Raw genomic sequence first — 45,471 nt, 5'->3', positions numbered from 1 at the left:
CCAGGCGTACCCGTAGCTGGTCACGCAGCGCGTCGTGGAGGCGAGCCCAGGCTCCGCTGCGCACCCAGCGGGTGAAGGTGTCCCAGACCGTGGAGCGGGGTGGGAACTCGCGGGGCAGTTCACGCCAGGTGATTCCGCCTCTGACCAGGTAGAAGATGGCGTCCACGAGCAGGCGGCGGTCGTGCTTCTCCGAGCGGCCACCGCGCCCGGCGGCGTTGCCCGGCGGCGGCAGCAGCGGCTCGATGAGCGCCCACTGGGCGTCGGTGGTCGCCGAGGACGGATACACCTGGCAGCGCGGAAGCCCCGATCGCCGGTCGCTACCGGTGGTGCTGTTGGCCGGGCAGGACGCACACGTGCAAGTCGGGGAAGATGACACCAGGACTCCTGGTAGGTGGTGGCGTAGACACCTACCGCCCTACCAGGAGTCCGCCTTCCCGCCCGCGCGGACACGCCCAGTTCCCGGACACGCTCTGAGAGCGCAACATGAGCAATGGAAGTCGGGAGCGAGTCGGGTTCTCACCCTCCCACCCCGCGGAAGTCGAAGACCCCTGACCGGCGGAATTGCTGGTGAGAGGCACGATTTGGCTTCCCCGACTGGACTTGAACCAGTAACCCTGCGTTGACGACCAGTCGATCGCCCAGGTCGCGAGGAGCTTCGGGTGGATCACGCCGGGCACCCGGCCGCCGCGGCGGTGCACCGCCATGGTCACCGCGTCGACGACCGGGGCGGTCTTGCGGTGGGCCCGGTCGGCCTTGACCCAGTTGCCCAACCTCGTGTCGTTCATCTGCAGGTCACGAGCCACTTCGGCGACCGTCTTGCCGGTCGCTTTCACCAACTCCACGGCCTGCTCCCGGAACTCGGGGGATAACTTGCTTGGTCGGCCCATCACGACCCCTTCCTTGGGCTGAAAGCCCAAGGAAGGGGTCGTCCGAAGCGGGTCAACTCCACCATGGGCCGGGTCGGAGCATGCGCGGACAACGCCGCCATGGAGTCCTCTCCAGCCTGCTGCAGAAGAACGTCCTCAACCGCCAGCGCTGGGCCATCCGCGAGCAGCTACGCCTGGCGATCGTCGTCTGGATCGAGAAGACCTACCACCGCCGCCGACGCCAGGACACCCTCGGCCGCATGACCCACATCGAATTCGAGGCACTGGCCAAGGCCGCTCACGCGGCCTCATTCCACCTACCGCACAGAGTCAACTGAAGTCTGGGCAGTCCCAAGAGCCCGAAATCGCCGACGCTCTACCCCTTCGACAATGGGATCTTTTCGGCAGGCTTCTAGAGCAGTGTGCGCGCCTCCAACGCGAAGGCCAGCCTCAGCCGTGCACGGGGGTCGTGCAGATCCGCTCCCGTCAGTTCCGCGATGCGGGCGATCCGGTGCTTCACGGTGTTGTAGTGAATGAAGAGGCGCCGCGCGGCCTCCGCTCCGTTCCCCACGCCAAGGTAGGCCGCCAACGTGCCGCACAGGTCGCCGCCGACCTCGGCGTCGTATGCGACGAGGGATCCGATCTCTCGCTCCACGAATTCCCTCAGCAGTTCACCAGGGACAGCGAGGAGCAGCCGCTCGAGCGCCAGATCGTCGTTCCGGACGACGTCCCTGCCGGTGACTCCGGCGATGCGCAGTGCGGCCCGGGCCGAAGCGTGACTGCCTGCTAGGTCTTTCGGCTCCTGCGCCATGGAACCGACTGCGACGATGACCGCGTCCGGTCCGAGTTCGAGCAGTGTTCTCCGCCAGCGCTCCTCGAGTGTGGGTTTCCCCAGGCCGCGCCCAACGGCTGCGCTGGTGGGTGGCTCCCGGACCGGCACCACGGCGACGACTTCCTGCCCGCGCGACCATGCCAGCGCGCCAGAGGGCAGCGTCCGCCGTGCAGCCCCCGCGATCTGCGCGTCCGACAACTCCGCCGAACACTGCCCGATCAGCACCACGTGTGGACCGCTGAGGTCCCAGCCGAAGAGACGGGACCGCTGCTGCAGCATCGGCTCGTCGATGCTCGGGCCTGTCACCAGCTCCTCGAGGAACAGCGCCCGCAGCCGCCGATCCAGTTCGAGGCTCGCCAGCGCCTGAGCGATGTGCATTCCTGCGGCGAAGCAGGCCTGACGGATGAGCCGGCGGTGCCCCAGGGTCGGCTCGTCCGACCCACCAACGAGGATCCGGCCCCGCTGAGCGCCGGCCACGGTGATGGGAAAAACCCATGGGCTGGTCTCCGGGATGCCGCCGGATTGCCCGGCGTTCGACTCGCTCCGGGGCGTTCCTCGCCCGAGCACGATGTCCTCGTGGTCGACCATGGTGACCTCGCGGTCCAGCGTCACTGCGAGCGTGCGGGCGATCTCCTCCAGCCCACCCCCGGTGAGAGCGATGCCCGTCAACCGCTCCCTGATGACCTCCGCACCACCCGGTTCGGCGCCGTACTCGGCCAGTACGACGGCGAGCACAGCCCCGATCACCTCGTTGAAGGAGGTGTGATCGGGCAATACGAGGACGGGGAACTGCAGGCGTTCGGCCTCGCTGAGCAACCGATCCGGCAGCCTCCCCAGGTAGCGCAGAGGTTTGATGGCGAGCGCGGCCAGCCCCCGGGAGACCAGGGCAGGGAGCATCTCCACCAACCGCTCGGGCCGTTCGTGCACGGGATAGCCGGTGGTCAGCAGGAGTTCGCCTTCTTTGACGTACGCCTCGATGTCGGGCACCTCCATGACGTTCGCACCGGACACGACACGGTCCAGGCCGGCCTCGCCCGCCACGACGTAGGCCCCGTGGAGCGGCGCCAGGGTCAGAACCTCCCGCACGGTCACGGTGCTCACGCGTACCTCCTTGTCCCTTCCGGACATCCTCCGCCTGGAAGACGGTCCGATTCGGATGCTGCCAATCGACCTCGTCCTCCCTACATTCGGGGGCGTGCCAAGCCTGCCACTCGCGGCTCCTGAGCGGGTTCGCATCCCGACCGGCCAGCCCCCCTGGGAGGCTGCGCCGGCCTGGCACGTCGTCCATGTCGGACAGTCGGCAGCCATTCTCCGGTCCGCGCCCGGCGGTCCGGGCCAGCGACTGCTGGGGGTGACGTCCCCGGGCCGCGGCCTCGTGCCGGGCGGCGTGTGCCTGCCGGACGAGCACTCTTTCGCTGCGGTGACCGCCACATTGGCCGGTTCTTCCCAAGGACCTGCGGAGGTGGACTTCGGCGCGTGGCGCGCCATCCCTTCGGACGGGATCTTCAGGGTCGACCTGCGCATCCGGCCGGCCGCCGTCGATCCCCGCGCCGTACGTCGACTCGTCGCCCTGCTCCGCGCGGACCAGGTCGGGTCCGGCGCCGTCGATGACGTCATGGACCCGCGGCCGTCACGGGCACTGGCCGGTCCGCTGCTGCGCGCGGCGCTCGCCGCCGACGGGGAGCGGGTCACGCACCTGCTGTCCCGGCTCGTCGGCGCCGGACCGGGGGCGACCCCCGCCGGTGACGACGTCATCGTGGGCGTGCTGGCGGGGCTGGACGCGGCCACGGGATCCCTGCTCCCCGGGTCCGCCGCCCACGCCGCGCGGGCGCTGCTCGGCGACCGGCTCCGCCCGCTGTTCGGCCGGACGACGACCATCTCCCGCCACGACCTCACCGCGGCGATCGCGGGCGAGTTCGGTGAGCACGTCCACCTGCTGGTCGCCGCGCTCTCCGACCCGGCGGCGGCGCCGGCCGCCGTCGCGGGGGCGCGCAACCGGGGCGCCACCTCGGGGGTGGATCTCGCCACCGGGGTGGCGGGCTCGCTGGCCGCGCTCGTCCCTCGCCCGACCCGCCGACGCACGGAACCGACCCCGGAACCGACCCCACAGAGGAGTAGTGCATGAGCTCACCCCATACCGAGACGCTGCAGGCCAAGGTCTTCCCCCGCCTGTACCGGGACTCGGTCGCCCTGATGGCGCTCGCCTCGAGCATCGAGAAGCGGGAGGGGGTGCTCCGTGCCGGAGCAGTGATGGCCACCCCGGGCAACCTCGAGATCCTGGGCCGCTCACAGATGCTGCCGCCCGACCTCACCGCCGCCCCCGACGACCTGGTCCTCGTCGTGCGGGCCGCCGACGAGGCGACGGCGACCGATGCCCTGGAGGCGGCCGAGGCCGGCCTCACATCCGCCGAGCAGCGCGGTGGCGGCTCGTCGACGGAGGTCGCCCCCCAGACCATCGCCGAGGGACTTGACGTCACCGGCGAGGCCACGCTCGCGACCGTCTCCACGCCCGGCACCTACGCGCCGGTGGTCGTCGAGCAGGCGCTCCGGCAGGGGCTGCACGTCTTCTGCTTCTCGGACAACGTGTCGCTGCAGGACGAGGTCCGGCTCAAGCGCATGGCGGTCGACCGCCGGCTGCTGCTCATGGGGCCCGACTGCGGCACCGCCGTCCTCGACGGGGTCCCGCTCGGCTTCGCCAACGCCGTCCGTTCCGGCCCCGTGGCGATCGTCGCGGCCTCCGGTACGGGAGCCCAGGAGGTGTCCTGCTTGCTGGACGCCGCCGGTTCGGGGATCTCGCAGCTCATCGGGGTCGGCGGCCGAGACCTGTCCGGCCAGGTCGGCGGCCTCATGACGAACCTGGCGCTGGACCTGGTCGCCGCGGACGACGCGAGCGAGATCGTCGTCGTCGTCTCCAAGCCGCCGGCGCCCGAGGTGGCCGAGCGGCTGCTGGCGCGGCTCGAACGGCTGGGCAAGCCCGTGGTGGCCTGCCTGCTCGGCGAGGCCGATGCCGACGGACCGGTGGCGGTCCGCGGCACCCTGGAGGGTGGAGCCGCCGCGGCCGCCGCACTCGCCAAGAAGCCGTTGACCCTCCCGCGCGATGGCGGGGACGAGGATGGCTCGTCCACTCCCCTGCCGGGCCGAGTCCTGGGGCTCTATACCGGAGGCACGCTGGCCTCCGAGGCCAAGGTCGTGCTGGGCCGGGCGGGCGTGCAGGCCGAGATCCTGGATCTGGGCGACGACCAGTACACCGCCGGCCGTCCCCATCCCATGATCGATCCGTCGGCGCGAGCCGACCGGGTCGCCGAGGCCGGCGCCCAGCGCGACGTCGGCCTGGTCCTGGTCGACCTCGTCCTCGGGTTCGGCGCGAGCGCCGATCCGGCCACCCCACTGGCCGATGCCGTGCGCAGCGCCCGCACGACGGCCGCCGCCGACGGCCGCGACCTCGTCGTCGTCGGGTCGGTCTGCGGTACCGCCGCGGATCCGCAGGACATCGCCGCGCAGCGCCGGATCCTGCGGGAAGCCGGCGTCGTGCTCCAGCCGTCCAACGCCGCCGCGGCGCGCTACGCCGTGGCCCGCGTGACCGGCTCCCTGACCACCGAGTCCACCCAGTTGCACAGTCAGGAGACCGCATGATCACCGGAGGAGTTCGGGTGCTCAACGTCGGGTTGCCGCTCATCGTCGAGGGCGTGCCCGCCGCCGACGTCGTCCAGCTCGACTGGCGCCCCCCTGCATTCGGGGACGCGGAGGCGGCCCGCAGCGCCGTCAGCCTCGACGACGAGCTGACCCGGCAGGCCAACGAACGTGCCATCGCCGCCGTGCACGCGGTCCGCCCGCGGCTGGTGCGGGTCCGCTCGGCGCGCGAGGTCGTGCCGGGCATCGCCGAGGGACGGACCCTCCTGCACGCCGGGCCACCGATCGAGGTGGCGCGCATGTGCGGCCCGATGCTGGGCGCGCTCATCGGGGCGGCGCTGTTCGAGGGCTGGGCATCGGACGCCGAGGACGCCGAGGCGCAGCTGCGGTCCGGGCGGATCCCCGTGTCCCCCTGCCATCACTCCGGCGCGGTCGGGCCGATGGCCGGCGTGCTGGCGCCCTCCATGCCGGTGTTCGTCGTGGAGGACGGCGGACGCCAGGCCTTCACCTCACTCAACGAGGGGCTGGGCAAGGTGCTGCGCTTCGGCGCCTTCGACGACGAGGTCATCACCCGCCTGACGTGGATGCGGGACGTCCTCGGCCCGGTCCTGGACGAGGCCCTCCGCGGCCGCGAGCCGGTCGACGTGACGGCGTTGTTCGGCCAGGCGCTGGCGATGGGCGACGAGGGGCACAACCGCAACGTCGCGGCGACGAGCCTGCTGACCCGCCGCCTGGCTCCCGTCCTCGCCGGGCTGCCCCGCGGCGTCGAGGTGCTGCAGTTCCTCGCGGGCAACGACCACTTCGCGCTGAACCTGTCGATGGCCGGAGCCAAGCTCGCCCTGGACGCCGCGGTCGGCATCGAGCACTCGACGCTGGTCACGGCCATGGCACGCAACGGCGTCGAGTTCGGGCTCCGGGTGGCCGGCACCGGCGAGCGGTGGTTCACCGCGCCGGTCGGCCCGGCGGACGGTCTGTTCTTCCCCGGGTACGGCATCGAGGACGCCAACCCCGATCTCGGCGACTCCGCCATCACCGAGACGCTGGGCATCGGCGGATTCGCCATGGCGGCGTCCCCGGCGATCACCCGGTTCGTCGGCGGCACCCCGGACGACGCCCTGGCCACGACCCGCTCGATGCGGCGCATCACGCTGGCCCCGCACCCGGCGTTCCCGCTGCCACCGTTGAACTTCGCGGGCAGCCCGAGCGGCATCGACGTGCTCAAGGTCCTCGACACCGGCGTCCTCCCGGTCATCAACACCGGCATCGCGCACCGCGAGGCCGGGGTCGGTCAGATCGGCGCCGGCATCGTGACGGCACCCCCGGAGGTCTTCGTGCAGGCCGTGGCCGCCCTGCACGACGCGAGGAGCGCCCGATGAGCCGCACCGCACTGGTCGCCATCGGGGGCAACGCCCTCGTGCTCGACGGGGAGCCGGGCTCGGTCCCTCTCCAGCAGGAGCGTGCCGCGGCCTTCGCGGACCAGGTCGCCGAACTCGTGGCGGACGGGTGGACGGTGCTGGTCAGCCACGGCAACGGGCCGCAGGTCGGCTTCATCCTGCGCCGGGGCGAGCTCGTCGCCCCCGAGGCCGGCATCGAAGGGCTGCCCGACCTCCCGCTCTGGCTGGCCGTCGCCGACTCCCAGGGCGGCATCGGCCACCTGCTCGCGATCGCGATCGACTCCGCGCTGGACCGACGTGGTGTGAGTACACGCGCGGTGGGCGTGCTCACGCACGCGGAGATCGACCCGGACGATCCGGCGTTCGCCGCCCCGGCCAAGCCGATCGGCTCTCCTATGAAGGCCGAGGTCGCCCGGCTGCGGGCGGCGCAAGAAGGCTGGTCGGTCACCGAGACGTCGCCGGGTATCTTCCGGCGCGTGGTGGCCAGTCCCCATCCCCGCCGCATCATCGAAGCCGACCAGATCCGCGCCCTGGCCAGCAGCGGGGCCGTCGTGATCGCCGCGGGCGGCGGTGGCATTCCGGTGGTGCAGACCGAGCAGGGGTGGCAGAGCGTGGATGCGGTCATCGACAAGGACCGCGCGTCCGCCGTCCTGGCGGCCACCGTCGACGTGGACACGCTGGTGCTCGTCACCGGCGTGGACCAGGTCTACGTCGGCTTCGGTACCCCCGGCCAGCGGGCGCTGGCCGACGTGAGCGCGACGGAGATGCGCGGTCATGTCGAGGCCGGGGAGTTCCCCGCCGGGTCGATGGGCCCGAAGGTCGAATCCGCGCTGCAGTTCCTGCAGGACGGCGGCCAGCGCGCCGTCATCACCTCACTGCCGAAGCTGCGTGAGGCCCTCGCGGGCCAGGCAGGGACCCACATCACCGCGCCGGCCGGGCAGGCTCCGGCCGAGTCGCCGGGAGCCGCTCGATGAGGCAACAGGAGAACACCATGATCACGGTCCAGGCCGAGCCCCACCCCTACGTGTTCGACGCGGCGCGCGTCGCGCTGCTGTGCATCGACTTCCAGCGGGACTTCGTCGAGGCCGGGGGATTCGGAGAGTCACTGGGCAACGACGTGTCCCGGCTGCGCAGCACCATCGAGCCCACCCGAGCCGTGCTGTCCGCTTTCCGGGAGCGCGGCCTGACCGTCATCCACACCCGGGAAGGGCACCGTCCCGACCTGACCGACCTGTTCCCGGCCAAGCGGGACCGCGGCAACCCGACGCTGCGGATCGGCGACGAAGGGCCCATGGGTCGGCTGCTCGTGCGCGGCTCGGCCGGTCACGACATCGTCCCCGAGCTCGCCCCCCAGCCGGGCGAGGTCCTGCTGGACAAGCCTGGCAAGGGCTCCTTCTACGCCACCGACCTGGAGACGATCCTCCGGGCACGGGGCATCACGCACCTGGTCGTCACCGGCGTGACCACCGAGGTGTGCGTCCAGTCCACGGTGCGAGAGGCGAACGACCGCGGCTTCGAGTCGCTCGTCCTCTCGGACTGCACCGGGTCGTACTTCCCCGAGTTCCATGCCTCGGCCCTGGCGATGTTCGCCGCCCAGGGCGGGATCGTCGGCTGGGTCGGCACGTCCGCCGATCTGCTGAGCGCGCTGGACCGGTCCCCCGTACAGACGGAGAACGTGAGATGAGCGAGAAGGTCGGAGCGACGAGCGGCACCCGGCCCGACGTGGCCAAGTGGTGGGTCAAGGGCGACTGGAACGGCCTGTTCGGCCTCGGCACCAACGTTCTGCTGAACGTCATCGTGCTCACCGGGCTGTGCCTGGCCGTCGTGCAGATCCCCGCCGACACCGTGTACGGGCGCATCCTGCCGGCGCTGGGCATCGCCCTGCCCCTGGGCAACATCTGGTACGCGTTCCTGGCCCGGCGGCTGGCCCGGCGCGAGCAACGCAGCGACGTGACGGCGCTGCCGTACGGCCCGAGCGTCCCGCACACGTTCATCGTGGTGTTCGTCGTCATGCTGCCGGTGCTGCTGGCCACCGGCGATGCGCTGACCGCCTGGCGGGCCGGTCTGGCGTGGGCCTTCATCATCGGCTGCATCGTGCTGCTCGGCGCGGTGTTCGGGCCGTACATCCGCCGCTGGACCCCGCGGGCGGCGCTGCTCGGCGCGCTCGCCGGTATCTCGATCACCTTCATCTCGATGAGCCCGGCCGCGCAGATGTGGCAGGCGCCGTGGATCGCGTTCATCGCGCTGGCGTTCATCCTGGTCGGCTGGCTGGGCAGCCGGCAGATGCCCTTCGGCGTCCCGGTGGGTCTGCTCGCCGTCCTGGTCGCCACGGCGGTGGCCTGGATCGGCGTGCTCGCCGGCTGGTCGGGCATCCTGCAGCCGAGCGCGGTCGCCGAGTCCATCTCCGACCTCGCGTTGCGGCTGCCGTTCCCGACCGGGGACGTGATCACCGGGCTGCAGGACATCGCTCCGCTGCTGGCCTCGGCCATCCCGCTCGGCATCTACAACTTCACCGAGGGCATGACGAACGTGGAGTCTGCGGCCGCCGCGGGTGACCGCTACTCGGTGCGGCAGGTGCTATCGGCCGACGGGCTGGGCGCGGTGATCGGTTCGTTCCTCGGATCACCGTTCCCGCCGGCCGTCTACATCGGCCACCCGGGGTGGAAGCAGGTCGGCGGGCGCATCGGCTACTCACTGGTGACCGGGATCGTGGTCGCCGTCGTGGCCTTCACCGGGTTGGTCGGCACCTTCCTGGCGATCTTCCCGATGCAGGCGCTGGTGCCGGTGCTGCTCTACATCGGTTTGGTGATCGGCGCCCAGGCGTTCAACGTCAGCGCGCGCCGGTACGCCCCGGCCATCGTGCTGGCGATGCTGCCGAGCCTGGCCGAGTGGGCGACCGGGCAGATCGACAACGCCCTGGCCGCCGCGGGCACGGACGCCGGCACCGTCGGCGTCGCCACACTGGTCGAGAACGGCGTGGTCTACGACGGGCTCAAGCTGCTCGGGCAGGGGGCCGTGCTCGTCGGCATCGTCCTCGGCGCGATCGCCTGCTTCGTCATCGATCGGAAGATGTACGCGGCGGCGGTCACCGCCGCCGTCGGGGCGGTGCTGTCGTTCGTCGGGCTGATCAATGCGCTGGAAGTCGGCATCAACGCGTCCCCTGCGGTCACCCTCGGGTACGTCTTCCTCGCCGTGATCCTGGCCTACTTCGGCTGGCAGGGGCGCAACGACGACGACGGGGTCCTGGACGACGAGTTGCTGTTCGTCAACGGCACGCTCATGCGCGGCCTGGAGCTGCACGGCAACCTGGCCGGCGCGGAACTGCTCGAGGAGACCGCGACCGCGCCGAAGTACCGGGTGCACACCATCGGCGACGTGCACCCGGGCATGTACCAGGTCAACGATGGCGAGCAGGGCGCGTCGATCTCGGGGGAGCTCTACCAGATCCCCATCGAGGTGTTGCTCAAGGTGATCGAGGGTGAGCCCCCCGGCCTGTATCGCGGCCCCGTCGAACTGATCGACGGACGCGTGGTGCCAGGGATCCTCTACGCCCGCGAGATGGCCGAAGCCCATCCGGAGATCACCGCGCACGGAGGCTGGCGCCAGTACCGCGCCACGGTGGCACCGTCGGCGCACTGATCTGTTGCTACGCATGGGCGCGGCCTTCGATGGTGATGCCATCGAAGGCCGTGCCCGTCAGCTCGACCGCGCGGTCGCTGGTCCGGAACAACTCGACGAGTCGTCAGGTCTCTGCCGCCGTGAGTGCGCGCGGCGCGCGCCTACCACCGCTGATCTTGGCGGTCGAGTCGCGCACCGGATTCACCGCGATGGCGCGCCGTCCTGGATCGCCAGTGCGAACGTCCCGGAGAGGCACGCCCGCGCTGTCTTGGCCGCACCCGGTCCGCTGCTCTCGGCGATGGCGGACAGCGCCTGGCCCACCACGCCGGGAATCACCTCGCGGCCGCACAGCTGACCGAAGGTCGGCTTGACCTGCTTGCTGACCACCGACCGGTAGGTGCGCTGTGTGCCGGTCGACCAGCCCTGGTGGGCCTCCACCCAGGCATCGGCCGACGTGACCATTCGCGTCGCGGAAGTGACCGCACCCATACCGCCGGGCGCTTGGCGGCCGGTCAGCTCGGCCTTCAGCGCCCGCTCGGCCGCTGCCCGGGATGGGCCCGTCTTGGACACCAGCCGGACCCGGCCGTCGAAGTCCCGGAACTTCGCCCTGACCTCGACTTGACCGCTGGGCTGCGCGATGAAGAGGACCCTGCCGTACGTGCGAGCGGGAGCGGTGGCCGACCCACGGCATCCTCCTCATCCGTTCCGGATGTCCAAAGGATGCCCGACGGGTCCGGGTCAGGTCATGGAAAAAGGCTCCGGTCAGCGAACTCGCTGGCCAGAGCCCTGGTTGCGCTCCCCCGATTGGACTCGAACCAATAACCCTGCGATTAACAGTCGCATGCTCTGCCAATTGAGCTACGGGGGATCAGCGGTGCGACCCGCTGGCCCGACGAGAGTACCCCACGCTCAGGACGGGTCCGCGTGCGGCTCGCAGGCGGCGAAGCGTTGTGCGCCACAGGTAGCGTGTCCGTCGTTCACCGCCCGTACACCCTGGAGGTTCCCCGTGGCCAAGCTGTCGTTCCTCGCCGGATTCGGTGCTGGCTACGTGCTCGGGGCACGGGCCGGCCGCGAGCGTTACGAGCAGATCCGTCGCGCCTGGGAACAGGCCAAGGACGACCCGCGCCTGCAGAGCATCGCCGGCATGGCCCAGGCCAAGGCCGACGACGCCGTCTCCACGCTCAAGGCCCAGCTGGGCAGCGAGCCCCCGCGCTGAGCGTGCGCCCGGCTCAGTCGGGCTGTTCCGCGGCCAGCGCCTCGGCGAGCTTCCGCCGCGCCGTCTCCCGGGCCACCGGGTCGTCGCGTTGGCCGTCGTCGTCGAAGACCACCGTCCACTCCCGGGCGGCCTGACCGGGCACCCGGCGGGCCACCAGGAGCAGTCCGCCCTGGCCGGGGAGCGGCACCCGCCGGCTGGTCACGATGGTCTGGTCCACCCGCCGGCGCACGATCGCGGGCAGGTCACCGGCGTCGGTGAGCACGTGCCGCACCACGGGCAGCCGGGCCTGCACGCCCGGCTCCACCTCGGTCAGCGGGGTGACGTCGAACGTGCCGCCGCCGGTGGTGGCGGCCCAGCGGGCGTGCCCCACCTCGTGCCACGGCAGCAGGTCGTCACCCTCCGCCGCACCGACCCGGCGCAGGCCGCGCGAGGTGGCGGCCAGCCAGCCGGCGTCGCGGGCGAGCACGCCCCACGCCAGCACCTGCTCGTCCGGATCGGCCGCCACCGCCGCCCGCACCGCCTCGGGTGGCCGCGCGAACCGTCGCCGGACCTGGTCGAGAAAGCTCATCCGAGACCACCGATGGCCCGCTTGCGCAACGAGATGGCCAGCTGCTCGAGGTCCATCAGCTGCTTGAACGCCTTCATGTAGTCGTCGGCCTGCTCGACGGGGTTCATTCGCTGCAGCCGCCCCTTGAGCGCGGCGATCTCCCGCACCGTCGCCATCTCCTGGAGCCGGGCCATGATCGCGTTGACGTACGTCGGATCCGGCTCGCCGGTGACCGACCGCATCGGCTCCACCGCCAGGGCCGTGAGCAGCGCGCGGGCGCTCTCCTGCCCGCAGTGCGCGGCGACCTCGTCCAGCCAGGCCGGCCCGGTGACGGCCGCGGAGGCCGCACCGCCGGCCCCGGCCACCGCCGCGGCCACGGCGGCGTAGTCGGGGTCGGTGTAGGCGCTCGGCGGGACGCCGTCGAAGGCGGGGCCCGCGTACTCCGGCGTCTGCAGCGCGGCCTTGACCGCCTCCCGCTCGACGGCGATCGCGGCATCGTCCGGGGTCCGCTTGGGTGCGCGCGACCGGCCCCGGGGCGCGGCTCCTCCCCCGTCACCGGTGAGTCGCCGGACGCGCTCGAGCACCTCGGCCTCGTCGGTGTTGCCGATCATCCCGGCGAGTTCCCGGGCGTAGGCCGGCCGCAACGCGTGGTCCTTGATGCCGGCCACCAACGGCACCGTCTTCTCGAGCGCGGCCACCCGGCCCTCGACGGTGTTCAGGTCGTAGCCGGCCAGCGTCGTCTTGAGCACGAACGCGATGAGCGGGGCGCGACGGGCGACGAGGTCGCGGACGGCGGCGTCGCCGTGCTCCTGCCTCAGCTCGCACGGGTCGCGCCCCTCCGACTCCACGGCGACGAACGTCTGCCCGACGAACCGCTGGTCCTCGGCGAAGGTCTTCATCGCCGCGGCCTGGCCGGCCGCGTCGCCGTCGAAGGTGTAGACCACCTCGCCACGGAACTCGTCCTGGTCCATCAGCAGCCGGCGGAGCACGCCGATGTGCTCGGCACCGAACGCGGTGCCGCAGGAGGCCACCGCCGTCGTCACACCGGCCAGGTGGCAGGCCATCACGTCGGTGTAACCCTCGACGACGACGGCCTGGTGCCGCTTGGCGATGTCGCGCTTGGCGCGGTCGATGCCGTAGAGGACGCTGCTCTTCTTGTAGAGCGGGGTCTCCGGGGTGTTGAGGTACTTGGGGCCCGGGTCGTCGTCCATGAGCTTGCGGGCGCCGAAGCCGATGACGTCGCCGGTGATGTCCCGGATCGGCCACACCAGCCGCCGGTGGAACCGGTCGATCAGCGTGCCGCGCGAGGACTCCTTGGCCAGGCCGCCGGTGACCAGCTCGGCCTGGCTGAAGCCCTTGGCGCGCAGGTGCCGGGTGAGCGCGTCCCAGCCGCCGGGCGCGTAGCCGCAGCCGAAGTCGAGCGCGACCTGCCGGTCGAAGGCGCGGTCGGCGAGGAACTGGCGGGCGGGCGCGGCCTCCGGGCTGCCCAGCTGCTCGGCGTAGAAGGCGGCCGCGGCGGTGTTGGCCGAGACCAGCCGTGCCCGCTGGCCGACCGAGGCCCGGTCGGGGCCCGCAGTCGGGCGGCCGCCGTCGTCCTCGTACTTGAGCTCGACGTTGGCGCGATTGGCCAGCAGTTCGACGGCCTCAGAAAAGGAGAGATGGTCGATCTGCTGAACAAAAGAAATGACATCGCCGCCTACCCCACACCCGAAACAATGAAATAGGTTTCGCGACGGCGTCACTTGAAAGGACGGCGATTTCTCGTCGTGGAACGGGCACAGCCCCTTGAGGCTGCCGCCGCCGGCCCGCTTCAGCTGCAGGTGCTCACCGACGATCTCGTCGATCTTGCTGCGGTCGCGGACCAGCGCGATGTCCGCGGCCCGGATCCGGCCCCGGCCGGCCATCAGCTGTTCCCCCCGATGACGGCGACCGGCGTCGCCGCGTCGATGGCCGCGGTGTCGCGACGGTGGAGCACCAGTTCCATCCAGCGCAGGAAGACCTGCTGGTGCAGGGGCGGCGAGTCGTCGGCGGACAGCGGTGACCAGCCGCCGGTCGAGCCGCTCTCCGCGACCTGCCGGCCGCCGCTCAGTATCCGGTGCGTGCTCTGCCACATCGAGACGGCCGCGATCTCCACCGGCCTCCCCTCGAGCTCGGCGGCCCACGTGTTCTTCCAGAACGACGTCCGGAGGGCCCGCAGCCGCACGGCGTCCTCGGGCTCGGTGGCCCAGCGGCCGACGAACTCACCTGCACGCCGGCCGAACCGCCACTCCCGGTCGCCGACGACCGCCGTGGCGGCCTGGCGCCAGCTCGCTGCGCGCAGCACGGCGACGACCGCACCATCGCGCACGACCGGCGCGTCACCCCGCGGGCAGCCGTGTGAGCCGGCCTCGCCCAGTTCGAGCACCGTCGTCCCTTCCTCAGCCGATGCCGGGTGCACCGGCGACGCTCTCGCCGGTCACGCGGTAGAGCAGGTAGGCAGCAGTCTCCCGCAGGATGTACCGGAACTGGGTGGCGCGGGTCTGCACCGCCGGGCCCTGCCGCGTCGGTGAGCTCACGGCGTCCATCCCGGCGTCCTGGGCCATGCGCTCGGCCCGCATCGCGTGCCAGGGGTCGGTGACCAGGACGGCGCTCTCCCAGCCCCGCTCGGCGGAGGCCGTGGCGACCACCCGCATGCTCTCGAGGGTGTCCACACCCTCGGGCACGGCGAGCAGCGCGTCGGCGGGCACGCCGGCCGCGGCCAGGTAGTCGCGGCCGGCCTCGGCCTCGGTGAACTGGTCGCCGGCCGCCTTGCCGCCGACGGTCACGATCACCGGGGCCACGCCCTGCTCGTGCAGGGAGAGCGCGTGCTCGAGCCGCGCCTCGAAGATCGACGACGGGACACCGTTGTACTGCGCCGAGCCGAGCACGACGATCGCGTCCGACGACGGCCGGGTGTCCTGCCGGGCGGTGTACCAGATGGCCAGCGCGGTGGAGGCCACGAACAGCAGGACGGCCAGGACGCCGGCCCCCGCCACCCGTGTCAGCAGACTCCACACACGCACCCGTCATGGGTACCACGCGGCTGTGACGGCGCGCGTCCTCCGGCGACGGTGTGCCCGCCCACCCCGCAGCACCGACCGCTCAGGAGCCGGCGCGGCCCCCCTGGAGCGCGGCACGGCCGGCCTCCAGCCGGGCGACCGGCACCCGGAACGGCGAGCAGGACACGTAGTCCAGGCCGACGTCGTGGAAGAAGTGCACCGACTCGGGATCACCACCGTGCTCGCCGCAGATGCCCAGCTTCAGGTCGGGGCGGGCGGCGCGGCCCGCCTCCGCCGCGATCTGCACCAGCCGGCCGACGCCGTCCCGGTCCAGGGACTCGAACGGCGAGATGCCGAAGATCCCCTTGTCCAGGTACTGGTGGAAGAACGCCGCCTCGACGTCGTCCCGGGAGAAGCCCCACGTCATCTGGGTGAGGTCGTTGGTCCCGAAGGAGAAGAACTCGGCCGAGCAGGCGATCTCGCCGGCCGTCAGAGCCGCGCGGGGCACCTCGATCATGGTGCCGATCAGCGGCTTGACGTCGATGCCGCACTCCTCGCACACCTGGGCGAGGACCCGCTCGGACTCCTCGCGGATGGCCTCCAGCTCCTGCACGGCCCCGACCAGCGGGATCATGATCTCCGGCCGCGGGTCGCCGCCGGCCTGCTTGCGCTCGCAGGCGGCCTCGGCGATGGCACGCACCTGCATGGCGAACAGGCCGGGGACGACGAGGCCCAGCCGCACCCCGCGCAGCCCGAGCATCGGGTTGGACTCGTGCATGCCGCGCACCGCGGCCAGCAGCCGCAGGTTGCCCTCGTCGGCCTCGCCGCGCTCCTCGGCCAGCGCCACGCGCACCGACAGCTCGGTGAGGTCGGGCAGGAACTCGTGCAGCGGCGGGTCGAGCAGCCGGATGGTGACCGGCAGCCCGTCCATCGCCTCGAAGATCTCCAGGAAGTCCTGCTTCTGCAGCGGCTCCAGCGCGTCGAGCGCGGCCTGCCGCTCCGCGTCGCCGTCGGCGAGGATGAGCTTCTCCACCAGCTCCCGCCGGTTCCCGAGGAACATGTGCTCGGTGCGGCAGAGGCCGATCCCGCGGGCACCGAAACGGCGGGCCCGGGCGGAGTCCTCCGGGGTGTCGGCGTTGGTGCGGACGCCCAGCCGGCGCACCTCGTCGGCGTGGGTCAGGATCCGGTGCACGCTGCGCACCAGGTCATCGGCGTCGCCGGAATCCGGGTCGATCTCCCCCTCGAAGTACCGGACCACCGAGGACGGCTCCACCGGCACCTCGCCGAGCCACACCTTGCCGGTGGAGCCGTCGATGGAGATGACGTCGCCCTCGTTCACCTCGGTGCCGTCGGGCGCGGTGAACCTCCTCGCCTTGGTGTCGACCTGCAGCTCCTCCGCACCGCAGACGCAGGTCTTGCCCATGCCGCGGGCGACGACGGCGGCGTGCGAGGTCTTGCCACCGCGGCTGGTCAGGACGCCCTCCGCGGCGATCATCCCGGACAGGTCGTCGGGATTGGTCTCCCGGCGCACGAGCACGATTTTCTCGCCGCGGTCGGCCCACTGGACCGCCGTCTCGGACGAGAAGACCGCCTTGCCGACGGCGGCGCCCGGCGAGGCGTTCATCCCCTGGGTCAGCTGCGTGGCGTCCCCGCCCGAGACGAACCGCGGGAACATCAGCTGGGCCAGCTGGTCGCCGGTGACCCGGCGGACCGCCTCGTCCATGTCGATGAGCCCCTCGTCGACCAGCTGGGTGGCGATGACGAACGCGGCCCCGGCGGTGCGCTTGCCCACGCGCGTCTGCAGCATCCAGAGCTTGTTGCGCTCGATGGTGAACTCGATGTCGCACAGGTCGCGGTAGTGCGACTCCAGCCGCGACATCGTCGTCATCAGCTCGCCGTAGGCCTCCTGGTCGATGTCCTGCAGGTCGGCCAGGGGCACGGTGTTCCGGATGCCCGCGACGACGTCCTCGCCCTGGGCGTTCTGCAGGTAGTCGCCGTAGACGCCCTGCGCCCCGCTCCCGGGGTCGCGGGTGAACGCGACGCCGGTGCCGGAGTCGGAGCCCAGGTTGCCGAACACCATCGAGCAGACGTTGACGGCGGTGCCGGCGTCGCTCGGGATCCGCTCGCGCCGGCGGTAGATGATCGCCCGGTCGGAGTTCCAGGAATCGAAGACGGCGTTGATCGCCATGTCCATCTGCTCGCGCGGGTCCTGCGGGAAGTCCGAGCCGGTGCGCTCGCGGACGATCGCCTTGAACCGGACGACGACGTCCTGCAGGTGCCCGGCGTCCAGGTCGAGGTCGGACTCGGTGCCCTGCGCGCGCTTGACGTCGTCGAACGCCTCGTCGAACAGCTCGCCGTCGATCCCGAGCACCGTCTTGCCGAACATCTGGATCAGCCGCCGGTAGGAGTCCCAGGCGAAGCGCTCGCTGCCGGACTGGTCGGCCAGGCCCTGCACCGACTCGTCGTTGAGGCCGACGTTGAGGACGGTCTCCATCATCCCGGGCATCGAGGCGGCCGCGCCGGAGCGGACCGACACCAGCAGCGGATCGGCCGGGTCGCCGAGCGTCTTGCCCATGGCCTTCTCCAGCGCCGTCAGGTGCTCGGTGACCTGGGCATCGAGCTCCTCGGGCGTGCCGCCGTGCTCGAGGTAGTGGCGGCAGGCGTCGGTGGTGATGGTGAAGCCCGGCGGCACCGACAGGCCCAGGTTGGTCATCTCGGCGAGGTTGGCCCCCTTGCCACCGAGCAGGTCCTTCTGGTCCTTGTTGCCCTCGCTGAAGTCGTAGACCCACTTGGCCTGCGCCGACTGATCAGTATTGATGGTCACCGTTGACACCTCCGTGCTCGAGAGCCGACCCCTCGCATGCCCGAGATGGTGCCGCACCGGGAGCCCCCCGGTCTGCCCCGTCCCGGCAGTTCCTGCCGGCCGCGGAGGCAGGCGTTACCGGCGAGTAGATGGATCTTGGCGCAGGCGAGGGAGCACCGCGACCCCTGGAGGGGTTAGTCGATCCCGCAGACGCGCGGGCCGTCCTCGTTGACGACCGATACCCGCGCCGTGGCGCCGTCGTCCCAGCGGACGGTGACCTGCTGGACCTGCGCCCCGGCGAGGTCGTCGTCCGCCACGGAGCCCACCTGGGCGCCGCCCGGTCGCAGGTACTCCTGCTCCATGCCCGCCACGTCCAGCCGGTCCCGCTCGGCCTCGCAGAGCAGCTGGTGGGCCGTCTCCGCGTCGCCGGCGGCGAGCGCGGTGAAGAACACCTCGCTGACCTCGGTGGCCTGCTCCGCCGGGGACCCCTGGACCAGGTAGAGGGCGCCGACCATGCCGCCGGCCAGCAGGGTGATGCCGACGACGCCGCCGATCAGCCACCCCTGGTAGCTGCGCGGCGTGCCGGTGTGCAGCGGCGCCGGGCCCTCGTCGTACAGGAACGGGCCTTCCGTGTTCATCCGCCGCTTACCTCCAGCTCCGCTCCCGTCGGCGGCCGCGGGTCGTCCCGGTCGGCCAGCCAACCCTCGGGCAGCGACACCGGCCGCGGCGTGCTCGTGCGGCCGCGGGGCGCGCCGAGGACCCCGGTCGGATAGGGCTGGTCGGGGATGCCGGCGAGCAGGCCGGCCAGCTCGCCGAGGCCACTCACCATCGCCAGCGCACGCCGGGTGTCCGACCCCACCGAGAAGCCCTTGAGGTACCAGGCGACGTGCTTGCGGAAGTCGGTGCAGCCGTGCAGCTCGCCCTGCTCCTCGCTCAGCAGCGTGGCGTGCCGGTGCATGATCGCGGCCACCTCGCGCAGGGTCGGCAGCGCCCGGCTCGGCCGGCCCGCGAAGGCGGCGGCCAGGTCGCCGAACAGCCACGGCCGGCCCAGGCAGCCCCGCCCGATGACGACGCCGGCGCAGCCGGTCCCGGCGACCATGCGGAGCGCGTCGTCGGCCTCCCAGATGTCGCCGTTGCCGAGCACCGGGATGTCGACGGCCTCGACGAGGCGGGTGATGGGCGACCAGTCGGCGGTGCCGCTGTAGAGCTGGTCGGCGGTGCGCCCGTGCAGGGTGATCGCGGCGGCGCCCTCGTCCTGGGCGATCCGCCCGGCGTCGAGGTAGGTGACGTGGTCGGCGTCGATGCCGATGCGGGTCTTGATGGTGACCGGCACGTCGCGCGCCGCGCGCACCGCCGTCCGCACGATGTCGCGGAGCAGGACCCGCCGCCAGGGCAGCGCCGAGCCCCCGCCCTTGCGGGTCACCTTCGGCACCGGGCAGCCGAAGTTCAGGTCGATGTGCGCGGGCCGGGTGCCCGCGACGCCCTCGTCGACCAGCATCTCCACCGCACGCCCGACGGTCGCCGGGTCGACGCCGTAGAGCTGGACGGAGAACGCGTCCTTCTCGTCGGCCGTGGCCCGCACCATCTGCAGCGTCTTCGCGCTGCGCTCGACCAGCGCGCGGGTCGTGATCATCTCGCAGACGTAGAGGCCCGCCCCGAACTCCCGGCACAGCGTGCGGAACGCCGGGTTGGTGATCCCGGCCATGGGCGCGAGCACGACGGCCGGGTCGACGGTCAGCGCGCCGAGCCGCAACGGCGGCAGCACCGTCGTCGTCGGCTCGAGCGTGGCGGTCATGCCACCGAGAGTAGGCGGAGAGCCTCGTCACTACCGCGCCCGGCCGGGCGAGCCATCTCAGCTGATGGGGGGCCGCGCCCCGGCGCGGCCTCCCATCAGGTGCCCAGGCGTCCGCTACCAGACCGGGGGGCACCCGGGCTGCGCGCCGTCCACGACGGGGCCGCCGTCCCCAGATGGTCGTCCGCCGGTGCCCGCGGGCCCCGCGCCGTGCACCGTGGGCCCATGCCGGTGCCGCTCCGCCTCCCGCTCGCCGTCGACGAACCGGTGCGCCGCCGGCTCGGCATCTTCACGACCGCCGATCTCGCCCGCCACGGGATCGGGGAGAGCGAGATCCGCACCGCGGTGCGCGCGGGGACGTGGGTGCGGCTGCGCACCGGCATCTTCGTGACGGCGGCCGATCTCACCGAGGTCGAGCGGACCGGGCGCCGTCCGGGGCTGGATGCGCTGGCCGTGCTCGCCGGACTGGACCGGCCCTCCGTCGTCTTGAGCGGCGGCACGGCGGCGTGGGTCTGGGGGCTGCCCCGTCCCCGCCCGGTCGCGATGACGGTGGAGCTCACCGACCCGGTCCGGTGGCGTCGCGGTCGGGGTTGGCTGATGACCAGGGCGGCGCTGCCGGAGGACGAGGTGACCGTGCGCGGGGCGTACCGGGTGACCACTGCGGCGCGCACGCTGGTGGACGTCGCCCGGTCCTGGAGCGAGGTGTACGCGGTGGCGGCCGTCGATGCCGCGCTGCTGCGCGGGCTGACCACGCGCGCAGAGCTCACGCGGGTCTTGGACAGGCAGTCGCGGGTGGCCGGGGTGCCCCGGTCGGTCCGCGCGGTGCAGCTGGCCGACGGCAGGGCGGAGTCGTGGTTGGAGACCTACGGCCGGCTGGTGTTCGCCGCCCTCGGGCTGCCTTCCTTCGTCCCGCAGGTCGAGCTCTGGTCCGGTGACCGGCTGCTGAAGGTCGTCGACGGCTGGTACCCCGAGGCAGCACTCGCTGTGGAGTTCGACGGCCGGGTCAAGTACCGGCGGCCGCGGTACGGACGGACGCCGGAGGAAGAGCTCTGGCGGGAGAAGCGCACCGAGGACGAGCTGCGGTCGCTCGGCGTCCGGTTCGTCCGGCTGGCGGCCGAGGACCTCGACGAGCGGCGACGCCGGGACGTGAGCGACGCCCTGCGGCGTGCGCTGGGCGTCCGCGGTCCGGTGGCGCGCCGGTTCCGGGAGATCCCGCGGGCCGCCGGCCGGGTCCGCGACGAGGACCGGGGGGACGACGGCTGGCTGCCGCGCGCCGACGACCGCGTCGGCACGGCGAGCCGCCCGGCCTGATGGGGAGCCGTGCCGTGGCGCGGCTCCCCATCAGCCGGGAGGGTTCAGCAGCCGGGGAGGCGGGCGGCGAGGTAGGACTCGACCTGGCCCAGGCCGACGCGCTCCTGGCTCATCGAGTCGCGCTCCCGGATGGTCACCGCGTCGTCCTCGAGGGTGTCGAAGTCGACGGTGAGGCAGAACGGCGTGCCGATCTCGTCCTGCCTGCGGTAGCGGCGGCCGATGGCGCCGGCGTCGTCGAACTCGACGTTCCAGCTCCGCCGCAGGGTGGCGGCGAGGTCGCGGGCCTTGGGCGAGAGGTCGGCGTTGCGCGACAGCGGCAGGACGGCGGCCTTCACCGGCGCCAGCCGCGGGTCGAGCTTCAGCACCGTGCGGACGTCGACGCCACCCTTGGCGTTGGGCGCCTCGTCCTCGCTGTAGGCCTCGACGAGGAAGGCCATCAGCGAGCGGGTGAGGCCCGCCGCGGGCTCGATGACGTACGGCGTCCAGCGGGTGTTGGTGGCCTGGTCGAAGTAGGAGAGGTCCGTGCCCGAGTGCTCGGTGTGCGTGGAAAGGTCGAAGTCGGTGCGGTTCGCAATGCCCTCGAGCTCGCCCCACTCCGAGCCCTGGAAGCCGAAGCGGTACTCGATGTCGACGGTGCGCTTCGAGTAGTGCGACAGCTTCTCCTTGGCGTGCTCGTAGTGCCGCAGGTTCGCCGGGTCGATGCCGAGGTCGGTGTACCAGCGGGTGCGCTCGTCGATCCAGTACTGGTGCCACTCCTCGTCGCTGCCCGGCTCGACGAAGAACTCCATCTCCATCTGCTCGAATTCGCGGGTGCGGAAGATGAAGTTGCCCGGGGTGATCTCGTTGCGGAAGGACTTGCCGATCTGGCCGATGCCGAACGGCGGCTTCTTGCGCGCCGCACCCATGACGTTGGCGAAGTTCACGAAGATGCCCTGCGCGGTCTCCGGACGCAGGTAGTGCAGGCCCGACTCGTCCTCGACCGGGCCCAGGTAGGTCTTGAGCATCATGTTGAAGTCGCGCGGCTCTGTCCACGCGCCCGTGGTGCCGCAGTTCGGGCAGGAGATGTCGGCCAGGCCGTTCTCCGGCAGCCGCCCCTTCTTCTCCTCGTAGGCCTCTTCCAGGTGGTCGGCACGGAACCGCTTGTGGCAGCTCTGGCACTCGGTCAGCGGATCGGTGAAGACGCCGACGTGCCCGGAGGCCACCCACGTCTGGCGGGGCAGGATCACCGAGGAGTCCAGGCCGACGATGTCGTCCCGGCTCTGGACGACGGTGCGCCACCACTGCCGCTTGATGTTGTCCTTGAGCTCGACGCCCAGCGGCCCGTAGTCCCACGCGGAGCGGGTACCGCCGTAGATCTCGCCGGACGGGAACACGAAGCCCCGTCGCTTGCAGAGGTTGACGACCTTGTCGAGGCGCTGGGGGTCGCGCTTCCTGGTCGAGTCGGCGTGTGTCTCGGGCGCTGCCACGGGGGGCTCCATCCGGCTGGCGGTCGGTGGTTGACCGCTCCACGGTAGTTGGCCGCTCCGCGGCTCCGTCGGGTCGCCCGGCGGTGCGGCCCCGGGCGCCGTCAGTCCGCGGCGGACGGCCCGGCGTCCCCGCCGGGCGTGAGACCGCCGGAGCCGATCGGGTCGACGTCGCCGTCGACCGTCGCGCCCTGCAGCATCAGGACCAGGAGCACGATCCCCAGCAGGACCAGCGCCACGACGACAGCGGCGATCCACGGCCAGGTGCGGTAGCGGCGCCGCGTCCTGCGGGGTCCGACGGTGCCCTCGACCGGGGCCGGGGCCGGGCGGCTGAACTCCGACGTCCGCTGCGCAGGCTTCGCCGGCTTCGCGCCGAGCGTCACCGTGGGCTCGTCGGGGCGGACCGGAGGAGCCGGCACCTCACCGGCGGCGATCTGGGCGCGGACCGCGCGGCCCGGCACCGGCGGCCGGGCGACCTGCACCGTCGGGTCGGTCGGCGCCGGCGGCCTCTCCGGCCTCGAACGCTCGGACTCCTGCTCCGTCATCGGGATCCTTCCGCCGTCACTGCGATCGCCGCGGACAGAGCCGATCGCCACCCGACCTAGCCCACGACGGCGCAGATCACGCCTCGGCGCGCGGAACGCCGGGCTCATCGGCCGGCAGGTAGGCGCCGGGCTCGTCGATGGCGTGCATCCAGACCGGGGCGCCGGCGATCTTCACCTCGGCCGCCGAGAGCCCCCGCCGGTAGGCGCCGACACCGTCCCACCGGGTCACCAGCGCCCAGAGGGTCGGGTCGTCGGCCGACCGTCCCACGTCGCCGTCCCGGAACCCGGGCCGGGCGGCCAGCGCCGCCAGCAGCGCCTCCACCTGCTCGGCGACCACCGTCGCCTCAGCTGCGTCCACGCGCAACCGGGTCACCGCGAACACCGGACCTCCCGTCGTCGGCACCTGTCGTCGCGCCCAGACGGTCCCACGCTGCTCACGCGGTACCGAACCGGCGCTGCCGTGAGGCGAACTCCTCGCAGGCCGCCCACAGGTGCCGGCGGTCGAAGTCGGGCCAGAGGGTGTCGAGGAAGACGAACTCCGCGTACGCCGACTGCCACAGCAGGAAGTTGCTGGTGCGGTTCTCCCCGGAGCTGCGCACGAACAGGTCGACGTCGGGCATGTCCGGCTCGTCGAGGAACCGGGCCACCGTGGATTCGTCGACCTTGTCGGGGTCGAGCCGCCCGGCCGCGACCTCGCGGGCGATCGCGGCGGCGGCATCGGCGATCTCCGCCCGCCCCCCGTAGTTGACGCACATGGTCAGCGTCAGGACGTCGTTGTCCTGCGTCAGCTCCTCGGCGATCTCGAGCTCCTTGATGACGCTGCGCCACAGCCGGGGACGGCGGCCCGCCCAGCGCACCCGCACCCCGAGCTCGTGCATCTCGTCGCGCCGGCGCCGGATGACGTCGCGGTTGAAGCCCATGAGGAAGCGCACCTCTTCCGGGCTGCGCCGCCAGTTCTCCGTGGAGAAGGCGTACGCGCTGATCGCCTTCACACCGAGCTCGATGGCGCCCTCGACGCAGTCGAACAGCGAGGACTCCCCCGCCTCGTGCCCCGCGGTCCGCGGGAGGCCGCGCTCCTTGGCCCAGCGCCCGTTGCCGTCCATGACGATGGCGACGTGCCCGGGGACCTTGTCCTTCGGCAGCTGCGGCGGGCGGGCGCCGGACGGGTGCGGGTCCGGGGCCTTCACCTCACGACGCATGACCTCACGCCTCACTGAGCAGGCTCGCTTCCCGGCGCGGTGCCGACGGATCGGATCGGTCGACCAGGGGGAGCGAGCGCAGCCCGCGCTCCAGGTGCCACTGCAGGAGCGCGGCCACCAGCCCGCTGCCCTCCCGCCGGTTGGTGCCCTGGCTGGCCTCGGCGACCGCCCAGTCGCCGGTGAGCAGCGCGTCGAGCAGTTCGATGGTGATCGGGCTGGGCATCACCGAGCCGGTGGGGCGGCAGGGTGGGCAGACGGTGCCGCCGGCCGGGACGGAGAAGTGCCGGTGCGGGCCGGCCTCCCCGCAGCGCGCGCACTCGGACAGCGCCGGTTCCCAGCCGGCCACCGACATGGCGCGCAGCAGGAACGCGTCGAGCACCAGCGGTGCCGGGTGCGCCTTCTCCCCCAGTGCCCGCAGCGCGCCGACGACCAGCAGGAACAGCCGCAGCGACGGCTCCTTCTCCTCGGCGGTGAGCCGGTCGGCGGTCTCCAGGACCGCGGTGCCCGCGGTGTACGCCGGGTAGTCGGCGACGATCTCCTGCCCGTAGGACCGGATCGACTCCGCCTGGCTGACGATGTCGAGGTTGCGGCCGGTGTAGAGCTGCAGGTCGACGTGGGTGAACGGCTCGAGCCGGGCACCGAACTTGCTCTTGGTGCGGCGCACGCCCTTGGCCACGGCCCGCACCTTGCCGTGCCGGCGGGTGAGCACGGTGACGATCCGGTCGGCCTCGCCGAGCTTCTGGGTGCGCAGGACGATGCCCTCGTCGCGGTAGAGCGCCTTCGGGGTCGTGCTCATGGCTGGACTCCTCCGCCGTTCTCGCGCGCCATCAATAGCCCAGCCGGTTGAGCTTCTTCGGGTCGTCCTGCCACTCGCCCAGCACGGTGACGTGCAGCTCCAGGTGCACCCGGGCGTCCAGCAGCGTCTCCATGCCGACCCGGGCCTCGCTGCCGATGGCCTTGATGATCTGCCCGCCCTTGCCCAGCAGCATGGGCTTCTGGCTCGCCCGCTCGCAGTGCAGCAGGGCGTGCACCTCGACGAGCTCGTCGCCGGCCCGCTTGGGGTCGGGGCGGCGGTTCAGCTCCTCGATCGTCACCGCCAGGGAGTGCGGGACCTCCTGGCGCACCTTCTCCAGCGCTGCCTCGCGGACGAGCTCGGCGAGCTGCCGCTCGACGTCCTCGTCGGTGGTCTGCTCCTGCGGGTACAGCGGCGGCCCCTCGGGCAGCAGCCCGATCAGGAGATCCTCGAGCAGCTCGACCTGGTCACCCCCCACCGCGCTGACCGGCACCACCTCGGCGGCCTCGACCAGCTGGCTGGCGGCCATCAGCTGCTCGGCCACCTGCTTCTTCGACGCGGCGTCGGTCTTGGTGACGACGACGACCACCGGCGCCTTCACCTCCTGCAGCTGCCGGGCGATGAACTTGTCACCGGTTCCCACCGGCTGGTCGGCCGGGACGCAGAGGACGACGACGTCGACGTCGGACAGCGTGTCGCGGACGACGTCGTTGAGCCGCTTGCCCAGCAGGCTCTTGGGCTTGTGCAGCCCCGGGGTGTCGACGAGCACCAACTGCCCACCGGGCCGGTGGACGACGCCGCGGATGGCGTGCCGCGTGGTCTGCGGGCGGTTGCTCACGATGCCGACCTTCGCGCCGACCATCGCGTTGGTCAGCGTGGTCTTGCCGGCGTTGGGGCGGCCCACCAGAGCGACGAAGCCGCTGCGGTACGGCGTCGGGTCAGGGCTGCTCACGGCTCCAGTCTCCCACCGGGGGCCGACATCCCCGCGCGCCGGAGCTCCGGGGCTCGTGGCCCGCCGGAGCGACCGTCAGCACCAGGGGCGGCCGGCCCGGTCGCGGCGGGTGGCGTCGAGCCGGCTGAGCACGCGGACGCCGGCCAGGGCGTCGCCCGCCAGACGGTGCGCCACCTCCGACCAGGAGGCGGGCGGATCGCGGAAGGGCCCGGCGGCCGGGTGCCCCAGCGACCGCAGGACGAGCAGGAGGAGGAGCAGGAACAGGAACGTCGTCACGGCCTCGACTCTCCGCCGCACCGCCCGCGCCGGACAGGGGCAGGAACGACGGCGGGCACAACGAAGCTGCCAGGCTGACGGGGGCAAGGCACGGAAAACACCGGGACCAGCGGGCTGGGATGATCGCCGCCGTGGCAGGACGAGAGCGGAGCCGGTCGCGGCCGCCGCAGGCCGTGGTGGCGCGAGAGCGCCGTGCGCACGTCGAGCAGGTGCGCGGACATCGCTTCGTGGCCGGCTGGGGGCCGAAGCGCTCGGCGACCGTCGTTCCTGCGCCGTTGCGCTACTGGCAGTACCGGCCCGGCGGACCGGTCGCCCTCGGCCTCGCCGTGGCCGTCGCCGTGCTCTGGCCGGCGCTGTTCGGCTGGACCGCCGGCTGGCCGGCCGCCCGGGAGGAGGTGCCCCTGGCGCTGGCCGCGGGCATCGCCCTCTACGTGCTCAGCACCGGCCGGGTCACGGTCTCCGACCACGGCGTCTCCTTCGACGTCGCCGGCCGGCGGACCGACGAGGACACCGTGCTGCCGTCGGTCCTCGTGCGGGAGGTGCGCGCCGGCCGGGCACCCGCGGACCGGCCGCGTCCGACCCGGCGTGGCGGGTGGTGGCCGGGGCGCACCCGTGTCGCCGTCCGGTACCTCGCCGACGACGGCGAGCAGGCGCTCACCTTCTGGGCGCGGGATCCCGACGCATTCGCCGAGGCCCTCGGCGTGCCGCTGCAAGAATCTGCGCGGCGCTAACCTCCGCCTGGCCCTCTGCAGGGTCCCGCGGCGAGCTTGCGAGCGGTGGGGAGCAGGAAGTCCTTTCAGACGGTGGTGCGCAGCGTCCCGTCGGGGCCGGCGAGGTGCACCGGCGCACCCGGCGTCAGGTCGTGGACGGCGGCCAGACCCTCCTGCTCCACCGCGTCGGCGGCCGAGACCACCACGGCGGCCTCCAGGCCCTCCACCCCGCTGGAGACGGCGGCAGCGACGGCGGCCTGCAACGCGGAGAGCCGCAGGGACGGCAGCGCCACGCTCGCCGCGACGTAGGTGCGGCCATCGGTGTCGCGCACCGCGGCCCCCTCCGCCGCGCCCGTGCGGCCGCGCGCCGAGCGAGCGAGGGTGACGAGCTTCACGTCCTCGGGATCCAGGTCAGCCACCGGATCAGTCTCCTCATCGGTCCGGCCCTTCCGCAGGGGCCCGACGCGAGCCTGCGAGCGGTGGGGGGCGGGAGGGTCCTTCTTCAGCCTTCCACCACGCCGGCCGGCAGCTCCGCCCGGGTGGCCCCCGACGCCGGCTGCTCGTCGGTGTCCTCCTCGTCGTCCTCCGACGGCTCGGGCAGCCGGGACACCAGCAGGGTGTCGATCCGGTTGCGCCGTCCACCGGTGCTCTCGGCCACCAGCCGTAGCCCGCCGACCTCGGCCGCGGCCCCCTCGATCGGCACCCGGCCCAGCTCGCGGGCGAGCAGACCGCCGACGGTCTCCACGTCGTCGGTCTCGGGCAGCTCGACGTCGAACAGCTGCGCGAGGTCCTGCACCGGCAGCCGGGCGGTGACCCGCGTCGAACCGTCGTCGAGCTGCTCGACCTGCGGGCGCTGGAACCTGTCGTGCTCGTCGGCGATCTCGCCCACGATCTCCTCGAGGATGTCCTCGATGGTGACCAGACCGGCGAAGCCGCCGTACTCGTCCACCACGATCGCGATGTGGATGCGCTGGGCCTGCATGTCGCGCAGCAGCTCGTCGACCGGCTTGGACTCCGGCACGAACGACGGCGCGCGCATCAGCTCCTCGACCCGCGGACCGCGCTGGTCACCGGAGTACTGGGACCGGCGGACGAGGTCCTTGAGGTAGACCACGCCGACGACGTCGTCGACGTTCTCACCGATCACCGGGATCCGGCTGAAGCCGCTGCGCAGGGCCAGGGCGAGCGCCTGCCGCACGGTCTTGGTGCGCTCTATCCAGACGACGTCGGTGCGCGGGACCATGACCTCGCGCGCGATGGTGTCGCCCAGCTCGAACACCGAGTGGATCATGTTCCGCTCGCCGGACTCGACCACGCCGCGCTCCTCGGCCATGTCGACCAGCTCGCGCAGCTCCACCTCGGACGAGAAGGGGCCGTCGCGGAAACCACGGCCGGGAGTGATGGCGTTCCCGACCAGGATCAGCAGGGTCGCCACCGGGCCCAGCACGCGGCCGAGCAGGCGGACGATGCCGGCGGTGGCCAGCGCCGTGCCGTAAGCGTGCTGCCGCCCGAGTGTGCGCGGGCCGACGCCGACCAGGACGTAGCTGACCACGGTCATGACCCCCGCTGCGGCCAGGACCGCCTGCAGCGTGCTGTCCCACAGGTCGAAGAACAGCAGCGCGACGATCACCGCGGCGACCATCTCGCAGACGATGCGCAGCAGCAGGAGCAGCGAGACGTGCCGCGCCCGCTCGGCGACGACCTCCTCCAGGGCGGCTGCGCGCTTCACGCCGTCGCGACGCAGCTCCTCCACCCGCGCCTTGGACACGCGCTGGAGCGCGGCTTCCATGGCGCCGAACAGACCGGCGAGGGGAACCAGGCAGACGGCGATCACCAGCGTGATGATCGCGCCGGTACTCATCGGGAACCGGTCTCCTGACCAGGCGCACCCGGTGCCGCGGCGCGTGCGGCCGGGGCGCCGGTCACCGGTTCGCGGGGCGCCGCGCGCCAGGCGTCGATGAGCTTCGACTGCAGGCCGAACATCTCCTTCTCCTCCTCGGGCTCCATGTGGTCGTAGCCGAGGAGGTGGAGCACCCCGTGCGTGGCGAGCAGCACGAGTTCGTCGTCCATCGTGTGGCCGGCGGCGCGGGCCTGCCGGACGGCGACCGCCGGGCACAGCACGATGTCGCCGAGCAGCGCCGGGCCGGGCTCCGGGTCGTCGGGCCGCCCGGTGTCGAACTCGTCCATGGGAAAGGCGAGCACGTCGGTGGGGCCCTTCTCGCCCATCCACCGCTCGTGCAGGCTGCTCATGTAGTCGACGTCGACGCAGAGCACGGACAGCTCCGCCATCGGATTGATCTCCATCTCGCCGAGGACGAACCGGCAGATGCCGGCCAGCTCGGCCTCGTCCACGGCGATCTCGGACTCGTTGGACACCTCGACGGGCACGGTGGTCAGCTCCCCTGGCGGCGCGGTCTGGCGGTCCGGGCCGGCGGGCCGGCGGCCGGTCGGCTGGTGGTGGGCTGCCGGGTGGCGTCCCACCGCTCGTAGGCGTCGACGATGTCTCCGACCAGCCGGTGCCGGACGACGTCGGAGCTGGTCAGGTTGGCGAAGTGCACGTCCTCCACTCCGTCGAGGATCTCGCGGACGATCTTCAGCCCGCTCTGCGCGCCGCCGGGCAGGTCGACCTGCGTGACGTCGCCGGTGACCACGATCTTCGAACCGAATCCGAGCCGGGTGAGGAACATCTTCATCTGCTCGGCGGTGGTGTTCTGCGCCTCGTCGAGGATGACGAACGCATCGTTGAGCGTGTTGTGGGTGACGAGGAAGTCGTCGGTCACGTACAGCGAGTCCTGCGCGCCCACCTGGATGCACATCGTCTCCATCTCGCCCACCGGCTCGATGCTCTCGATGAAGCGCATCGGCCGACCGCCGCCCGCCGCGTCGTAGGTCTGCCGCTTCCGCTCGAGGCGGAACGGCTGCACCCCCTCGGGCAGGCGGATGTCGAGCACGTGGGCATCGGCCCTGTACGGCACGTCCCGGCCCAGCGCCCGCCCGGGCCGGCGACCTTCGGCCGCCCGGACGCGGGAGTAGACGACGCCGCCCAGGGAGCGGACGAGGAATGTCACGTCGTCGCGCAGCCGCGTCGAGGTGGTGCAGTACTGGACACGGCAGGTCCGCCCACGCTGGGAGACGGGATCGCCGTCGGTGTCGAGGAGACCCTGAAGGACCGCGAGCCGGACGTCTTCCGAGTTGTTCAGGTAGACCTCGGGGACGAACTTGGTCGCCGATCTCGTGCCGGCGAGGCCGAGCTCGCGGATCGTCTCGGTCACGGGGTTCGCGATCCGCAGCCCGCCGCGCCCGCCATCGAGGTGGCGCAGGGCGTAGTCGTACCCGCCCTTGTGGCGGACCTCGATGCGGTCGAGAGCAGCCTCCAGGGCGACGGCGAGCTCAGGGTCCGCGGTCGCGAAGGCGGGGGTCGTCGTGGTCGTCAGGCACCCGTCGCCGAGGAGGAGGCCCAGGGCGTACGGATCCAGCGGCACTTCTTCGGGCTCGAGCTGAACCGGCTGCACCACGGGCAGCTCGTACCGGTGCGCGTGCGACCACCGCAGCCGGCCGATCATCTCCTGGGTCTCCAGGGTGCGGGACGTCCCGCGACGTCGGTCGTCCGGCGTCCGTACCGTCCATAGGTGCTCGCCGCACGCAAGCGTCGAGCCGCCGTCCTGAGTGGTGACGCGGTACACCTGCTTGCGCCCCTGCGGGTACACACCCAGGACCGGGGTCGGCGTCCCGTCGGAGCCGACCACCAGGTCACCCACCCGCAACGTGCCGATCGGCATGAAGCCGTTCGGGGTGAGCACCTCGGCGTCGTACGGCTGGGCGCGGCCGCGCATGTACGCCAATGGCGCCACCTCGATCGTCCCCGCCTGCATCAGCCGCGGGATGGATTCCGGGTCGACCATGTCGTGCAGCGCGTCGTACAGCGGCCGCAGGTACGGGTCGATCTTCTCCGAGAGCGAGCCGGGCAGGTAGCCCAGCCGCTCCCCCGCCTCGACCGCAGGCCGGGTCAGGATGATCCGGTTGACCTGCTTGGTGGTGAGCGCCTGGACCGCCTTGGCCATGGCCAGGTACGTCTTGCCGGTACCGGCCGGGCCGATGCCGAAGACGATCGTGTGCTGGTCGATGGCGTCGACGTAGCGCTTCTGGTTCAGCGTCTTGGGCCGGATGGTGCGGCCGCGGCGGCTGATGATGTCCAGGCTCAGCACGTCGGCCGGGCGCTCGGAGCCGCCCGCCTTGAGCATGGCGATCACCCGGCGCACCGAATCGGGCCGCAGCTGCTGACCGGTGCCGATCAGCGCGATCAGCTCGTCGAAGACGCGGACGGCGAAGGCGTTGTCGGCCGGCTGCCCGGTGACGGCGATCTCGTTGCCGCGCACGTGCACGTCGGCGTCGACCCCCGCCTCGACCAGCCGGAGCAGCTCGTCGGCGGAGCCCAGCAGCGCCACCATGGGCACGTTGTCGGGAACGGTGATGGTGGCCCGGACGGCGGCGGGGACGCCCTCCGCCGGACTCGCGGCGGAGGGGGCCGGTGACCCGGTCGGGCCGTCCGCGGCAGCGGCCTGCGCCGATGCCTCACGGGAGCTCGGGGCACCTGGCACGGGGACGTTCGGGGAGGTGTCGGGCAAGAACCCTCGACCCTGCCTTCCTGCGACGGCGGTGTGCGACCAGCGCACTCGGAACCCGCTCGACTCTACCCGCGCCCGACCCACCGAATCCCGGCTCACCCGTCGGGGGTCACCGCCCCCGGTAGTTCGCCTTCCCGGGCCCCTCGCTCAGGAACGACGCGACCGCCCCGCGCAGGTCGTCGGTGGCGAACAGCGGTCCGGAGATCTCCGGCACCAGAGCGTCGGCGGCGCGTGCGCCCTCCCGGACGGCGACCGTCGCCAGCCGCTTGGTGGCCGCATGCGCCACCGTGGGGCCGGCGGCGACCCGGCGGGCGTACTCGCGGGCCGCCTCGGCGAAGCCCTCGTCGGGCAGCACCCGGTTCACCACGTTCCACCGCTCCAGCACGGCGGCCGGGTACCGCTCGCCGGTGTAGACGAGCTCCTTGGCCCGCGCGGGCCCGGCCCGCTCGGCCAGCCGCTGCGGCCCACCCATCGACGGCGTCAGCCCCACGACGATCTCCACCAGGCCGAAGGACGCCTTCTCCGCGGCCAGCAGGATGTCGCAGGACAGCGCCAGCTCGAAGGCGGCGGTCAGCGTCAGGCCGTGGGCGGCGAAGACGGTCGGCACCGGCAGGTCCTCGAAGGTGTTGGCCACCCGGAGCAGCCGCGCCCACAGCTCCCCGCCGACCCGGGCGGGGTCGGGGCCCTCGGCGACGTCGCGGAAGTAGGTCACGTCGACCCCGCCGGAGACGACCTTGCCGCGCGCCTCGACCAGCACCGCGCGGGCGCGGTCGGCCCGCGCCGGGTCGGTCAGCTCGACCAGCTCGCCGGCCACCGCCTCCATCGCGTCGAACGTCGCCGCGTCGAAGAGGTTCAGCGGCGGGTTGTCCAGCACGACGACGGCGACGTCGCCGTCGCGCTCGATGCGGAGGGGCGCGGTGCTCTCGGTCATGGGCCCACCTTCTCAGGCGGCGCGGCCGCCGGCGACGACGGTCGTGTGGGTCAGCCCGGCGGCCAGCCGAGATCACGCCCACCGAGGACGTGCAGGTGCACGTGGTGGACGGTCTGGCCGGCGGCCGGGCCGGTGTTGGCCACCAGCCGGTAGCCCGGCTCCACGCCGTCCCCGGACACCAGCCCCTCCTGCCGGGCCACCGCGTGCGCGGCGGCGACGACCTCCCCCATCAGCGCCGGGTCGGCCTCGGCCAGGGCACCGGCCGTCGGGTGGTGGTCGGTCGGGACCACCAGCACGTGGGTCGAGGCCTGGGGGTTGATGTCCCGGAAGGCCAGGACGCGGTCGGTCCGGTGGACGACGTCGGCGGGGATCTCACCGGCGACCATGCGGCAGAACAGGCAGTCGGTCACGGATCGACCCTAGAAGGACCCCCGTGCCCCCCACCACTCGCTGCGCTCGCCGCGGGACCCTGCACGGGGGCCGTTCCAGCACGACGCCCGCCCCCCACCACTCGCTGCGCTCGCCGCAGGACCCTGCACGGAGGCCGTTCCAACACGGCACCCGCCCCCCACCACTCGCTGCGCTCGCCGCAGGACCCTGCACGGAGGCCGTTCCAGCACGGCGGCGGTCAGCTTCCGGTCTCGACCCCCAGGTAGGCCTGCACGATCCGCTCATCGGCGAGCAGCTGGTCTGCCGGGCCCGAGTGCACGACCTCCCCGCTCTGCAGCACGTACCCCTGGTCGGCCGCGCGCAGCGCGCGCCGCGCGTTCTGCTCCACCAGGACGACCGTGGTACCCGAGGCGCGGATCTCCTCGATGACGCGGAAGACCTCGTCGACGATCTTGGGCGCCAGCCCCATGGACGGCTCGTCCATGAGCATCACCGTGGGCGCGGCCACGAGCGCGCGGGCGATGGCCAGCATCTGCTGCTCGCCACCGGAGAGCGCCCCGGCCGGCAGCGCCCGCCGCTCGGCCAGCACCGGGAACCGGTCGTACATGGCCTCGACCGCGCGCGCGGCGCCGTTCCCGGTGTGCCAGGTCCCCATCTGGAGATTCTCCTCGATGGTGAGCGTGGCCAGGATCTGCCGGCCTTCGGGCACCTGGACCAGGCCCCGGCCCACGAGCTTGTGCGCCGGGGTCCGGGTGATGTCCTGACCCTGGAAGGTGATCCGCCCCCCCGCTGGGCGCAGCATCCCCGAGACGGCGTTGATGACCGAGGACTTGCCGGCCCCGTTGGCGCCGACCAGCGTCACCAGCGAGCCCTGCTCGGCGCGGAAGGACACCCCGCGCACGGCCTCGACCCGTCCGTAGCTCACCCGCAGGTCGTCCACGGTGAGGATGGGGTCGCTCATGGGGCGTTCCTCCGGGTGGTGTCCGGCGTCTCGAGCGTGCCGGCCGCGGCCGGGTCCACGTTGACGGCGGCGGGCGGCGGGACCCCGTCCGGGCTCCCCGCAGTGGGGTCCGCTGCGGTGCCGGCAGCGAGGGAGCCGCCGTCCGCGTCGTCCTCGGCCGACCCGAGGTAGGCCTCGATGACCGCCGGGTCGGCGGCGATCTCCCCCGGCGCACCGCTGGCGATGACCTCGCCGAAGTTGAGGACGACGACCCGGGTGCAGGTCTGCAGCACCATGCCGACGTTGTGCTCGATGAACAGGATCGTCAGCCCGTCCCTCGCCAGCGAGGTGATCAACTCCGACAGCCGCCCGGCCTCGACGTGGTTCATCCCGGCGGCCGGCTCGTCGAGGATGAGCAGCGACGGGTCCGACGCCAGCGCACGGGCGATCTCCAGCCGCCGCTGGTCGCCGTAGGACAGCGCCTCGGCCCGGCTGGCCGCGAGGTCGGCCAGGCCCACGCGCTCCAGGCACCGCGCCGCCTGCCGCAGCGCGGCCTGTTCGTCACGGCGTGCCGAGGGCAGCCAGAGCAACCGCCGCAGGAAGGTCGGCCGGCTGACCAGGTGGGCGCCGACCAGGACGTTCTCCAGCGCCGACAGCCGGTTGAACAGCTTCGAGTGCTGGAAGGTGCGGCTGACCCCGGCCGCGGCGATCCGGTGCACCGGCGTGCGGCCGATCTCCGCGCCGAGCACCGTCGCGGTGCCCGAACTCGGCGGGACCAGGCCGCTGATCATGTTGACCAGCGTGGTCTTGCCGGCGCCGTTGGGGCCGATCAGGCCGACGACCTCACCGGCCCTGATCTCCAGGTCCACACCTCGGACCGCGTGCACCCCGCCGTACTCCTTGCCCAGGCCCGCCAGGGCGACCACGGTGTCGCCGGCCGCCGGGTGGCTGCGCCCGGTGCGGTCGTCGGCGGCGTCGCCGGCGTCCGAGGGCATCCGGGTGCGGCGCGGGAGGAGGCTGGCCAGCCCGCCGGGCAGGAAGAGGATGACCACCAGCAGCAGCAGGCTGGCGAGGAAGGGGCGGATCCAGCCCGCCTCCACCCCGACCGCCCGCTGGACCTCGGGGACGATCGTCTGGAACCCGCTGCCCAGCAGGGGCCCGAGGAACATCGTGGAGCCACCGACCACCGCGGTGACCAGCCCCTCGACGGCCGCGACGAAGTCGAAGTCGTCGGGGGCGATGAGCCGGACGTAGTAGGCGTAGAGGACGCCGTACAGCCCGGCGACCGCACCGGCGGTGACGAACGCGGCGAGCCGGTGCCGGCCGACGTCGATGCCCATGGCGCGGGCGGCCAGCTCGTCCTCGCGGATGGCCTCCAGGGCCCGGCCGTACCGGGAGCGCCCCATCCGCCAGAACCAGTACGCCACCAGCGCCAGCGCGAACCAGGCCATGCCGACGGTCAGGATGCGGGACACCCCGAGCCCCTGTGCACCGCCGGTCCACTCCTGGTTGAGCAGCACCACGCGCACCGCCTCGGCGAAACCGAGGGTGGCGATGGCCAGGAACACGCCGCGCAGGTGCATGGTCGGCAGGCCGAGCATCACGGCGGCGAGCGCGCCCACCGACATGCCGATCGCGACGGCGATCAGCAGCGCGGGGACGTCGCCGACGTCGGCCCGGTCGGGAGCCAGGTAGGCCCCGGAGAACGCCGCGAGGGAGGCGAAGCCGGCCTGCCCGAGGCTCAGCTGCCCGGCGATCAGGACCGCGTAGAACGAGTAGGCGAAGATCGCGCCGAGGGCGATGAAGGTCAGCGTGGTGGCGTACTGGTCCAGCATCAGACCTCCCGGACCTTCCGCGCGCCGAGCAGCCCCTGCGGGCGCAGCAGGAGGATGACGAACAGCAGGCCGAAGGCGATGACGTCCACCCAGGACGAGCCGATGTACTGGACGGCGAACACCTCGGCCAGGCCCAGGAGCAACCCGCCGATGAGCGCACCGGGCAGCGACCCCATGCCGCCGACGATGATGACCGCCAGGCCCTTGAGCTCGATGGCCGCGCCCATGCCCAGCTGCGCGGTGTTCACGTTGATGGCGAACAGCACGCCGGCAACCGCGCCGAGCGCCGAGGAGATCGCGAAGGTCACCGCGGTGACCCGGTCGACGTTCACGCCGAGCACCCGGGCCGCCGTCGGGTTCTCGGCGACCGCGCGCATCCCCCGGCCCAGCCGGGTGCGGGTGACCATGTAGGTGAGGCCCACCATCAGGGCGAGGGACACCGCCAGGATCACCACCTGCACGAGGGTCACCTGGGCGCCGAAGACCTCGAACCTGGTGTCGGGGAACGAGCCCGGCGGGAAGCGGCGGGTGTCGGGGCCGTAGCGCCACTGCAGCAGCGCGATGAGCATGCCGGCGAGCGCGATCGAGGAGATCAGCCCGGCGAAGTGCGCGTCGGCCCGGCCCTTCAGCGGCCGGAAGGCCAGCCGCTCGATCAGCAGGCCGAGGACGGCGCCGACGACGAACACCAGCGGCAGCGCCGCCCAGAGCGAGAGACCACCCCGCTCGACCAGCTCGATGCCGACGAAGGCGGACGCGGCGAACACCGCGGGGTGCGCCAGGTTGAGCCGGTCGAGGATGCCGAAGACCAGCGTGAACCCGATGGCGAACAGCGCGTAGATGGAGCCGATGAAGATGCCGTTGAGGAGCTGCTGCACAGCGGTCCCTGTCTCGTCGTGGGTGCGGGCACGGTAGCCGACAGACCGCCGGGGGCCCGGTCCGAGGACCGGACCCCCGGCGAGGTCGCGAGCAGCCCCGGCCGGTCAGCCGGCCGGGGCCACGTGCCGGATCACTCCAGGACGGCGAACGAGCCGTTCTCGACCACCTGCACGACGGCGGGGTGGTCGGCGTCGCGGTTCTCGTCGATGGAGAACTCACCGAGCACCGTGGGGACGTTCTCGATCTGGCCGAGCGCCTCCTGGATGCTGTCCCGCTCCGCGGAGCAGTTGGCGCGCACGGCCTGGTCGACCAGCTTCAGGCCGGTGTACGCCTGCGCGGCGAACTGGTCGGGCTGGGCGCCGTACTCCGCCTCGTAGGCCTCGAGGAACGCCTGGTTCTCCGGGTTGTCGGAGGAGGAGTTCCACGCGGCGCCGACGACGACGCCTTCGGCCGCCTCGCCGGCGTCGGCCATCAGCCGCGGGTTGTTGAACCCGTTGCCACCGATGATCGGCACGTCGATGCCCAGCTCGCGGGCCTGGGTGACCAGCGGCACGGCGGCCTCGATCAGCGCCGAGACGACGATCGCATCGGGGTCGCTCTCCTGGGCCTGGGTGAGCAGCGCCCGGAAGTCGGTGTCGGACTTGGAGAAGGTGATCGTCTCGCTGATCTCGACGCCCTGCTCCTCCAGCGCGGCGGCGAACGCCTCGTAGCCGGACTCGGTGAACGCGTCGTCGTTGCTGTACATGACGACCACGTTCTCGAGCCCGAACTGCTCGGTGGCGGCCTCGATGGTCTGCGGGATGACCGCCTGCTCGGTCAGGGAGTCGCGGAAGATGTAGTCCCCGATCTCGGTGACGCCCGCGGCCGTGTTGGAGATGCCGAGCACCGGGACGCCGGCCTCCTGGGCGATCGGGTCGGCCTGCACGGCGGCGTTGGACAGCGTGGGCCCGATGACCAGGCTCGCGCCGTCGTTGACGAACTCGTCGAACAGCGTGATGGCCTGACGCGGGTCGGTCTGGTCGTCCTCGATCGTCAGGTCGTAGGTGACGCCGTCCTGCTCGGCCAGCTCGGCGGCCGCCAGCTCCAGGCCGCGCTGCTGCGACTCGCCGTAGCTGGCCGCCGCGCCGGTGAGGCTCAGCACCGCGCCGACGGGCACCTCGCCCTCGATGGTGCACGAGTCGCCGCTGCCCTCGCCGGTCAGGCCCCCGGAGGCGGCGGTGGAGTCCCCGCCGCCGGAGTCACCGGAGGAGCAGGAGGCGAGGACGAGCGCCGCGGCGCTCGCCGCGGCCACGGTGTAGAGCTTGGTGCGCATGTCTCTCCCTTGTCGAACACGACGACCACGCCGGCCCCGACGGGTGGCCGCGCGTCCCCCCGGGCGGACGGGGTCTGCCCCTGCCGCTCAGGCGCCGTGGGCCGACCGCGGTCGGTCGGCCGGTTACGGCCGTCACAGTAGGCACCGCGGCTCCGCTCGCGGACGGGGGCCGGGCAAGCGTGCCCAGAACGTGACCGACGCCGGCGCCCGGTCGCGCGTCGACGGCGCGCTGCACCGATCCCGTCACGCCGGTGCAGGATGGGGCGCTCCCTCTCCCGTTCCCCGGAGGTGCCCCGTGCCCCGCCCCGTCCCTCCAGCGCGCACGTAGTGCGCAGCGCAGCCGCCGCCCGGTCGGGTGGCCCCGGTCCCGGATCCGTTCCTCGCCCGTTCGCCTACCGCGCCCGCACGGTGATCGCCCTCCTGCTCGCCGCCGTCCTCGCCGGCTGCGGCGCCGCCCCGGCAGCCGACCGGCAGGAACCGTTGCGCATCGGCGCCGTCCCCGACCAGGACCCCGAGGTCCTGCAGCGGCTGCACGGCACGGTCGCCGACTCGCTGTCCGAGGCTCTCGGCGTCGACGTCGAGTACGTGCCGGTCACCGACTACGCCGCCGCCGTGTCGCTCTTCCGCACCGGCGACCTCGATCTCGTCTGGTTCGGCGGCCTCACCGGCGTCCAGGCCCGCCTGCAGACCCCCGGGTCGGTGCCGATCGCCCAGCGCGACGTCGACGCGGACTTCCACTCCGTCTTCGTGGTGAACGAGGCGACCGGGCTGGCGCCGTCCGACGACCTGGCGCCGCTGGCCGACCTGCGTTTCACCTACGGCAGCGAAACCTCCACCTCCGGCCGGCTGATGCCCGCCTGGTTCCTGGCCGAGCAGGGGGTGGATCCCGCCGGATTCCCGGGCGGCCCGGGCTTCTCCGGCTCGCACGACGCAACCCTCGCCCTGGTGGCATCGGGCAGCTACCAGGCCGGGGTGCTCAACGAGCAGGTCTTCGAGGCGCGGAAGGCCGCCGGGGAGATCCCCCCGTCGGTCGTCCGGTACGCGCGGAGCCCCGCGTACTCCGACTACCACTGGCTGCTGGGCCCCGACGCGGTCGAGCGGTTCGGCGACGACCTGCCGCAGCGGCTGACCGATCACTTCACCGGACTCTCGGCCGACGACCCGGCCGACGCCGAGGTGCTCGACCTCTTCGGTGCGGAGTCGTTCGTCCCCACCGAGGCGGCGAACTACGAGCAGATCGAGCAGATCGGCCGCGACCTGGGGCTGGTCAACTGAGCGCGCTCGCGCGGCTCACCGGGATCGAGGTGCGCTTCGGCGGCACCACCGCCCTTACCGGCGTGGACCTCGAGGTGGCCGCGGGTGAGCGGCTCGCCGTCGTCGGGGCCTCCGGCGCCGGGAAGTCCACGCTCCTGGGCGTCCTCAACGGGTCGGTGCGGCCGAGCGCCGGCGAGGTGCGCGTGCTCGGTGCCGACCCGGCCGCCCTGCGCGGCCGGGAGCTGCGCCGGCTCCGGGCGCGCACCGGCACGATCCACCAGGGTCTGGAGCTCCCCGGCGCCCTCCGGGTGGTGCACAACGTCAACGCGGGCCGGCTGGGCTCGTGGTCCGCGGCCCGGGCCGCGTGGTCGCTGGTGCGGCCGCAGGGCACCGGCGAGGTGCACGACGTGCTGGCGCAGGTCGGCCTGGCGGACCGGATGTACGAGCGCACCGACCGGCTCTCCGGCGGACAGCGGCAACGGGTCGCGCTGGCCCGGCTGCTCCTGCAGCAGCCGGAACTGGTGCTGGCCGACGAGCCGGCGTCCGCGCTCGACCCGGCGCTGGCCGACCTCGCGCTCGAGCTGCTCGGCGAGCTGACCACCGCCGCCGGAGGCGCGCTGCTGGCCTGCCTGCACGACCCCGCGCTGGCCCTGCGGCACTGCGACCGCGTGGTCGGGCTGGCCGACGGCCGGGTGGTCCTCGACGCCCCGGCCCGCACGCTCACCGTGCCGGAACTGGAGGCGTTCTACGGGGTCACCCGGTGACCGCCGTCCTGTCGCGGGCGGCGCCGCCCGGGCCGCGGCTGCGCCGGAACCGGCGGCGCTGGGGATGGTCCCTGGCCGGCCTCGCCCTGGTGGCGTGGTCGCTGGCCGGAAGCGGGCTCTTCCCGGGGCCGGTGGTCAACCCCGCGGGCAGCGGCGAGGTCGGCCGCTTCCTCTCCGCCGCGCTGCGGCCGGAACTGGGCGCCGGGTTTCTCGCTGTCGTCACCGAGGCGACCCTGGTCACCCTCGCCTACGCGGTCCTCGGCGCCGGCCTGTCGGTGCTGCTCGGCGCCCTCGGGGCGCCGCTGGTCGCGCGGGCCACCTGGGGACGGCGCCGGCCCGGCTGGCGCGCGACCCGCGCGGCGCTGGCGCTGCCCCGGGGCCTGCACGAGGCCGTCTGGGGGCTGCTGCTGGTCAACGTGCTGGGTCTGGACCCGTGGGTGGGCGTGCTGGCCATCGCCATCCCCTACGGCGCCATCACCGCCAAGGTCTTCGCCGACCTGCTCGACGAGGCGCCCCGCGGCGGGCACGACGCCCTGCTCGCGGCCGGGGCCGGGCGCGCCAGCGCGGTGCTCTACGGGTTGCTCCCCACCGCCGCCGGCGGGTTGCTGTCCTACTCCTTCTACCGGCTCGAGTGCGCGGTCCGCTCGGCGGTCGTCCTCGGCCTGATCGGCGCCGGCGGGCTGGGCTACCAGCTGGCCCTGTCGTTCAGCTCGCTGCGCTGGGAGCAGGTCTGGACGACGGTCTACGCGCTCGCCGCCCTGTGCCTGGCAGCCGACGTCGCCGGCCGCGCGGTCCGCCGCCGGGTCGCGGCCCCGCCCCCGGGTGGAGCGGCGTACCGGCGCGACCGGGTGCTCACCGGAGCCGTCGCCGCGGTGGTCGCGCTCGCGGTCTGGTCCGCCTGGTACCTGGCGCTCACGCCCGCCGCGCTGTTCTCCGCCCGCACCGCGGAGCAGCTGGGCTACGTCGTCTCGGCCGCGTGGCCGCCGGCCACCGACGGCGGCCTGCTCGCCACCGTCTGGGCCACCGCGCTGGTCACGATCCAGATGTCGGTGCTGGGCATCGTCTTCGCCACCGTCGGAGCCGTGGCGCTCGCCCCGTTCGCGGCCCGGCCCTCCGCTCCCGCCGGCGCGGCACGCCGGGCCGTCGGGGTGCTGACCCGCCTCGGCCTGCTCCTGCTGCGCGCCGTGCCGCCGCCGGTGTGGGCCCTGGTCCTGCTCTTCGTGCTCTTGCCCGGCGTCCTGCCCGGTGCCCTGGCGATCGGCGTCTACACGATGGGGGTGCTGGGCCGGCTGGTCGGTGAGGCGGTGGAGGAGGCCGACCGGCGTCCCAGTGCGGCCCTGCGGGCCTCCGGTGCGTCGGCGGCCGGCAGCCGGCTCTACGGGACGGCACCGACCCTGGCCGGACCGGTGCTCGCGCTGGCGCTCTACCGGTGGGAGGTGGCGATCCGCGACACCGTGCTGGTGGGGCTGCTCGGCGCCGGCGGGATCGGCGTGCTGCTCTCGGCCGAGACGTCGTCGTTCGACTGGGCGGCCGTCACCACCGTGCTCACCGCGATCGTCCTGCTCACGTTCCTGGTGGACCTGGTGAGCGACCGCGCCCGTGCGGTACTGCGATGACACTGCGGTCCTCCGGACCGCACCACGGCCAGGTGCACTCCCCCGGCTGCGACGAGTCGTCCGTCCACCGTGCCGGGAGCCCTCCGGGCCCCGCGTCACGGCGAACCCTGCCTGCTACGCCCAGCGGGTGCGCGCGGAGAGCGCGGCGAGGGCGGCGGCGCCGGCGGTGGAGGTCCGCAGCACCTCGGGCCCCAGCCGCACCGGCTCGGCGCCGGCGGCGCGGAAGGCGACCACCTCGCCGTCGGCGAGACCGCCCTCGGGGCCGACGACGATCACCACCGTTCCGGCGTCGGGCAGCGGCAGCTCCGCCAGGGGACGGCGGGCGGCCTCGTGCAGCACGACGGCGAGGTCGGCGTCGGCCAGCAGCCCGCAGACGTCCCGCGTGGTCATCGGCTCGGTGACCTCCGGCAGCCGCGGCCGGCGCGACTGCTTGGCCGCCGCCCGGGCCGCGGAGCGCCACTTGGCGACCCCCTTCGCCACGCGGTCGTCGCGCCACCGCGTCACGCACCGCGAGGCCTGCCACGGAACGATCCGGTCGACGCCGAGCTCGGTGGCGAGGTCGACGGCGAGCGGTCCGTGGTCGCCCTTGGGCAGCGCCTGGACCAGGACGAACGCCACAGCCGGCGGCGGCACCTCGAACCGGCTGCGCACCGCGACCCGCAGGCCCGAGGCTACCGCGGCCGCCACCTCGCCTTCGGCGACGGTGCCGTGGCCGTCGCCGACGCGCACCCGCTCCCCCGGCCCCAGGCGGAGCACCTCGACCGCGTGCCGCCCCTCCGCCCCGGCGACCAGGAGCTCGGGTGCGTCGGGCAGGTCGTCGACGAGGAAGAGCGGTGCGCCGTCGAGCTGCGGGGCGTCGCTCACGGGTCAGCGGCCGTTGAAGACGTCGCGGACGCGCGAGAACAGACCGCCCTGCGCCTCGCGGTTGGCGTCGGGCCGGTCCTCGCCCCGGAGGGCGGCCAGCTCGCGCAGCAGCTTCTCCTGCTCGCCGTCGAGCCTGGTCGGCGTCTGGACCTCGACGTGCACGAGCAGGTTGCCCCGCCCGGTGGCGCGCAGCCGCGGGGCGCCGTGCGCCCGCAGGGTGAGCACGCTGCCCGACTGGGTGCCGGGCCGGATGTCCAGCTCCTCCTCGCCGTCGAGCGTCTTGAGGTTCAGCGTCGTGCCCAGGGCGGCCGAGGTCATCGGCAGGGTGACGCGGCAGTGCAGGTCCACGCCGTCCCGGGTGAAGACGTCGTGCGGGCGCTCGTGCACCTCCACGTACAGGTCGCCGGCCGGGCCGCCACCGGGACCGACCTCGCCCTGGCCGGTGAGCCGGATGCGCATGCCGTCCTCGACACCGGCCGGCACCTTCACCGAGATGGAGCGGCGGGCGCGGACGCGGCCATCGCCGGCGCACTTCGGGCAGGGTTCGGGGATGACCTGACCGGTGCCCGAGCAGGTGGGGCAGGGGCGGCTGGAGACGACCTGGCCGAGGAAGCCGCGCTGCACGCTCTGCACCTCGCCCCGGCCGGAGCAGGTGCCGCAGGTGGCGACGTGCGTGCCGGGCGCGGTACCGGCCCCGGCGCAGGTCTCGCAGAGGACGGCGGTGTCGACGGTGATCTCCTTGGTGACGCCGAAGACCGTCTCGTCCAGCTCGAGCTCGACCGGGATCAGCGCGTCCCGGCCGGCGCGGGTGCGGCTGCGCGGACCACGGGCGGCCGCGCCGCCGAAGAAGGCGTCCATGATGTCGCCCAGACCACCGAACCCGGCGCCGCCGAAACCGGCCCCGGCACCCGCGCCGGAGTCGAACGGGTCACCGCCGAGGTCGACGATCCGGCGCTTCTCCGGATCGGTCAGGGCCTCGTAGGCGCGGCTGACCTCCTGGAAGCGGTCCTTCGCCTCGGGGTCGGGGTTGACGTCGGGGTGCAGGTCCCGGGCCAGCCGCCGGTAGGCGCGCTTGATGTCCTGGTCGGTCGCTCCCTGGGCCAGGCCCAGCACGCCGTAGTAGTCGGTTGCCATCGAAGTTCTCGTCCTCAGCTCTCGGCCAGCAGATGGCCGACGTAGCGGGCCACGGCGCGGACCGCGGCCATGTTCCCTGGGTAATCCATGCGGGTCGGGCCCACGATGCCGAGACCGCCCAGCGCCCGGTCGGCCGAGCCGTACCCGACGGTGACCAGCGACGCACCCGACAGCGCCTCGTGGGCGTTCTCCTCGCCGATCCGCACCAGCACGGTGCTCGCGTCGACCTCGCTCATCAGCCGCAGGACGACCACCTGCTCCTCGAGCGCCTCCAGCAGCGGCCGCATCGTGCCGGGGAAATCCATGGCGCTGCCGCGGGCCAGGTTCGCCGTCCCCCCGACGACCAGCCGGTCCTCGCTGGGCTCGACGAGGGTCTCCATGAGGGTGGCGCTCACCGCGGCGACCAGGCTCCGGAGGTGCGGCGGCGCCGTCTCCAGCAGGCCGGGCACCTTGTCCCCGGCCTCACCGAGCTTCACCCCGGCGAAGGCGGAGTTGAGCAGGGTGCGCAGCTCCGGGACGGCACCGGGTTCGACGTCGGCCGGGCACTCGACGACCCGCTGCTCCACCCGGCCGGTGTCGGTGATGAGCACCACCAGCAGCCGGCCGGAAGCGACCTGGACGACCTCGAGGTGCCGGACGGCGCTGCGGGAGAGGGTCGGGTACTGGACCACGGCCACCTGGCGGGTCAGCTGGGCGAGCAGCCGGACGGTGCGGCCCAGGACGTCGTGCAGGTCCACCGCGCCGTCCAGGAACCGCTCGATCGCCCGCCGCTCGGCCGGCGACAGCGGCTTGACCGCCGACAGCCGGTCGACGAACAGCCGGTAGCCCTTGTCGGTGGGCACCCGGCCGGCGCTGGTGTGCGGCTGGGTGATGTAGCCCTGCTCCTCCAGCACCGCCATGTCGTTGCGGATGGTCGCTGGGGAGACGCCCAGGTCGTGGCGCTCGGCGAGGGCCTTGCTGCCCACCGGGTCGTTGGTCGAGACGAAGTCCTGGACGACGGCCCGGAGTACCTCCAGGCGGCGTTCGTCGTGCGCCACGGTGACACCTCCCCGTACCGGTCGACGCGCCGTGCGGCGCCGGACGCCGAAGCGATGTCCCGAGGCCTGGCAGCCGTCCGGGACACCCCCGGACTGGCACTCGCACGGACGGAGTGCCAAGTCAGCATACGTGCGACCGCCGGTGCCGTCGCGTGGCTCGCGAGGGTCCTCACCCCTGCCGGGGAGCCCCGACGGGCCCGCCCCGCGGCGTCTAGGGTGGACCGCGTCGGCGCCCCGGGGCGGGGCTGAGAGCGGAGGTCGGTCCCCTGATCTTCAAAGGCGTGCACAACGGGCGCCCCTATCCCGACCACGGGCTGTCCACCCGCGACTGGGCGATGATCCCGCCTCGCCAGGTCAGGCTGGACACCCTGACGACGACCAAGCGCGAACTGGCCCTCGACGCACTGCTGGCCGACGACTCCACCTTCTACGGCGATCTCTTCCCGCACGCCGTGCAGTGGCACGGTGAGCTGTACCTCGAGGACGGCCTCCACCGCGCGCTGCGGGCGGCCCTCCAGCAGCGCAACGTGATCCACGTGCGCGTCCTCGACCTGGATGCGCTCCCCCCGGTGCAGTCGCAGAACGGGCCGGACACCGCCGCGATCCCCGCGCAGCCGTCTCTGCCCGACCCCCGGCGCGTCTGAGTGCGTGTCCGGGAATTGAGTCAGCGGGCCAGTCGGCGTGACATGGTCATGATCATCGCGGTGTGGATCATGGCCTCGCTGGTGTCGATGCGTCGCTCGTAGTCGCGTACGCAGCGGCGGTACTTGCTGATCCAGGCGAAGGTTCGTTCCACCACCCACCGTCGGTGCAGCAGCTTGAAGCCGACCTGGTCATCGGCACGCTTGACGATCTCGACGGTGAACGCCAAGACCTTGGTGGCGAAGGTGACCATCCGCCCGGCGTATCCGGCGTCGGCCCACACCAGC

Annotated in this window: 45 protein-coding genes, 1 tRNA gene and 1 pseudogene; 14 read left to right on the top strand and 33 right to left on the bottom strand. The window is 72.9% G+C overall.

Annotation, left to right across the window (positions count from 1 at the left end; translation table 11 throughout):
• On the bottom strand, positions 1–286 hold a 286-nt coding region (locus QOZ86_RS19530), incomplete at its 3' end, for a transposase (protein ID WP_284491805.1).
• A gap of 121 nt (positions 287–407) precedes the next feature.
• Complete coding sequence (locus QOZ86_RS19525; protein WP_284493640.1) at positions 408–887, bottom strand: transposase; 480 nt, start codon at positions 885–887, stop codon at positions 408–410.
• A gap of 51 nt (positions 888–938) precedes the next feature.
• Between QOZ86_RS19525 and QOZ86_RS19520 the strand changes: the two are divergent.
• Positions 939–1,204, top strand: a pseudogene (locus QOZ86_RS19520) (IS3 family transposase); the annotation flags it as partial.
• Between the two features lie 74 nt (positions 1,205–1,278).
• Here the strand turns inward: QOZ86_RS19520 and QOZ86_RS19515 are convergent.
• The gene (locus QOZ86_RS19515) at positions 1,279–2,799 is read right to left on the bottom strand and encodes a PucR family transcriptional regulator (protein WP_284493639.1); all 1,521 of its coding nucleotides are present in this window, start codon (positions 2,797–2,799) and stop codon (positions 1,279–1,281) included.
• A 361-nt stretch (positions 2,800–3,160) separates the two neighbouring features.
• Here QOZ86_RS19515 and QOZ86_RS19510 point away from each other — a divergent pair, with 361 nt between their 5' ends.
• From QOZ86_RS19510 to QOZ86_RS19485, 6 genes are read left to right on the top strand one after another with little or no spacing between them, the layout of a single operon-like run.
• Positions 3,161–3,823 carry an oxamate carbamoyltransferase subunit AllH family protein gene (locus QOZ86_RS19510; protein WP_284493638.1) on the top strand — a complete coding sequence of 221 codons (663 nt, stop codon included), beginning with the start codon at positions 3,161–3,163 and terminating at the stop codon, positions 3,821–3,823.
• A complete protein-coding gene (locus QOZ86_RS19505) occupies positions 3,820–5,331 on the top strand; it encodes an AllF/FdrA family protein (RefSeq protein WP_284493637.1) in 1,512 nt (503 codons plus the stop codon). Before QOZ86_RS19510 ends, QOZ86_RS19505 begins: the two co-directional genes overlap by 4 nt.
• Positions 5,328–6,704 carry a YlbE family protein gene (locus QOZ86_RS19500; protein ID WP_284493636.1) on the top strand — a complete coding sequence of 459 codons (1,377 nt, stop codon included), beginning with the start codon at positions 5,328–5,330 and terminating at the stop codon, positions 6,702–6,704. Before QOZ86_RS19505 ends, QOZ86_RS19500 begins: the two co-directional genes overlap by 4 nt.
• Positions 6,701–7,696 carry a carbamate kinase gene (locus tag QOZ86_RS19495; protein ID WP_284493635.1) on the top strand — a complete coding sequence of 332 codons (996 nt, stop codon included), beginning with the start codon at positions 6,701–6,703 and terminating at the stop codon, positions 7,694–7,696. Before QOZ86_RS19500 ends, QOZ86_RS19495 begins: the two co-directional genes overlap by 4 nt.
• Positions 7,697–7,713: 17 nt before the next feature.
• A complete protein-coding gene (locus tag QOZ86_RS19490; protein ID WP_284493634.1) occupies positions 7,714–8,406 on the top strand; it encodes a cysteine hydrolase family protein in 693 nt (230 codons plus the stop codon).
• Positions 8,403–10,361, top strand: a complete 1,959-nt coding sequence (locus QOZ86_RS19485) for an allophanate hydrolase-related protein (protein WP_284493633.1) — start codon at positions 8,403–8,405, stop codon at positions 10,359–10,361. The genes QOZ86_RS19490 and QOZ86_RS19485 overlap by 4 nt, the downstream gene beginning before the upstream one ends.
• 180 nt (positions 10,362–10,541) lie before the next feature.
• Here QOZ86_RS19485 and QOZ86_RS19480 read toward each other — a convergent pair whose 3' ends face one another.
• Together QOZ86_RS19480 and QOZ86_RS19475 are read right to left on the bottom strand one after the other, a co-directional pair.
• The gene (locus tag QOZ86_RS19480; RefSeq protein ID WP_284493632.1) at positions 10,542–10,910 is read right to left on the bottom strand and encodes a hypothetical protein; all 369 of its coding nucleotides are present in this window, start codon (positions 10,908–10,910) and stop codon (positions 10,542–10,544) included.
• Positions 10,911–11,135: 225 nt separating this feature from the next.
• Positions 11,136–11,208: transfer RNA gene (locus QOZ86_RS19475), tRNA-Asn, on the bottom strand.
• 138 nt (positions 11,209–11,346) lie between these two features.
• Here QOZ86_RS19475 and QOZ86_RS19470 point away from each other — a divergent pair.
• Positions 11,347–11,556, top strand: a complete 210-nt coding sequence (locus tag QOZ86_RS19470) for a hypothetical protein (RefSeq protein WP_014375446.1) — start codon at positions 11,347–11,349, stop codon at positions 11,554–11,556.
• Between the two features lie 13 nt (positions 11,557–11,569).
• Here QOZ86_RS19470 and QOZ86_RS19465 read toward each other — a convergent pair whose 3' ends face one another.
• The 7 genes from QOZ86_RS19465 to dusB all read right to left on the bottom strand — a co-directional run bounded on the left by QOZ86_RS19465 (position 11,570) and on the right by dusB (position 19,718).
• A complete protein-coding gene (locus tag QOZ86_RS19465) occupies positions 11,570–12,124 on the bottom strand; it encodes a hypothetical protein (protein WP_284493631.1) in 555 nt (184 codons plus the stop codon).
• Positions 12,121–14,007 carry a DNA primase gene (gene dnaG, locus QOZ86_RS19460; protein WP_284493630.1) on the bottom strand — a complete coding sequence of 629 codons (1,887 nt, stop codon included), beginning with the start codon at positions 14,005–14,007 and terminating at the stop codon, positions 12,121–12,123. The genes QOZ86_RS19465 and dnaG overlap by 4 nt, the downstream gene beginning before the upstream one ends.
• On the bottom strand, positions 14,007–14,450 hold the full coding sequence (locus QOZ86_RS19455; protein ID WP_284493629.1) for a hypothetical protein: 444 nt from the start codon (positions 14,448–14,450) through the stop codon (positions 14,007–14,009). Before QOZ86_RS19455 ends, dnaG begins: the two co-directional genes overlap by 1 nt.
• Before the next feature lie 70 nt (positions 14,451–14,520).
• Complete coding sequence (locus QOZ86_RS19450) at positions 14,521–15,144, bottom strand: YdcF family protein (RefSeq protein WP_284493628.1); 624 nt, start codon at positions 15,142–15,144, stop codon at positions 14,521–14,523.
• 79 nt (positions 15,145–15,223) lie between these two features.
• The gene (gene ppdK / locus QOZ86_RS19445; protein ID WP_284493627.1) at positions 15,224–17,944 is read right to left on the bottom strand and encodes a pyruvate, phosphate dikinase; all 2,721 of its coding nucleotides are present in this window, start codon (positions 17,942–17,944) and stop codon (positions 15,224–15,226) included.
• A gap of 173 nt (positions 17,945–18,117) precedes the next feature.
• Positions 18,118–18,561, bottom strand: coding sequence for an Rv0361 family membrane protein (locus QOZ86_RS19440; protein ID WP_284493626.1), 444 nt, complete (start codon positions 18,559–18,561; stop codon positions 18,118–18,120).
• The gene (dusB, locus tag QOZ86_RS19435; protein ID WP_284493625.1) at positions 18,558–19,718 is read right to left on the bottom strand and encodes a tRNA dihydrouridine synthase DusB; all 1,161 of its coding nucleotides are present in this window, start codon (positions 19,716–19,718) and stop codon (positions 18,558–18,560) included. Before dusB ends, QOZ86_RS19440 begins: the two co-directional genes overlap by 4 nt.
• A 222-nt stretch (positions 19,719–19,940) precedes the next feature.
• On the opposite strand from dusB, the gene QOZ86_RS19430 reads away from it, so the two are divergent.
• Positions 19,941–21,026, top strand: a complete 1,086-nt coding sequence (locus QOZ86_RS19430) for a type IV toxin-antitoxin system AbiEi family antitoxin domain-containing protein (RefSeq protein ID WP_284493624.1) — start codon at positions 19,941–19,943, stop codon at positions 21,024–21,026.
• A 44-nt stretch (positions 21,027–21,070) separates the two neighbouring features.
• Here QOZ86_RS19430 and QOZ86_RS19425 read toward each other — a convergent pair whose 3' ends face one another.
• The 7 genes from QOZ86_RS19425 to QOZ86_RS19395 all read right to left on the bottom strand — a co-directional run bounded on the left by QOZ86_RS19425 (position 21,071) and on the right by QOZ86_RS19395 (position 26,254).
• On the bottom strand, positions 21,071–22,492 hold the full coding sequence (locus tag QOZ86_RS19425; protein ID WP_284493623.1) for a glycine--tRNA ligase: 1,422 nt from the start codon (positions 22,490–22,492) through the stop codon (positions 21,071–21,073).
• A 101-nt stretch (positions 22,493–22,593) separates the two neighbouring features.
• Positions 22,594–23,034: a hypothetical protein gene (locus QOZ86_RS19420; protein WP_284493622.1), complete on the bottom strand. Its 441-nt coding sequence runs from the start codon at positions 23,032–23,034 to the stop codon at positions 22,594–22,596.
• A 76-nt stretch (positions 23,035–23,110) separates the two neighbouring features.
• Positions 23,111–23,416, bottom strand: a complete 306-nt coding sequence (locus QOZ86_RS19415; RefSeq protein WP_284493621.1) for an antibiotic biosynthesis monooxygenase — start codon at positions 23,414–23,416, stop codon at positions 23,111–23,113.
• Positions 23,417–23,468: 52 nt separating this feature from the next.
• Positions 23,469–24,233, bottom strand: a complete 765-nt coding sequence (locus QOZ86_RS19410; RefSeq protein ID WP_284493620.1) for an isoprenyl transferase — start codon at positions 24,231–24,233, stop codon at positions 23,469–23,471.
• A gap of 4 nt (positions 24,234–24,237) precedes the next feature.
• The gene (recO, locus tag QOZ86_RS19405; protein ID WP_284493619.1) at positions 24,238–25,029 is read right to left on the bottom strand and encodes a DNA repair protein RecO; all 792 of its coding nucleotides are present in this window, start codon (positions 25,027–25,029) and stop codon (positions 24,238–24,240) included.
• A gap of 31 nt (positions 25,030–25,060) precedes the next feature.
• Complete coding sequence (gene era, locus QOZ86_RS19400; RefSeq protein ID WP_284493618.1) at positions 25,061–25,978, bottom strand: GTPase Era; 918 nt, start codon at positions 25,976–25,978, stop codon at positions 25,061–25,063.
• 75 nt (positions 25,979–26,053) lie between these two features.
• Positions 26,054–26,254: a hypothetical protein gene (locus QOZ86_RS19395; protein WP_284493617.1), complete on the bottom strand. Its 201-nt coding sequence runs from the start codon at positions 26,252–26,254 to the stop codon at positions 26,054–26,056.
• A 131-nt stretch (positions 26,255–26,385) separates the two neighbouring features.
• On the opposite strand from QOZ86_RS19395, the gene QOZ86_RS19390 reads away from it, so the two are divergent.
• Entirely contained in the window at positions 26,386–26,985 is a 600-nt protein-coding gene (locus QOZ86_RS19390; protein ID WP_284493616.1) for a hypothetical protein, read from the top strand.
• A 65-nt stretch (positions 26,986–27,050) separates the two neighbouring features.
• Here QOZ86_RS19390 and QOZ86_RS19385 read toward each other — a convergent pair whose 3' ends face one another.
• The 10 genes from QOZ86_RS19385 to QOZ86_RS19340 all read right to left on the bottom strand — a co-directional run bounded on the left by QOZ86_RS19385 (position 27,051) and on the right by QOZ86_RS19340 (position 37,873).
• A complete protein-coding gene (locus QOZ86_RS19385; RefSeq protein ID WP_284493615.1) occupies positions 27,051–27,383 on the bottom strand; it encodes a cytidine deaminase in 333 nt (110 codons plus the stop codon).
• 83 nt (positions 27,384–27,466) lie between these two features.
• A complete protein-coding gene (locus QOZ86_RS19380) occupies positions 27,467–28,825 on the bottom strand; it encodes a hemolysin family protein (protein ID WP_284493614.1) in 1,359 nt (452 codons plus the stop codon).
• Positions 28,822–29,352: an rRNA maturation RNase YbeY gene (gene ybeY / locus QOZ86_RS19375; RefSeq protein WP_284493613.1), complete on the bottom strand. Its 531-nt coding sequence runs from the start codon at positions 29,350–29,352 to the stop codon at positions 28,822–28,824. The genes QOZ86_RS19380 and ybeY overlap by 4 nt, the downstream gene beginning before the upstream one ends.
• A 5-nt stretch (positions 29,353–29,357) precedes the next feature.
• Positions 29,358–31,562, bottom strand: coding sequence for a PhoH family protein (locus QOZ86_RS21300; protein WP_284493612.1), 2,205 nt, complete (start codon positions 31,560–31,562; stop codon positions 29,358–29,360).
• Positions 31,563–31,698: 136 nt separating this feature from the next.
• Positions 31,699–32,520 (bottom strand): enoyl-CoA hydratase/isomerase family protein, encoded by an 822-nt coding sequence (locus tag QOZ86_RS19365; RefSeq protein ID WP_284493611.1) that lies wholly within the window; start codon positions 32,518–32,520, stop codon positions 31,699–31,701.
• Between the two features lie 50 nt (positions 32,521–32,570).
• Positions 32,571–32,930: a histidine triad nucleotide-binding protein gene (locus tag QOZ86_RS19360; RefSeq protein WP_284493610.1), complete on the bottom strand. Its 360-nt coding sequence runs from the start codon at positions 32,928–32,930 to the stop codon at positions 32,571–32,573.
• Between the two features lie 218 nt (positions 32,931–33,148).
• Positions 33,149–33,871, bottom strand: a complete 723-nt coding sequence (locus QOZ86_RS19355; RefSeq protein WP_284493609.1) for an ABC transporter ATP-binding protein — start codon at positions 33,869–33,871, stop codon at positions 33,149–33,151.
• Positions 33,868–35,685 carry a branched-chain amino acid ABC transporter ATP-binding protein/permease gene (locus QOZ86_RS19350; protein ID WP_284493608.1) on the bottom strand — a complete coding sequence of 606 codons (1,818 nt, stop codon included), beginning with the start codon at positions 35,683–35,685 and terminating at the stop codon, positions 33,868–33,870. Before QOZ86_RS19350 ends, QOZ86_RS19355 begins: the two co-directional genes overlap by 4 nt.
• Positions 35,685–36,560 (bottom strand): branched-chain amino acid ABC transporter permease, encoded by an 876-nt coding sequence (locus QOZ86_RS19345; protein ID WP_284493607.1) that lies wholly within the window; start codon positions 36,558–36,560, stop codon positions 35,685–35,687. The genes QOZ86_RS19350 and QOZ86_RS19345 overlap by 1 nt, the downstream gene beginning before the upstream one ends.
• 131 nt (positions 36,561–36,691) lie before the next feature.
• On the bottom strand, positions 36,692–37,873 hold the full coding sequence (locus QOZ86_RS19340; protein WP_284493606.1) for an ABC transporter substrate-binding protein: 1,182 nt from the start codon (positions 37,871–37,873) through the stop codon (positions 36,692–36,694).
• Positions 37,874–38,200: 327 nt separating this feature from the next.
• Here QOZ86_RS19340 and QOZ86_RS19335 point away from each other — a divergent pair, with 327 nt between their 5' ends.
• Genes QOZ86_RS19335 through QOZ86_RS19325 form a run of 3 tightly spaced genes read left to right on the top strand, consistent with a single transcriptional unit; the run spans position 38,201 to position 41,507 of the window.
• Positions 38,201–39,148, top strand: a complete 948-nt coding sequence (locus tag QOZ86_RS19335; RefSeq protein ID WP_284493605.1) for a putative selenate ABC transporter substrate-binding protein — start codon at positions 38,201–38,203, stop codon at positions 39,146–39,148.
• 29 nt (positions 39,149–39,177) lie between these two features.
• Positions 39,178–39,891: a phosphonate ABC transporter ATP-binding protein gene (locus tag QOZ86_RS19330; protein ID WP_284493604.1), complete on the top strand. Its 714-nt coding sequence runs from the start codon at positions 39,178–39,180 to the stop codon at positions 39,889–39,891.
• Positions 39,888–41,507, top strand: coding sequence for a PhnE/PtxC family ABC transporter permease (locus QOZ86_RS19325; RefSeq protein ID WP_284493603.1), 1,620 nt, complete (start codon positions 39,888–39,890; stop codon positions 41,505–41,507). The genes QOZ86_RS19330 and QOZ86_RS19325 overlap by 4 nt, the downstream gene beginning before the upstream one ends.
• A gap of 114 nt (positions 41,508–41,621) precedes the next feature.
• Here QOZ86_RS19325 and QOZ86_RS19320 read toward each other — a convergent pair whose 3' ends face one another.
• The 3 genes from QOZ86_RS19320 to hrcA are packed head-to-tail and all read right to left on the bottom strand — an operon-like array spanning position 41,622 to position 44,542.
• Entirely contained in the window at positions 41,622–42,371 is a 750-nt protein-coding gene (locus QOZ86_RS19320) for a 16S rRNA (uracil(1498)-N(3))-methyltransferase (RefSeq protein ID WP_284493602.1), read from the bottom strand.
• Between the two features lie 3 nt (positions 42,372–42,374).
• Complete coding sequence (gene dnaJ / locus QOZ86_RS19315; protein ID WP_284493601.1) at positions 42,375–43,505, bottom strand: molecular chaperone DnaJ; 1,131 nt, start codon at positions 43,503–43,505, stop codon at positions 42,375–42,377.
• A 14-nt stretch (positions 43,506–43,519) separates the two neighbouring features.
• Positions 43,520–44,542 (bottom strand): heat-inducible transcriptional repressor HrcA, encoded by a 1,023-nt coding sequence (gene hrcA, locus QOZ86_RS19310; RefSeq protein WP_284493600.1) that lies wholly within the window; start codon positions 44,540–44,542, stop codon positions 43,520–43,522.
• A gap of 245 nt (positions 44,543–44,787) precedes the next feature.
• Here hrcA and QOZ86_RS19305 point away from each other — a divergent pair, with 245 nt between their 5' ends.
• Positions 44,788–45,186: a type II toxin-antitoxin system VapB family antitoxin gene (locus QOZ86_RS19305; RefSeq protein WP_431521234.1), complete on the top strand. Its 399-nt coding sequence runs from the start codon at positions 44,788–44,790 to the stop codon at positions 45,184–45,186.
• 20 nt (positions 45,187–45,206) lie between these two features.
• Here QOZ86_RS19305 and QOZ86_RS19300 read toward each other — a convergent pair.
• Positions 45,207–45,471 (bottom strand): transposase (locus QOZ86_RS19300; protein ID WP_284492916.1); only part of this gene is annotated, 265 nt, incomplete at its 5' end.

This window comes from Blastococcus capsensis (assembly GCF_030165005.1).
Classification (GTDB): Bacteria; Actinomycetota; Actinomycetes; order Mycobacteriales; family Geodermatophilaceae; genus Blastococcus; species Blastococcus capsensis.
Note: the sequence above shows the minus strand (reverse complement) of the source record. Positions and strands in the feature narration are given on the sequence as shown.

What these genes read in the sequence shown, in the direction of transcription:
- dnaJ (WP_284493601.1), bottom strand. Translation starts at nt 43,505, where the DNA reads ATGGCAACCGACTACTACGGCGTGCTGGGCCTGGCCCAGGGAGCGACC.
- QOZ86_RS19380 (WP_284493614.1), bottom strand. Translation starts at nt 28,825, where the DNA reads ATGAGTACCGGCGCGATCATCACGCTGGTGATCGCCGTCTGCCTGGTT.
- QOZ86_RS19410 (WP_284493620.1), bottom strand. Translation starts at nt 24,233, where the DNA reads ATGCGTCGTGAGGTGAAGGCCCCGGACCCGCACCCGTCCGGCGCCCGC.
- QOZ86_RS19440 (WP_284493626.1), bottom strand. Translation starts at nt 18,561, where the DNA reads ATGAACACGGAAGGCCCGTTCCTGTACGACGAGGGCCCGGCGCCGCTG.
- QOZ86_RS19500 (WP_284493636.1), top strand. Translation starts at nt 5,328, where the DNA reads ATGATCACCGGAGGAGTTCGGGTGCTCAACGTCGGGTTGCCGCTCATC.
- dusB (WP_284493625.1), bottom strand. Translation starts at nt 19,718, where the DNA reads ATGACCGCCACGCTCGAGCCGACGACGACGGTGCTGCCGCCGTTGCGG.
- QOZ86_RS19355 (WP_284493609.1), bottom strand. Translation starts at nt 33,871, where the DNA reads ATGAGCGACCCCATCCTCACCGTGGACGACCTGCGGGTGAGCTACGGA.
- QOZ86_RS19490 (WP_284493634.1), top strand. Translation starts at nt 7,714, where the DNA reads ATGATCACGGTCCAGGCCGAGCCCCACCCCTACGTGTTCGACGCGGCG.
- QOZ86_RS19505 (WP_284493637.1), top strand. Translation starts at nt 3,820, where the DNA reads ATGAGCTCACCCCATACCGAGACGCTGCAGGCCAAGGTCTTCCCCCGC.
- QOZ86_RS19485 (WP_284493633.1), top strand. Translation starts at nt 8,403, where the DNA reads ATGAGCGAGAAGGTCGGAGCGACGAGCGGCACCCGGCCCGACGTGGCC.
- dnaG (WP_284493630.1), bottom strand. Translation starts at nt 14,007, where the DNA reads ATGGCCGGCCGGGGCCGGATCCGGGCCGCGGACATCGCGCTGGTCCGC.
- QOZ86_RS19340 (WP_284493606.1), bottom strand. Translation starts at nt 37,873, where the DNA reads ATGCGCACCAAGCTCTACACCGTGGCCGCGGCGAGCGCCGCGGCGCTC.
- QOZ86_RS19420 (WP_284493622.1), bottom strand. Translation starts at nt 23,034, where the DNA reads ATGACGGAGCAGGAGTCCGAGCGTTCGAGGCCGGAGAGGCCGCCGGCG.
- recO (WP_284493619.1), bottom strand. Translation starts at nt 25,029, where the DNA reads ATGAGCACGACCCCGAAGGCGCTCTACCGCGACGAGGGCATCGTCCTG.
- QOZ86_RS19365 (WP_284493611.1), bottom strand. Translation starts at nt 32,520, where the DNA reads ATGACCGAGAGCACCGCGCCCCTCCGCATCGAGCGCGACGGCGACGTC.
- QOZ86_RS19525 (WP_284493640.1), bottom strand. Translation starts at nt 887, where the DNA reads ATGGGCCGACCAAGCAAGTTATCCCCCGAGTTCCGGGAGCAGGCCGTG.
- QOZ86_RS19465 (WP_284493631.1), bottom strand. Translation starts at nt 12,124, where the DNA reads ATGAGCTTTCTCGACCAGGTCCGGCGACGGTTCGCGCGGCCACCCGAG.
- QOZ86_RS19495 (WP_284493635.1), top strand. Translation starts at nt 6,701, where the DNA reads ATGAGCCGCACCGCACTGGTCGCCATCGGGGGCAACGCCCTCGTGCTC.
- QOZ86_RS19430 (WP_284493624.1), top strand. Translation starts at nt 19,941, where the DNA reads ATGCCGGTGCCGCTCCGCCTCCCGCTCGCCGTCGACGAACCGGTGCGC.
- QOZ86_RS19350 (WP_284493608.1), bottom strand. Translation starts at nt 35,685, where the DNA reads ATGCTGGACCAGTACGCCACCACGCTGACCTTCATCGCCCTCGGCGCG.